General features: G+C 58.7%; 53 protein-coding genes, 1 riboswitch and 1 other annotated feature (1 of these 55 cut by a window edge). Of the genes, 18 read left to right on the plus strand and 35 right to left on the minus strand.

Annotated features, from left to right (window positions below):
- From IEI95_RS03220 to IEI95_RS03240, 5 genes are all read right to left on the minus strand, one after another.
- Positions 1–170, minus strand: partial view of a thiazole synthase gene (locus IEI95_RS03220; protein WP_156532372.1) — the 5' portion only. It extends 604 nt beyond the left edge of the window; 170 of the gene's 774 nt are visible here — the first part of the coding sequence; it begins with the start codon at positions 168–170; its stop codon lies off the left edge, out of view.
- A 1-nt stretch (position 171) separates the two neighbouring features.
- Positions 172–369: a sulfur carrier protein ThiS gene (gene thiS, locus IEI95_RS03225; RefSeq protein ID WP_156532371.1), complete on the minus strand. Its 198-nt coding sequence runs from the start codon at positions 367–369 to the stop codon at positions 172–174.
- Positions 366–1,358, minus strand: coding sequence for a glycine oxidase ThiO (gene thiO, locus IEI95_RS03230; RefSeq protein WP_156532370.1), 993 nt, complete (start codon positions 1,356–1,358; stop codon positions 366–368). The genes thiS and thiO overlap by 4 nt, the downstream gene beginning before the upstream one ends.
- A 1-nt stretch (position 1,359) precedes the next feature.
- Positions 1,360–3,192: a phosphomethylpyrimidine synthase ThiC gene (gene thiC / locus IEI95_RS03235; protein ID WP_156532369.1), complete on the minus strand. Its 1,833-nt coding sequence runs from the start codon at positions 3,190–3,192 to the stop codon at positions 1,360–1,362.
- A gap of 105 nt (positions 3,193–3,297) precedes the next feature.
- Positions 3,298–3,416: riboswitch (TPP riboswitch) on the minus strand.
- A gap of 66 nt (positions 3,417–3,482) precedes the next feature.
- Complete coding sequence (locus tag IEI95_RS03240; protein ID WP_156532368.1) at positions 3,483–4,517, minus strand: dipeptidase; 1,035 nt, start codon at positions 4,515–4,517, stop codon at positions 3,483–3,485.
- A 247-nt stretch (positions 4,518–4,764) separates the two neighbouring features.
- On the opposite strand from IEI95_RS03240, the gene IEI95_RS03245 reads away from it, so the two are divergent.
- Positions 4,765–6,273 carry a serine hydrolase domain-containing protein gene (locus IEI95_RS03245; protein ID WP_194415902.1) on the plus strand — a complete coding sequence of 503 codons (1,509 nt, stop codon included), beginning with the start codon at positions 4,765–4,767 and terminating at the stop codon, positions 6,271–6,273.
- Positions 6,274–6,327: 54 nt separating this feature from the next.
- On the opposite strand, the gene IEI95_RS03250 is transcribed toward IEI95_RS03245, so the two are convergent.
- From IEI95_RS03250 to IEI95_RS03270, 5 genes are all read right to left on the minus strand, one after another.
- The gene (locus IEI95_RS03250) at positions 6,328–7,194 is read right to left on the minus strand and encodes a D-amino-acid transaminase (protein WP_194415904.1); all 867 of its coding nucleotides are present in this window, start codon (positions 7,192–7,194) and stop codon (positions 6,328–6,330) included.
- A gap of 26 nt (positions 7,195–7,220) precedes the next feature.
- Positions 7,221–8,270 carry a DmpA family aminopeptidase gene (locus IEI95_RS03255; protein ID WP_194415906.1) on the minus strand — a complete coding sequence of 350 codons (1,050 nt, stop codon included), beginning with the start codon at positions 8,268–8,270 and terminating at the stop codon, positions 7,221–7,223.
- Between the two features lie 211 nt (positions 8,271–8,481).
- On the minus strand, positions 8,482–8,970 hold the full coding sequence (locus tag IEI95_RS03260; protein ID WP_012654188.1) for a nuclear transport factor 2 family protein: 489 nt from the start codon (positions 8,968–8,970) through the stop codon (positions 8,482–8,484).
- Positions 8,971–9,075: 105 nt separating this feature from the next.
- The gene (locus IEI95_RS03265; protein WP_194415908.1) at positions 9,076–10,227 is read right to left on the minus strand and encodes a CaiB/BaiF CoA transferase family protein; all 1,152 of its coding nucleotides are present in this window, start codon (positions 10,225–10,227) and stop codon (positions 9,076–9,078) included.
- 10 nt (positions 10,228–10,237) lie between these two features.
- Entirely contained in the window at positions 10,238–11,413 is a 1,176-nt protein-coding gene (locus IEI95_RS03270) for an acyl-CoA dehydrogenase (protein ID WP_156550261.1), read from the minus strand.
- Between the two features lie 100 nt (positions 11,414–11,513).
- Here IEI95_RS03270 and IEI95_RS03275 point away from each other — a divergent pair, with 100 nt between their 5' ends.
- Positions 11,514–12,428 (plus strand): LysR family transcriptional regulator, encoded by a 915-nt coding sequence (locus tag IEI95_RS03275; RefSeq protein ID WP_194415910.1) that lies wholly within the window; start codon positions 11,514–11,516, stop codon positions 12,426–12,428.
- Between the two features lie 7 nt (positions 12,429–12,435).
- On the opposite strand, the gene IEI95_RS03280 is transcribed toward IEI95_RS03275, so the two are convergent.
- Positions 12,436–13,014 (minus strand): DUF922 domain-containing Zn-dependent protease, encoded by a 579-nt coding sequence (locus tag IEI95_RS03280; RefSeq protein ID WP_156532392.1) that lies wholly within the window; start codon positions 13,012–13,014, stop codon positions 12,436–12,438.
- 311 nt (positions 13,015–13,325) lie between these two features.
- Between IEI95_RS03280 and IEI95_RS03285 the strand changes: the two genes are divergently transcribed.
- Positions 13,326–14,285 (plus strand): phytanoyl-CoA dioxygenase family protein, encoded by a 960-nt coding sequence (locus IEI95_RS03285; protein WP_012654183.1) that lies wholly within the window; start codon positions 13,326–13,328, stop codon positions 14,283–14,285.
- 46 nt (positions 14,286–14,331) lie between these two features.
- Here IEI95_RS03285 and IEI95_RS03290 read toward each other — a convergent pair whose 3' ends face one another.
- Positions 14,332–15,057, minus strand: coding sequence for a pentapeptide repeat-containing protein (locus IEI95_RS03290; protein ID WP_156532362.1), 726 nt, complete (start codon positions 15,055–15,057; stop codon positions 14,332–14,334).
- Positions 15,058–15,525: 468 nt separating this feature from the next.
- On the opposite strand from IEI95_RS03290, the gene IEI95_RS03295 reads away from it, so the two are divergent.
- The 9 genes from IEI95_RS03295 to cysG all read left to right on the plus strand — a co-directional run bounded on the left by IEI95_RS03295 (position 15,526) and on the right by cysG (position 27,756).
- Positions 15,526–16,113: an ANTAR domain-containing response regulator gene (locus tag IEI95_RS03295; RefSeq protein ID WP_060717143.1), complete on the plus strand. Its 588-nt coding sequence runs from the start codon at positions 15,526–15,528 to the stop codon at positions 16,111–16,113.
- Between the two features lie 11 nt (positions 16,114–16,124).
- On the plus strand, positions 16,125–17,396 hold the full coding sequence (locus IEI95_RS03300) for a CmpA/NrtA family ABC transporter substrate-binding protein (protein ID WP_194415912.1): 1,272 nt from the start codon (positions 16,125–16,127) through the stop codon (positions 17,394–17,396).
- A 409-nt stretch (positions 17,397–17,805) separates the two neighbouring features.
- Positions 17,806–19,104 (plus strand): CmpA/NrtA family ABC transporter substrate-binding protein, encoded by a 1,299-nt coding sequence (locus IEI95_RS03305; protein ID WP_156537179.1) that lies wholly within the window; start codon positions 17,806–17,808, stop codon positions 19,102–19,104.
- Between the two features lie 23 nt (positions 19,105–19,127).
- Positions 19,128–20,021 carry a nitrate ABC transporter permease gene (gene ntrB, locus IEI95_RS03310; RefSeq protein ID WP_156537180.1) on the plus strand — a complete coding sequence of 298 codons (894 nt, stop codon included), beginning with the start codon at positions 19,128–19,130 and terminating at the stop codon, positions 20,019–20,021.
- 12 nt (positions 20,022–20,033) lie between these two features.
- Positions 20,034–20,831: an ABC transporter ATP-binding protein gene (locus tag IEI95_RS03315; protein WP_087730304.1), complete on the plus strand. Its 798-nt coding sequence runs from the start codon at positions 20,034–20,036 to the stop codon at positions 20,829–20,831.
- A 6-nt stretch (positions 20,832–20,837) separates the two neighbouring features.
- A complete protein-coding gene (gene nirB, locus IEI95_RS03320; RefSeq protein WP_156537181.1) occupies positions 20,838–23,285 on the plus strand; it encodes a nitrite reductase large subunit NirB in 2,448 nt (815 codons plus the stop codon).
- Between the two features lie 4 nt (positions 23,286–23,289).
- Positions 23,290–23,625: a nitrite reductase small subunit NirD gene (nirD, locus tag IEI95_RS03325; RefSeq protein WP_087730302.1), complete on the plus strand. Its 336-nt coding sequence runs from the start codon at positions 23,290–23,292 to the stop codon at positions 23,623–23,625.
- A 5-nt stretch (positions 23,626–23,630) separates the two neighbouring features.
- Entirely contained in the window at positions 23,631–26,303 is a 2,673-nt protein-coding gene (locus tag IEI95_RS03330; protein WP_156537362.1) for a nitrate reductase, read from the plus strand.
- Positions 26,275–27,756 (plus strand): siroheme synthase CysG, encoded by a 1,482-nt coding sequence (cysG, locus tag IEI95_RS03335; protein ID WP_156537182.1) that lies wholly within the window; start codon positions 26,275–26,277, stop codon positions 27,754–27,756. The genes IEI95_RS03330 and cysG overlap by 29 nt, the downstream gene beginning before the upstream one ends.
- Positions 27,757–28,024: 268 nt before the next feature.
- Here the strand turns inward: cysG and IEI95_RS03340 are convergent, their stop codons facing one another.
- Together IEI95_RS03340 and IEI95_RS03345 are read right to left on the minus strand one after the other, a co-directional pair.
- Positions 28,025–29,506 (minus strand): SulP family inorganic anion transporter, encoded by a 1,482-nt coding sequence (locus IEI95_RS03340; RefSeq protein WP_156537183.1) that lies wholly within the window; start codon positions 29,504–29,506, stop codon positions 28,025–28,027.
- 86 nt (positions 29,507–29,592) lie between these two features.
- Positions 29,593–29,648: a sequence feature (sul1 is cis-regulatory element that is thought to sense ions involved in sulfur or methionine metabolism; They are found in Alphaproteobacteria), on the minus strand.
- Between the two features lie 75 nt (positions 29,649–29,723).
- Positions 29,724–31,061, minus strand: a complete 1,338-nt coding sequence (locus IEI95_RS03345; protein WP_156532353.1) for an NAD(P)/FAD-dependent oxidoreductase — start codon at positions 31,059–31,061, stop codon at positions 29,724–29,726.
- A gap of 239 nt (positions 31,062–31,300) precedes the next feature.
- On the opposite strand from IEI95_RS03345, the gene IEI95_RS03350 reads away from it, so the two are divergent.
- Entirely contained in the window at positions 31,301–31,777 is a 477-nt protein-coding gene (locus tag IEI95_RS03350; protein ID WP_060717165.1) for an Lrp/AsnC family transcriptional regulator, read from the plus strand.
- Positions 31,778–31,790: 13 nt separating this feature from the next.
- Here the strand turns inward: IEI95_RS03350 and IEI95_RS03355 are convergent, their stop codons facing one another.
- The 12 genes from IEI95_RS03355 to IEI95_RS03410 all read right to left on the minus strand — a co-directional run bounded on the left by IEI95_RS03355 (position 31,791) and on the right by IEI95_RS03410 (position 43,625).
- Positions 31,791–33,170 (minus strand): amidase, encoded by a 1,380-nt coding sequence (locus tag IEI95_RS03355; RefSeq protein WP_156537184.1) that lies wholly within the window; start codon positions 33,168–33,170, stop codon positions 31,791–31,793.
- 22 nt (positions 33,171–33,192) lie between these two features.
- Positions 33,193–34,410, minus strand: a complete 1,218-nt coding sequence (locus tag IEI95_RS03360; protein WP_156532351.1) for an ABC transporter substrate-binding protein — start codon at positions 34,408–34,410, stop codon at positions 33,193–33,195.
- A gap of 73 nt (positions 34,411–34,483) precedes the next feature.
- Positions 34,484–35,500, minus strand: a complete 1,017-nt coding sequence (locus IEI95_RS03365; RefSeq protein ID WP_156532350.1) for a CobW family GTP-binding protein — start codon at positions 35,498–35,500, stop codon at positions 34,484–34,486.
- A complete protein-coding gene (locus IEI95_RS03370) occupies positions 35,493–35,825 on the minus strand; it encodes a hypothetical protein (protein ID WP_087730293.1) in 333 nt (110 codons plus the stop codon). The genes IEI95_RS03365 and IEI95_RS03370 overlap by 8 nt, the downstream gene beginning before the upstream one ends.
- Positions 35,826–35,879: 54 nt before the next feature.
- A complete protein-coding gene (locus IEI95_RS03375) occupies positions 35,880–36,761 on the minus strand; it encodes a polysaccharide deacetylase family protein (protein WP_070150143.1) in 882 nt (293 codons plus the stop codon).
- A gap of 47 nt (positions 36,762–36,808) precedes the next feature.
- Positions 36,809–37,918, minus strand: a complete 1,110-nt coding sequence (locus tag IEI95_RS03380) for an ABC transporter ATP-binding protein (protein WP_194415913.1) — start codon at positions 37,916–37,918, stop codon at positions 36,809–36,811.
- Between the two features lie 62 nt (positions 37,919–37,980).
- Entirely contained in the window at positions 37,981–39,213 is a 1,233-nt protein-coding gene (locus tag IEI95_RS03385) for an ABC transporter substrate-binding protein (RefSeq protein WP_156532348.1), read from the minus strand.
- A 66-nt stretch (positions 39,214–39,279) separates the two neighbouring features.
- Positions 39,280–40,047 (minus strand): SDR family NAD(P)-dependent oxidoreductase, encoded by a 768-nt coding sequence (locus IEI95_RS03390; protein WP_194415916.1) that lies wholly within the window; start codon positions 40,045–40,047, stop codon positions 39,280–39,282.
- Positions 40,048–40,066: 19 nt separating this feature from the next.
- Positions 40,067–40,816: a glucose 1-dehydrogenase gene (locus tag IEI95_RS03395; RefSeq protein ID WP_194415918.1), complete on the minus strand. Its 750-nt coding sequence runs from the start codon at positions 40,814–40,816 to the stop codon at positions 40,067–40,069.
- A complete protein-coding gene (locus IEI95_RS03400) occupies positions 40,813–41,658 on the minus strand; it encodes an ABC transporter permease (protein ID WP_087730288.1) in 846 nt (281 codons plus the stop codon). Before IEI95_RS03400 ends, IEI95_RS03395 begins: the two co-directional genes overlap by 4 nt.
- Position 41,659: 1 nt before the next feature.
- Positions 41,660–42,559: an ABC transporter permease gene (locus IEI95_RS03405; protein WP_194416254.1), complete on the minus strand. Its 900-nt coding sequence runs from the start codon at positions 42,557–42,559 to the stop codon at positions 41,660–41,662.
- The gene (locus IEI95_RS03410; RefSeq protein WP_194415919.1) at positions 42,552–43,625 is read right to left on the minus strand and encodes an ABC transporter ATP-binding protein; all 1,074 of its coding nucleotides are present in this window, start codon (positions 43,623–43,625) and stop codon (positions 42,552–42,554) included. Before IEI95_RS03410 ends, IEI95_RS03405 begins: the two co-directional genes overlap by 8 nt.
- A 530-nt stretch (positions 43,626–44,155) precedes the next feature.
- On the opposite strand from IEI95_RS03410, the gene IEI95_RS03415 reads away from it, so the two are divergent.
- Positions 44,156–45,154: a GntR family transcriptional regulator gene (locus tag IEI95_RS03415; protein ID WP_012654157.1), complete on the plus strand. Its 999-nt coding sequence runs from the start codon at positions 44,156–44,158 to the stop codon at positions 45,152–45,154.
- A gap of 31 nt (positions 45,155–45,185) precedes the next feature.
- Here the strand turns inward: IEI95_RS03415 and IEI95_RS03420 are convergent, their stop codons facing one another.
- The 5 genes from IEI95_RS03420 to pxpA are packed head-to-tail and all read right to left on the minus strand — an operon-like array spanning position 45,186 to position 49,444.
- Complete coding sequence (locus tag IEI95_RS03420) at positions 45,186–46,160, minus strand: 5-oxoprolinase subunit C family protein (RefSeq protein ID WP_194415921.1); 975 nt, start codon at positions 46,158–46,160, stop codon at positions 45,186–45,188.
- Positions 46,150–47,025 (minus strand): 5-oxoprolinase subunit B family protein, encoded by an 876-nt coding sequence (locus IEI95_RS03425; RefSeq protein WP_156532343.1) that lies wholly within the window; start codon positions 47,023–47,025, stop codon positions 46,150–46,152. Before IEI95_RS03425 ends, IEI95_RS03420 begins: the two co-directional genes overlap by 11 nt.
- Positions 47,025–48,416, minus strand: a complete 1,392-nt coding sequence (locus tag IEI95_RS03430) for an acetyl-CoA carboxylase biotin carboxylase subunit (RefSeq protein WP_156532342.1) — start codon at positions 48,414–48,416, stop codon at positions 47,025–47,027. Before IEI95_RS03430 ends, IEI95_RS03425 begins: the two co-directional genes overlap by 1 nt.
- Entirely contained in the window at positions 48,413–48,655 is a 243-nt protein-coding gene (locus IEI95_RS03435; protein WP_156532341.1) for an acetyl-CoA carboxylase, read from the minus strand. Before IEI95_RS03435 ends, IEI95_RS03430 begins: the two co-directional genes overlap by 4 nt.
- Before the next feature lie 12 nt (positions 48,656–48,667).
- Complete coding sequence (gene pxpA / locus IEI95_RS03440; protein ID WP_194415923.1) at positions 48,668–49,444, minus strand: 5-oxoprolinase subunit PxpA; 777 nt, start codon at positions 49,442–49,444, stop codon at positions 48,668–48,670.
- Between the two features lie 279 nt (positions 49,445–49,723).
- On the opposite strand from pxpA, the gene IEI95_RS03445 reads away from it, so the two are divergent.
- Positions 49,724–50,623, plus strand: a complete 900-nt coding sequence (locus IEI95_RS03445) for a LysR family transcriptional regulator (RefSeq protein WP_156532340.1) — start codon at positions 49,724–49,726, stop codon at positions 50,621–50,623.
- Between the two features lie 30 nt (positions 50,624–50,653).
- On the opposite strand, the gene IEI95_RS03450 is transcribed toward IEI95_RS03445, so the two are convergent.
- Together IEI95_RS03450 and IEI95_RS03455 are read right to left on the minus strand one after the other, a co-directional pair.
- On the minus strand, positions 50,654–52,111 hold the full coding sequence (locus IEI95_RS03450; RefSeq protein WP_156532339.1) for an NAD-dependent succinate-semialdehyde dehydrogenase: 1,458 nt from the start codon (positions 52,109–52,111) through the stop codon (positions 50,654–50,656).
- 93 nt (positions 52,112–52,204) lie between these two features.
- Positions 52,205–53,128, minus strand: coding sequence for a 2-hydroxyacid dehydrogenase (locus IEI95_RS03455; RefSeq protein ID WP_156532338.1), 924 nt, complete (start codon positions 53,126–53,128; stop codon positions 52,205–52,207).
- Between the two features lie 236 nt (positions 53,129–53,364).
- Between IEI95_RS03455 and IEI95_RS03460 the strand changes: the two genes are divergently transcribed.
- A complete protein-coding gene (locus IEI95_RS03460) occupies positions 53,365–54,288 on the plus strand; it encodes a GNAT family N-acetyltransferase (RefSeq protein WP_194415925.1) in 924 nt (307 codons plus the stop codon).
- A gap of 272 nt (positions 54,289–54,560) precedes the next feature.
- The gene (locus tag IEI95_RS03465; protein ID WP_156532337.1) at positions 54,561–55,043 is read left to right on the plus strand and encodes a hypothetical protein; all 483 of its coding nucleotides are present in this window, start codon (positions 54,561–54,563) and stop codon (positions 55,041–55,043) included.
- A 49-nt stretch (positions 55,044–55,092) separates the two neighbouring features.
- Here the strand turns inward: IEI95_RS03465 and IEI95_RS03470 are convergent, their stop codons facing one another.
- Positions 55,093–56,106, minus strand: a complete 1,014-nt coding sequence (locus tag IEI95_RS03470; protein WP_156532336.1) for a 1-aminocyclopropane-1-carboxylate deaminase — start codon at positions 56,104–56,106, stop codon at positions 55,093–55,095.
- Between the two features lie 162 nt (positions 56,107–56,268).
- On the opposite strand from IEI95_RS03470, the gene IEI95_RS03475 reads away from it, so the two are divergent.
- Positions 56,269–56,733: an Lrp/AsnC family transcriptional regulator gene (locus IEI95_RS03475; protein WP_087730344.1), complete on the plus strand. Its 465-nt coding sequence runs from the start codon at positions 56,269–56,271 to the stop codon at positions 56,731–56,733.
- Here IEI95_RS03475 and IEI95_RS03480 read toward each other — a convergent pair whose 3' ends face one another.
- Complete coding sequence (locus tag IEI95_RS03480; protein ID WP_012654144.1) at positions 56,734–57,399, minus strand: GntR family transcriptional regulator; 666 nt, start codon at positions 57,397–57,399, stop codon at positions 56,734–56,736. It lies immediately after the preceding gene.
- Positions 57,400–57,671: the final 272 nt, after the last annotated feature.

The following is a 57,671-nucleotide window of genomic DNA, read 5'->3' on the forward strand; positions in this document are numbered from 1 at the left end:
TCGAAGAAGGCACTGCCCGCTTTGCCGCCTGCGGTTTCCCGACGTAAGGAGACGGTGACGATCTCGGTTTTAGAGCGGCGCACGGCCTCGGCGAGAATGGCTGGCGATGGGTAGCGGGCCGTGCCAAGCAACAGGCGCGAGGAAAGTTCGGTTCCGTAGAGTGTCAACATGTCAGCCTCCCTGCATTGGTGAGAGAATTTCAATTCTGTCGCCATCGTTCAAAGCGCAGTCCTGCCGGTCTTCGGCGTGGACGAGATCGCCGTTGATCGCTGTCGCCAGCCATTCGCCCTCATAGTCCAATTGTTCGAGAAGCGTCGAAAGAGTGGGGGCGGAGCAGTCCAAATGCTCCCCATTGACGATCAGTTTCATCGGGTCACCCTCCGAGTGGGTTGATTTGACGTCGCGTGTTCGATCCGGTCCGCCGCCTGCCGGGCCATGGCAGGTGACAGCAGGAAGCCATGACGGTGCATGCCGGCAATCGCCAAACCATCTGATGTCTCGACTAGGCGCGGCAGATTATCGGCAAAGGCCGGGCGAATACCGACGCCAGTCTCGATCAGCCGGGCCTCGCCGAAAGCTGGGTTCAACGTGTAGGCAGCATTGAGGAATTCCATGAGAGACCGCGCGCTGATCGGACCGTCATCCCGCGCCTCTATCATGGTGGCGCCGATCATGAAGCAATTGTTGTCGCGTGGCACGATGTAGATCGGATGGCGCGGATGCAGCAGCCGGATGGGGCGGCTCAGGCTTATATCCGGTGTTTGCAGATAGATCATTTCGCCGCGCACCCCGCGCAGGTTTTCGATCGTGTCGATGGCAGCCGCGCCGGTACAATCGACGACACTGTCAAAGCCGTTGGTATCAGGCTCGGCATCCGGCCCGAGAAAGAAAGAGACGCCCTGCTGCACCAACGCCTGATAAAGACCGTCCAATGCCTTGCGTGGATCGAGATGGGCTTCATCCGCGAAAAACAGGCCCTTGCGAAAACGCCCGGCCAAATCCGGTTCCAATGCGGCGATGCCATCGGCGTCCAGCCATTGATGGCCGCTTGTGCGGTTGGCAAAGCGGTTCAGGTCTTGGATATCGCGATTTGGGGTGAGGACCAGCGTCCCCCTGCGCGTGACAGAGCCAGGCAAAGCCTTTTCCCACCAGTCTGCCGAGGCCAGGCCAAGCGTCAGAACCTGCTCTTCGGCGGCTTCCCGCTCACAATAGGGCGCCAGCATGCCGCCCGCATAGTGAGAGGCCCCCTGCCCCACGCAGGTTTTGATGTCGCACACCGCGACATTTATACCGCGGTGAACAAGTTCAAACGCCAATGTGAGGCCGGCAACGCCGGCCCCCTTGATCAGAATGGACATGTCATTCTCCCGCCGACGGTTTCTCCTCATCGGAGACCGGCATGTAGAGATCGCCACCATCGCGATATTTGGCCGCCATGGCTTCCAGCCCCTCTTTCTGGGCCTCGGCGCGAATATCGTGGGAAATCCGCATCGAACAGAATTTCGGGCCGCACATCGAGCAGAAATGCGCAACCTTATGGGCTTCCTTTGGCAGGGTTTCGTCGTGGAAGGACCGGGCCGTGTCGGGGTCAAGCGACAAGTTGAACTGGTCTTCCCAGCGGAATTCGAAACGGGCGCGCGACAGTGCATCGTCACGGACCTGGGCTGCCGGATGCCCCTTGGCAAGGTCGGCGGCATGAGCCGAGATCTTGTAGGTGATCACCCCGGTCTTGACGTCATTGCGATCCGGCAGGCCCAGATGCTCCTTGGGTGTCACGTAGCAGAGCATGGCCGTGCCGTACCAGCCGATCATCGCCGCCCCGATGCCCGACGTGATATGGTCGTAACCGGGAGCGATATCGGTGGTTAGCGGACCAAGCGTGTAGAAGGGCGCCTCGCCGCAGGTCTTCAACTGCTTGTCCATATTCTCCTTGATCTTGTGCATCGGCACATGGCCGGGGCCTTCGATCATCACCTGGCAATCTTTCGCCCAGGCGATTTTGGTCAGTTCGCCCAGCGTTTCCAGTTCGGCAAATTGCGCGGCATCATTGGCATCGGCAATCGAGCCGGGGCGAAGGCCGTCACCAAGCGAGAACGACACGTCATAAGCCCGGCAAATATCGCAGATTTCGTCGAAATGCTCATAGAGGAAGCTCTCCTTATGATGATGCAGACACCACTTGGCCATGATCGAGCCGCCGCGCGACACGATGCCGGTAACCCGGTTGACGGTCAGATGGATATAGGAGAGGCGCACGCCGGCATGGATGGTGAAATAATCCACCCCCTGCTCGGCCTGTTCGATCAGCGTATCGCGGAACACCTCCCAGGTCAGGTTTTCGGCAATGCCATGCACCTTTTCAAGCGCCTGATAGAGCGGCACCGTGCCAATCGGCACCGGGGAATTGCGGATGATCCAGTCGCGGATATTGTGGATGTTGCGTCCGGTGGAGAGATCCATCACTGTATCCGCGCCCCAGCGGATCGCCCAGACCATTTTTTCCACTTCCTCGGCCATGGAGGAGGTGACGGCGGAATTGCCGATATTGGCGTTGATCTTCACCAGAAAATTCCGGCCAATGATCATCGGCTCGGCTTCGGGGTGGTTGATATTGGCCGGGATGATGGCGCGGCCCATGGCCACTTCCTGACGGACAAATTCTGGGGTGACGTAATCCGGGATGGACGCGCCAAAGCTTTCGCCATCGCGGATCAGCGCGTCCTTGGCGGCTTTGCGGCCAATATTCTCGCGGATGGCAATGAACTCCATCTCCGGGGTGACGATGCCAGCGCGGGCATAGGCAAGCTGGGTTACGGCTTGGCCGGGTTTTGCCCTCAAGGGCGCATTGCGCACCGGAAATTCCGGGGTCAGCTTTTCGCCTGAAGCAAAACCATTATCCTCTGGCTTGACGTGGCGTCCGGCATAGGGTTCGACATCACCGCGTGCGACCACCCATTCGGCGCGAATGCGCGGCAAGCCTGCATCGATGGCGATGGTGGCGTTTGGATCGGTATAGGGGCCGGAGCTGTCATAAACATTGACCGGCGGCTCGCCGGAGGTGGGGTGCAGCGTGATCTGGCGCATCGGTACGCGGATCTGCGGGTGGATCTCTCCGGCAATATGCACCTTGGCGGAGGCGGGAAGCGTCCCGGTGGTGACTTCGGGGGTCGGAAACTGTGGGGCGATATTCATTTTTGAGGCTCCAAGTGTTCAGGTTGGAGACCCAGTCATGATAGCCGGAATGATGGAAAGACGCCTGACCAACCCATAACGGGCCAACCCAATACGGGCCATGGTTTTGCAGCGCTTGCACCGTCCCTACGCCAGTATGAACTGGATCAGGTTCAACGGGTCACCGCGCTGCTGTTAAGCCTAGCGGAATCTCAGCCCCTTGCGGGACACCCCTGGTGAATGAGAGAAGATTACTGCCGAACTGGCACTAAGGTCAATGCCCGGCAAATCTCATTTCGCCGAAGAGAGGGCTAAGCACCCCAGGTCCGCTCCAGCACCGAAATCCAGTTGCCATGGCAGACCTTGGCAATTGATGCCGCATCATACCCTCGTGCTTCCAGCCCCTTGACGATCAAGGGAAGACCGGTTGCGTCCTTCAGGGCTGCGGGAACGGTGGTGCCATCGAAGTCTGAGCCGAGTGCCACATGGTCGATGCCGATGCGCGTTACGATATAATCGATATGGTCGATGAGCACATCCAACGGTGTATCGAGATTGCGCTGGCCATCTTCGCGCAGGAAAATCACCCCGAAATTGATACCCACCAAACCACCACTGTCACGGATCGCATCCAACTGCTTGTCGGTGAGGTTGCGGCTATGAGGGCAAAGCGCGTGGGCGTTGGAATGGGAAGCGACAAGTGGTGCATTGGAAAGACCGGCAATATCCCAGAAGCCCTGTTCATTCATATGAGAGAGATCGACCATGATCTTCAACTCATTGCAGGCGCGGATCAGGTCCTTGCCAGCATCCGTCAGACCGGGGCCAATGTCTGGAGAGGATGGAAAGCGGAAGGGAACGCCATGAGCAAAGATGTTCGGCCGGCTCCAGACAGGACCGAGCGAGCGTAGCCCCGCCTGATGCAGCACATAAAGTGCATCGAGATCGGCAGCGATTGCCTCAACGCCTTCGATGTGGAAAACTGCCGCAAAAATTTCATTTTCCAGGCAATGACGGATATCGGCGGCACTGCGGCAGACCTTGACGCGACCAGCCGAATTCGCCTCGATTTCAAGCAGCAGCCGGGCCATGGCCAGCGTCTCGTTCAGCGCTTCCGGCTGGGCCGGGGCCTGGAAATCCCCGTTGTCATCAGGTTTGAAGCTTGGCGAGGGAATGAATACGGCACAAAGTCCACCGGCCAGTCCCCCTTGGCGCGCCTTGGGCAAATCAATATGCCCGGCCTCGCCGCCCTGCAAAAAATCCTGATAGGGATGGGGACGGCCAGAGCGGCGCAGCCGCAGCAGCACATCATTATGGCCATCGAAAACGGGAACGGTCTGTGTCATCGCTCTATCCTTGCACATCATCCAAATGCATCGGCCATGCCGACGCATCCTCGCATCGAAGATTCGTGAATATCCAAATGCATCAAAGGCTTGACATATTTAACCCCCAAATGCCACCCATTGAAGCAGATGCAAGACGGTATTGTCATCGGTCTCGCGTGACAAAGCGCATTGTCATACAAGCTAAATGGATGCGGTAAATGACAACGCTATCATTGTCGCGGATATTTCGGCGGTAAAAGATTGAATGGAACAGATGTTAAACTGGAAAGACGCCGAACGGACCGTCAACGCCGCTCTTGAACCTTGGACGCAGGACGGACCCGGTGGGGCGGTGATCGGTTTTGACCGGGAAGGTATTCGGTTTACAAAAAGCGGCGGCGTTGAAAACCTGAGCACGGGCGCACTATTTACCCCGGATAGTGTCATTCGCTATGCCTCCGTCACCAAACATGCCTTTTGTACGCTGGTTCTGTCTCATCCAGACCTCATCCGCCTTGATGATCGGTTGGGCGTGCATTTGCCGGAACTGCAAGAACCATTGGCCAGTGTCACCGTCAGCCGCGCTCTGGATATGAGTGGCGGCTTGCCGGATACCCGTGAGGCGCTGAGCCTGCTTGGGTTGTCGGTCTATACGGAAACCCGAAGCGGGCCGCTGCTGGAGTTTCTCAGCCGACAGACCCGGCTGAACTTTGCCCCAGGTTCCGAAGTTTCCTATTCCAATACCGGCTACAGGCTGGTGGAAGCAGCACTAGAGCGCAAGGGCATTTATTTCCGCGATTATATCCAGCGTGCCGGTGCTGAAACCGGTGCGGTTTTCGATGCTCCAGAGGGTTGGAATGATGTCGTTGCCGGGCTTGCGCCTGGCTACTGGCATGATGGCCAGAAATGGCAGCTTTCAGCCGCTGGCCTGCATATTTCCGCCTCCGGCAGCATGACGGGCAGCGCCCGCTCGCTTGCCCTATGGCTGCAAGCCCTGCTGAAGGGAGAAGGCGCGCTGGCCGGGCGGCTCGACGCCATGGCCGCTCCGCGCCCGCTCGCTGATGGCAGGCCAAGCGGTTACGGGCTGGGGCTGGCCCACACAAAGCTGGGCGAGAAGGACTTCGTCGGACATGGCGGCTCGCATCCGGGCTACAAGACCTATTTTCTGCTCGATCCTGAAACCGGCGCTGGTTTCGTCGTCGTTTCCAACAGGGAAGACACCAATGGCGCCAAAATCGCCCAGTCGGGGATGATTGCACTGTTCGGCCTGCCCCTGCCACGCCTGTCGAGGGCGCTTCGTGACGGACTTTACGTGGAAGACAGCGGCCCGAACTGGATCGAGGTGAAGGCAAGCAACATTATTGCGCTCGATGCCGAAGATGCGGCTTATGATGGCGGAGACGGCTGGGTTTCCTCGCGGTCTTCCACCTCGCCGCTACGGCTGAAAATGCAGGGAGACGACATTATTGGCGACGTCGGCCATGGGCCGCGCCATTACCGACCGGCCAAGGACGATGGTATCTCGCCATCGCTTTCAGGCATCTGGCTTTCATCGGAAGGCGCCCGGTTTGAAATCCACGGCTCCATGCTGACGATGGGCATCGGCCCAACCTGCCAGTCCATGCCGTTGCAAGCGCTGGGTGGCGGTCGCTACCTCTTCACGCTTCACGATGGTCCCTGGACCAAGCGGATCTGCCTGAACATGCTCAGTGAAGACCGCCTGGAGTTGGTTCTGGCCCGCGCACGGATGATTGAGTATCAGCGGGCGGGATAGCGTCTTGTCAGGGAAACCCAAGCTCCACCTTTCCCTGACAAACTCTAGGCTCGATTAAATCGCCGTCCTGCGTGCGTTTTCCATGTACAGCGCCCGCAAGCGCGTTACCACTGGGCCGGGCTTGCCATCGCCAACCGGCTTGCCGTCGATGGTGGTGATCGGCACGATGAAATTCGAGGCGCTGGTCAATGCCGCTTCGCGGGCCACCAGCGCTTCCTCAACGCTGAAGGGACGCTCTTCGATAACAAGCCCATGTTCCTTCGCCAATTGCAGCAGCGCCAGCCGGGTGCAGCCGGGCAATGTTGCGTTGCTATTGGCACGGGTGATGATCTTGTCATCGGCCGTGACGATATAGGCCGTCGAGGACGCGCCTTCAGTCACGAAACCGTCTTCCACCATCCAGGCTTCGTCACATCCTTCGGCCTTGGCGGCGCGCTTGGCCAGAACCTGCGGCAGAAGGCAAACGCTTTTGATGTCGCGTCGCGCCCAGCGCTGGTCCGTCACGGTCTTGACCTTCAGGCCTTTTTCCATGACGCTGGCAACGTCGAGTGATTTTGACTGGGTAAACAGCAGCAAGGTCGGAGCGAGGTCCTCGGAATAGAGGAAATTGCGGTCCTCTGCGCCTCTTGTATATTGCAGATAGATCATCCCTTCCTTCAAGCCGTTCTCGGCAATCAACCGCCGCTCAATCTCAACGATTTCATCCGTCGATACCGGCAGATGCCCGCCGATTTCGCCGACGCTGCGCTCCAGCCGGGCCATGTGCAGGGCGCTGTCAACCAGCTTGCCGTCCAGCACGGCGGTCACTTCATAGATGCCGTCACCAAACAGGAAACCACGGTCAAAAATCGAGATATGCGCTTCGTTTTCGGCCAGGAAGGCGCCATTGAGATAGACGGTGCGAAGGGCGGGATTGGACATGCAAACTCCTGTCATGCGGAAGAGCGTCAGAGACGACGGATCGTGTCGAGAGAAATGGAGGAAACAACGGTCGGCTTTCCCGTTGCGGCATTAACGCCGGTCATGGAAACGGCCATGGTCAGTGAATTGAGGATCGCCTCCTCGGTTGCCTCGATCACAGCCTCGAAAAGCGGCGAAACAACGTCATTGGAGAGCTGTTCAACGCTCATCATCGCCTTTCGGCGGGCTGGCGTGCGCCGGACCGACTCTGCCGTCGAAAACGCCAGAGCGTAATCGCCCGAACCATTGCTGAGCGCGGCACCGGTTCGGGCAAGGCCGCCAAAGCAGCGTTCTGCAAACCGGGTCAGATTGCGCGCGCAAAGCGGCGCATCGGTCGCCACCACAATGACGATGGAGCCATCCTTGTCGTGAACCGCATCGGACCGATAGAGCTTGCCCGCAACGATGAGATGGCCGCCATAGTTGGACTGCACGAGAACGCCGAGTGTATATCGGGCATTGCCTATCTCAACCAACCGCGAGCTGGTGCCGATGCCGCCTTTCAGCCCGAAAGCCACGGTTCCCGCGCCAGCGCCAACAGCCCCCTCCTCTACCGGACCAGGCTTTGCCGTCGCAATCGCCGCGCTAATCTCCGTGACATCGGGACGGGCAGCGCGAATATCATTCAGGCGGCTGTCATTGGTCTCTCCGACCACGGCGTTGAGGGAGGTGACGCGCTCGTTACCCTTCTGGGCCAGCGTATAAAGATTGATCGCCTCTACGGCGCGGCCGACCGCAAGCGTGTTGGTCAGCACAATCGGAGTCTCGATCTCGCCAAGCTCGACGATCTGGGTGCTACCGGCAAATTTGCCGTAACCATTCAAAACGGCGAAACCGGCGGGCACTTTGTCCTGAAACAGATTGCCCCCATGCGGAAGGATGGCGGTGGCACCAGTGCGCGTCCGATCCCCATCGATCAAGGTCATATGACCAACCGAAACGCCAGTGACATCGGTAATGGCGTTGAGCGGTCCTACCGGATAATGGCCAACGGGGCCGCCAAGCTCCCTGAACCGCGCACGCGAATTTTCCGTCACATCCTGCTCCGCCAACCGTCAAATCGGCGGCACCCTACGCCCGGCCCTGACAAATATCACGGCAAATCTAGGGATATCCACGATGTTGTCTAAAGGCTCGAAGATGATGACGCATCCTCGCCTTGAAGACATTGCAAATCTCTCAAATGCAGCCGGGGCTTGAGGGGTTTGCGAAAGGAAAACGATCAGTCATCTTCAATGATTGATCATATTAGGGCTTGGTCGCCGAATCCCAATGTTCGTCGGCCTTGCCATCCACAAAACGCCAGCTATCAAACCAGGTCGTGGTATAGGTCTTGGTCGGGTCTTTCGGATCCTTCAGTTCACGGGGAAAGGCAACGGTGACAATGTCCCCTTCAGCCACCACCGAGACCACTTTGGTCTGCATCTTTTCCGGGATCGGTGACGGCGTGACTTTTCGCACCTTGGTGAAATAATCGATCACGCCCTGGCGGCCCGATGCGGCATTGGGATTGTGCTGAATGTAGCGCTCGGTCAGATAGAGATCGGCGCGGTCCCAGTGGTTGGCCTCCAGCAGTTCCTTCAGGATCTTATACGTCGTCTGTTTGTTGCGGTTCAACACCGGATCGGGACTGGTAAACAGCGCTTCGGCATTGTCAACACCACGAACCGGCTCCTGTGCAAAAACGCCCGAGGCGAGGCTGAGCGACAGCGCGACGATGGAAAGAAAGATTTTCATGGTAAATCCCGTCAGTGAATGATGGACGCTTTGAGATCACACGCCAGCGCCCCATGCAAGACGGCAGTTTTCCGACCTATAGAAACCAAAAGGAAACCAGCCCTTTCAATCCTTGCCGTGCCGTATCTCCGCCAGGATTTCTGCCGTATGTTCTCCCAGGCGCGGTGCGCGGCGTGCTGTCTCCAGCACTGCCTGCGAAAACACAATGGGCGTTCGAATGCCCGGCACGCCATCTGGGGTGATCTTCATCTGCCGGAAGGCAAATTGCGGATCGGCAAACAGGTCCGCCACCGTGTTGATCGGCCCGGCTGGAACCGTCGCCGCCTCCAGCTGCGCCAAAAGCTCGTCGCGCTCGAATTGCCTCGTCTTGTCTTCCATCACCGTGGTCAATTGATCGCGATGGGCGACACGGGCGGCATTGGTGGAAAATTCAGGCGTTGTCGCCAGCTCAGAAAGGCCCAGCACACCACACAGCCGGACAAATTGGCCATCGTTGCCGCAGGCGATGATGATATGGCCGTCGGCAACCGGAAAGGTCTGGTAGGGCGCGATATTGGGATGGTTATTGCCCATGCGTTTCGGCACGATGCCTGATGCAGCGTAATTCATCGCCTGATTGGCCAATACCGCCGACATGCAGTCGAACAGTGCCATGTCGATGAACTGACCGCGCCCGGTCTGAAGGCGTTGGGCAAGCGCCGCCTGGATGGCGATCACCCCATAAAGCCCGGTGAAGATATCGGCAAAGGCAACGCCGATCTTCTGCGGCGCACCGTCTGGCTCTCCGGTCAGGTCCATGATACCGCTCATGCCCTGGATCATGAAATCATAACCGGCACGTTGCGCATACGGCCCGTCCTGTCCAAAGCCGGTGACGGAACAATAGACCAGCTTCGGATTAAGCTCTTTCAGGCTGTCGTAATCGAGGCCATATTTGGCCAGACCGCCAACCTTGAAATTCTCGATCACCACATCGGCTGAGGCAATCAGATCGCGAAGGTTTTTGATATCTTCAGCCCTGGTAAAATCCGCCGTGATCGACCGTTTGCCGCGATTGCAGGCGTGGAAATAGGCTGCGGCCTTTTCCACGCCGTCATCGATGAACGGCGGCCCCCAGGTTCGGGTATCGTCGCCTTGCGGGCTTTCCACCTTGATCACATCGGCACCGAGGTCGGCCAGCGTCTGGCCGATCCAGGGACCGGCCAGAATCCGGGCCAGTTCAATGACCTTCAATCCCGATAGAGGCGCATTCGACATCGATCCGCCCTCAGAAAAATGCCTGGATGCCGGTCTGAGCGCGGCCCAGGATCAGCGCATGCACATCATGGGTGCCTTCATAGGTATTGACCGTTTCCAGGTTCTGCGAATGCCGCATGACATGATATTCGATCTGGATACCATTGCCGCCGTGCATGTCGCGGGCCATGCGGGCAATGTCCAGCGCCTTGCCGCAATTGTTGCGCTTGATAAGGGAAATCATTTCCGGCGCATGCTTATGCTCATCCATCAGCCGACCGACGCGCAAGGATGCCTGCAAGCCTAGCGCGATTTCGGTCTGCATGTCGGCGAGCTTCTTTTGGTAGAGCTGCATCCCGGCCAGCGGCTTGCCGAACTGATGGCGGTCGAGACCATATTGACGCGAGCGCACCCAGCAATCTTCGGCAGCCCCCATGACGCCCCAGGAAATACCATAGCGCGCCCGGTTCAGGCAGCCGAATGGGCCTTTCAACCCACTGACGCCAGGCAGCAAGGCATCCTCACCAACCTCAACGCCGTCCATGACGATCTCGCCGGTAATTGAAGCGCGCAGCGACAGCTTGCCGCCGATTTTCGGGGCGGACAGGCCCTTCATGCCCTTCTCCAGCACGAAGCCGCGAATGGCACCATCATGAGCCTCGGATTTCGCCCAGACCACGAACACATCGGCGATCGGCGCGTTGGAAATCCACATTTTCGAGCCGCGCAGGCGATAACCGCCCTCGATCTTTTCGGCTCTGGTTTTCATGCCGCCCGGATCGGAGCCCGCATCCGGTTCGGTCAGGCCGAAGCAGCCGATCAACTCACCGGACACCAGACCCGGCAGATATTTGTCTTTTTGCTCTTCCGAGCCATAGGCAAAGATCGGATGGATCACCAAAGAGGACTGGACGCTCATCATCGACCGGAAGCCGGAATCCACCCGCTCCACTTCACGGGCAACCAGCCCATAGCTGACGTAATTGGCACCCGCCGCGCCGTATTTTTCCGGCAGTGTCACACCCAGCAGGCCCGCCTTGCCCATCAGCGGAAACAGTCCACGGTCCGTCGTTTCGTTGAGATACATGTCCTCGACGCGAGGGCTCAGTTCCGCCTTGGCAAACGCCGCCGCCGCATCGCGGATCATCCGCTCTTCTTCGCTCAACTGGTCTTCCAGCAGAAAGGGATCGTCCCACACAAAGCTCATGGCATCCTCGTATCAAAAATTCTTAACACCAGTCTCGCAGATCAAACCGGAATCGCAAAACAATGTTTACGAAACGGGATATGAGTTATAATCATAGCTGATGAAGCTCATTCAACGCCGCCTGCTGCCGTCCACCAGCGCCCTTGTCACCCTGGACTCCGTGGCGAGGCTGGGCAGTTTTTCCGCTGCCGCCAGCGAATTGAACCTGACGCAGGGCGCGATCAGCCGGCAGATCCAGACCCTGGAAGAGCAATTGGGAACGCAGTTGTTCCTGCGCAACGGTCGCGGCGTGATCCCGACACCGCGTGGCGAGAATTTTCACCGCGCCGTCCAGGCCGCACTGTCTCTGATTCAGGATGCTTCACTGGAAGCGATGACCGGCTCACAAGGCAACGCCCTGAACATCGCCATTCTCCCGACCTTTGGCACACGCTGGCTTTTGCCGCGTATTTCCAGCTTTGTCGCCACCCACCCGCATATCAATCTGAATTTCGCAACCCGCATCGGCATATTTGATTTCGATGCCGAACAATTGGATGCCGCCATCCATATCGGCAAGCCGAACTGGCCGCGTGCCACCTGCACCTTCCTGATGGACGAGACGGTCGCCCCGGTGTGCAGCCCGGCTTTTCTGACCCGTCATCCTATCAAATCGGATGGCGATCTGGCCGACCTGCCGCTGATCCAGATGAAGTCGAGACCGCTGGCCTGGGATCATTGGTTCGACAGTCTCGGCATCACCGCCACGCCACGCGCTGCCATGAGTTTCGAGCAGTTCATGAATGTGGCCCAAGCCTGCATTGCCGGGCTTGGCATCGCTCTGATGCCGTTGTTTCTGATCGGGCCAGAATTGGAAAGCGGTCAACTTGTCCTGGCATCGCAGCACCGCGTCAACAGCCAGAGCAATTATTATCTTGTGTCACCGGATAACAGGCCGTTATCGAAGCCGCTGGCGGCCTTTTCACAATGGCTGCTCGAAGAAGTAAAGGCATTCACGACCAGAGACGCAGGCTAATCAGCTTTTAGCCACCATTGACCAGCGCCAGAATAAGCTGCTGGATCGGCCCGCCCGGCGCCATTTCGGATTGCTCGAAGATCCGATCCCGCTCTCGCTTTCGATCAGAGATTTCTCCCAGGCGCTTTGTCAGGTCCGTGCGGATCTTCTTGCAGTCGGGATCATCCGGCACGGTCAGACCGATGCTTGCCGCCTCGATCGCCTTGACCATGTCCTTGATGTTTTGACCGTGGACACGCTCGTGCGTCTCAATCCCGGCGATAAATTTTGCCCAGTTTTCCCGAACCGGACTTGTAAGCGACTGGGATGGACGAGGCAGCGTATAGATAATCGTCAATTTGGGAATGGCCGTCTCCAGCACACAAGTGCTGCCATGCGGCACATATTTGCGTGTCCATGTCAGCTTGAATGTGGTATGAGCAATGACATGTATCCGTTTGTCAGTGCCGATAACCGGGCCTTTTTCTCCGATGGATTGATAGAGTTGCGGCCCGCTTTGACCTGAAACGGGGTAAGTCGCAATCTGCTCGACCGCCTGCCAGTCTGCAAATGTTGGATTTGCGACATTTAAAAAAAGCCATGCCATAACGCCAATAGCCATTTTTTCTGAGCGAAATACACCCGATAGGTTGTTACTGCCAAAAAAGCGATCAAGCATGGTTGTTCATGATCCTGTGACAAGGGCTCGTTACTCAAACAATAGTAAGGTTTATTTTCCTGCCTCAAAAACACCTGCGAAAGCAAGTGTTTTTTTGCCAGAAAATACTCTAACTCATTGAAATAAAAGAAATGTCACGATTTCGCCACAATGTAATGTTCTGTGTTGGGCGTGGGTGACGCATAACTCCTATCCATCGAATCGTGCTGTTTGGCAGCATTCGCCAGGAGACTTCAGTGATGCAGACAATTGAATCGAACCCGCAGGACCTCGAATCCATCGCTCGCAAAGGTAGTGCCTTTCGACGCATGGCTGTGCGCATTCCGACATATATTGCCGACGTGAAGGAAAACCCTGCCTGGCTGCCAATGTTTATGCTGGCCAGAACCATGCCGGGTCGACAGTTGCATTGGCTGACAGCCCGCAAGCACAAACCAGGCTCCAATACCCAACCCAGCATGTTCAAGGCAGACAGCGGATCCGCAACGCTTGCCTTGCGAAAGGACGGAATTTTCACCGGCCTGCAGTTGCCAAGCGACATCCATGAATCCATTCATGACCATGCGCTGAAAACGCCCTGCTTCGGCAACTTCGACCGGCGACTGGAATTCAAGGCAGGCGATCATGCCGAAGCTGAGAAAACATTCGGACGCCCAATCCTGAGCGGTCACCTGTTCGAGCGGACATTGAATTGCGAAGCGGCTGTCGCCATTCAAAGAGATCCGTTGCTGATCGATATCGCCAAAAACTATCTCGGCGGCCAGGCACAGTTGATCACCACTCGTCTCTGGTGGAGCTTTCCCACTGCCGCCACCGAGAAAGACCGCAGCATGGCCTCGCTCGACAAGTTTCATTTCGACCTCGACGACTGGCGTATGTTGAAATTCTTTTTTAATATCAATAGCGTCGATGAGGGCACAGGGCCGCATATCTACGTCAAGGGTAGCCACCGCCGCCGTCGGCTGAAACACCAGTTGACCTTGTTGGTCGGCCACCCGGCGGAAGAAGTGCTTGACTATTACGGCAAGGACAGCGCTGTCACACTCACAGGACCGGCGGGATCGGGCTTTGTCGAAGACCCGTTCGGCTTCCATATGGGTACGGTGCCAACGGCTAAGCCACGCTTGATGATGGAGGTCGGCTTCGGCGTTTCCAAACCGTCAAAGCGCCGCTTCCACGGCGAACCGATCCTGCGCTGAACGCTGCCAGTCAATAATCCATGCGACATTAATCCGCAGGCCATTATTAATCCGCAGGACAAGGCCAATCGGACGGATTGGTCAGGCCTGCGGGAAGCTTGGTCTTTGCATCGCCACAGGCAAGGTTGACCTGGTCCTGTTTCAGCCCTTTGGCTGTCGACAGGTCCACACCTTCAATACGGGTGCGAAACAGGAATGCGTCTTCAAAATCGACGCCACCATCCAGCCGCGCCAAATTGAAACTGGCGCGGGACAGGTTTGCCACTGTGAACTTGGCTCCCATCAGGATGGATTTTTCGAAATTGACCCGGCTGAGTTCCGCCTTGGTAAAATCTGCACCCGCAAGATTGGCGCCACCTAAATTGACGCGCTGCATTTCAGCGGAGACAAAACTGGCGTCCACTCCAGACATTGCCGACATTTCGGCGCGATAGGACTCGATACGGTCGAATTTCGCTCCGTCGGCATTGGCACCGGCAAAAGAGGCGCGGATCAACGTCGCCTTTTCCAGATCGGCGGCCTGCAAACTGGAATTACTCAAATCGGTAAAACTCAAGTCCGCATCATAGAGATTGGCACCGCGAAGGTCGCTGCCGCCCAGCATCAACTGCCGTTTGCGGCATTCTGACCAATCCACCTTGCTGGCAGGGCCGCTTCGGCAATCGGCTGCCTGTGCAACACTTGTTCCGAGCATAGAGACGACAACGAGAGAGAACAGGCAGGACGCAAGCCTGGCAGTGTTTTTAACATCCTGGAACAAAGCGAATTGCATAGATCTCGTCCAACCTCACCTTTTGGCCATGCACAGCAATCGACCGCACGGTCACCATGCATTCCCCCCACTGCATGATTCCTTAAATCCCACCTGATGTCAGGAGAAAATCATGCAGCAATTTAACGTGCTATAGCCCTTTGTTTTTACGCATCTTGTTTTTTGCGTATCTCCAGCCTCCATTCACATATGGAAAGGATAGAGGCGTCAAGTCTGCGATCAACCTATCTAACCAGACCTTGCCTGGTTACCCAAGGAGTCTCTGCTTAAATCACTCTATACCGGCGCGATTTTTCTCCAAAACAGTTGATCGCAGTCCTAAAACCCTGCCTCATCAAGAAAATCATCACACCGACTAACTGTCATGCTCACAAATCATGCCGAGCGACGATCCTTTTGGACACCTTGTCAGGATCATTAGTGTGCAATGCAATTGTCAAGTATTTCGCAGTGCGGTAAGCCTGATGCGTGACCCACAGCGACCTGACCATTCTTGTCATCGATGAAAATGCCATCCGCGCCTCGATTATCGAAGAAGGGCTGCGGGAGGCAGGACATTTGCATGTCACTGTTATCAACGAGGTCCAGGGTATCGCCCGCAGCATCGAAACGCTGGCGCCAGATGTGATCATCATCGACCTGGAAAGCCCCAATCGCGATATGCTGGAGCATCTGTTTCAACTGAGCCGCAGCGTCAGCCGACCGATTGCAATGTTCGTTGATCGGGCCGATACGGAATCGATCGCTGCTGCCGTCGATGCCGGAGTGTCCGCCTATATCGTCGATGGGTTGCGCAAGGAGCGCGTCAAGCCGATCCTTGATATGGCAGTCATCCGGTTCCGGGCCTTTGAGCGATTGCAGCGCGAATTGACGGAAGCTCGCACGGCGCTGGAAGAGCGCAAGGTGATCGAGCGGGCCAAGGGTATCCTGATGAAAATGCGTGGCCTGTCGGAAGAAGAGGCTTTCGCCCTGCTGCGGCAAAGCGCCATGAACGAGAAAAAGAAAATGGTGGAGATCGCCCAGAGCGTTGTCACCGCCGCCAGCCTTTTGATGTGAGGACGCCAGACATGACCGAGGCCGCCACACAGAGGTCCATTCTTTCCGCACCGGCACCAGGCCGGACGGAAACCCGTCACCTGCGCGTCGGCTTCATTCCGCTGGTCGATGCCTCGGTGCTGATTGCAGCCGTTGAATTCGGCTTTGCGGCGCGCCATGGCCTGACGCTTGAGCTGGTAAAAGATGTGTCCTGGGCCAATCTGCGTGACCGGCTGGCCTTCCAGCAATTCGATGTCGCTCACATGTTGTCGCCGATGCCTGTCGCTTCCATGCTCGGCCTTGGCTCCAACCCCTCCCCAACGATTACAGCGTTTTCGCTGGGACAGGGTGGCAATGCCATCACCCTGTCGATCCGTCTGTTTCAGCGAATGGAAGAAACCGGCTTGGTTGCGGCCCAGGCAAGCGCCCTGGACAATGTCCGGGCGCTGGCCCGTGTGCTGGAGACCATGCGCGAACGCGGTGAGCCCATGCCGACCTTGGGCATGACCTATCCGTTTTCCTCGCATAATTACGAATTTCGTTATTGGCTGGCCGCAGGCGGCATTGATCCGGACCGTGACGTGAAGCTGGTTGTGGTACCGCCGCCGCTCACCTCCGATGCCCTGGCCGCAGGCGCCATTGACGGCTTTTGCGTTGGCGCGCCCTGGAACATGGTGGCGTCAGAGCGCGGCGTTGGCCGGATCGTCGCTGCCAAGCAGGATATCTGGCCTTCGGCGCCTGAAAAAGTGCTGGGCATGCGCCCGGAATGGGCGGCGGCAAATCAGGACACTGTTGCCAGGTTGATCACGGCTCTCGATGAGGCCGCCCGCTGGTGTGACGCACCCGACAACCGCGATGCGCTGGCCGAAATGCTCTCCGCACCGCGCTATATCGGCGCGCCTGGCGACATCATCCGCCATGTGCTGGGTGGTGTCTTCCATCTGGATGCCAAAGGCAATCGCCGGGTCATCGACGACTATTTCCGCTTCCATGCCGAGCACGCAAATTACCCTCGCCCAAGCCAGGCCTTGTGGATCTATAGCCAGATGATCCGCTGGGGACAGACGCGCTACAACGTCGCCGATGTGGAAAAAGCAGCCAGCGCTTTTCGCCCGGATATCTACCGTACCGCTCTTGGCCTGCCCGATCAGTTGGCAGAAGACGATTTGCGGGTAGAGGGATTGCGCGAGGGAGACCGTTTCATCGATGGTTTTGTCTTCGATCCTGCCAAACTCGCCTCCTATGCCGGGCAATTCCCGGTGCGCGCCCATCTTGCAACATCTGCGAGACCAGAAGAAATTTGAACGGATTTCGGGCAATTTTTTCGCCACGTAAATAAGCACTGCGCAATAATTAGACGAGAACCTCGGCTGATTTTCGAGCGAGCTCCATCCACATCCCGTCGACACGAAAAAATCCATGCCTTCCGATAGAATTTTTATTCCTTTAATTTCATGCGCTTAATTTCTTAAATCGTATCTTTGCCCGAGCAATTCCGCTCTTTTCGTCAGAATTTTATAAAACTGGCACGGGCTTTGCTTCTATATATTTGCGTGGTCAACGGCGACCGACGCGAAATAGCGCAGACGCTGCGCTTTCCCTGAGACATCGACGTCGCAAGGTTTTTGAGCGGACACCTCCCGGTCCGCGCAGGAATCTTCGCGGCGTTTTTTTTTGCGTTTTGCCCTTTTGCCCGCCCGACAGGAGCCCGTCATGACCCGCATCGCCCATCACGCTATCAATCGCCGTTCCATTCTCAAGGCAACAGGTGCGGCCGCCACGCTTGCCGCCGCCCGCATCCTTTTGCCAACAGGCGCGCTGGCGGCCACCGCCACACCGGAAGTCAGTGGTGCCAAGCTTGGCTTCATCGCCCTGACGGATGCCGCCCCCTTGATCATCGCGCAGGAAAAAGGCCTGTTTGCCAAATATGGCATGACCGGCGTGGAAGTGTCGAAGCAGGCATCCTGGGGTGCGACCCGCGACAACCTTGTGCTGGGCGGCGCATCCAATGGCATTGACGGCGCCCATATCCTCACGCCAATGCCCTACCTGATGCAAACCGGCAAAGTCACGCAAAACAGCGTGCCTGTGGCGATGTCGATCCTTGCGCGCCTCAATCTCGACAGCCAGGGCATTTCGGTGGCCAAGGAATATGCAGAAACCGGCGTCGCCCTTGACGCCGCCAAGTTGAAGGACGCCTTTGCTGCCAAAAAAGCCAAGACCGGCGAAGTCAAGGTGGCCATGACCTTTCCGGGTGGCACCCATGATCTGTGGATTCGCTACTGGCTTGCCGCTGGCGGCATCAATCCCGACAAGGACGTCTCAACCATCGTCGTGCCACCACCGCAGATGGTCGCCAATATGAAGGTCGGCTCCATGGACGCCTTCTGCGTCGGCGAACCCTGGAACGAGCAATTGGTCAACCAGGGCATCGGCTTTACCGCCTGTACCACCGGCGAGCTTTGGAAGGGCCATCCGGAAAAAGCCTTCTCGATGCGCACCGAATGGGTGGAAAAGAACCCCAATGCCACCAAGGCGCTGATGATGGCGATCATGGAAGCGCAGATCTGGTGCGATAGCATGGAGAACAAGGCCGAAATGGCCGATATTCTCGGCAAGCGCCAATGGTTCAACGTGCCACCGAAGGACGTGCTTGGCCGCCTGAAGGGCAATATCAATTACGGCAACGGCCGCATGGTGGAAAACACCGGCTTGCAGATGAAATTCTGGCAGGACCATGCCTCCTACCCGTTCAAGAGCCATGACCTGTGGTTCCTCACCGAAAACATCCGCTGGGGCAAGTTTGCCGCCGATCTCGACATGAAAGCACTGGTCGACAAGGTCAACCGGGAAGACATCTGGCGGGCAGCCGCCAAGGATCTGTCGGTGGCCAGCGCCGATATTCCGGCATCGACCTCACGCGGCAAGGAAACCTTCTTTGACGGCAAGGTCTTCGACCCTGAAAACCCCAAGGCCTATCTCGACAGCCTGACCATCAAGGCTGCGGCGTGACCGCGCGCAACAGGAGAAAGCTCATGTCCGCAAGTCTTCGCAAAGCAGAACCCGCAACCCTTTCTGCTCCACAATCGGTTGGCACTGTTGTCACCATGGCGCGCCGTCCCACCCGCAGGCTCAACAGCCAACGCATCGGCGCAACTATGTTGCGCAATGTCGTGCCACCATTCGTCGTTCTCGCCATCCTGCTGGGCATCTGGCAGATCGCCTGTTCCCATGCCGGCGCGACCTTGCCGCCGCCAAGTCAGGTCTGGGAAGAGGCCCATGACCTGATCACGGCCCCGTTCTTCAACAATGGGCCGCAGGATATCGGTCTTGGCCTGCGCGTTCTGGTGTCGCTGGAGCGGGTGGCAATCGGCTTCGGGCTGGCGGCCATTGTCGGCGTCTTTCTCGGTGCTGTGGTTGGCCAGAGCATCTGGGCCATGCGCGGCCTCGACCCGATCTTCCAGATCTTGCGCACCGTACCGCCGCTTGCCTGGTTGCCGCTATCGCTGGCGGCCTTCCAGAACTCCAATCCCTCGGCGATTTTCGTGATCTTCATCACCTCGATCTGGCCTGTGATCATCAACACCGCCGTTGGCGTGCGCAATATTCCCGACGACTACCGCAATGTGGCCCGGGTGCTGCGGCTCAACCCGCTGGAATTCTTCATTCGCATCATGGTGCCTGCCGCCGCCCCTTACATCTTTACCGGGCTTCGCATCGGCGTGGGCCTGTCGTGGCTTGCCATCGTTGCCGCTGAAATGCTGACCGGCGGCGTCGGCATCGGCTTCTTCATCTGGGATGCGTGGAACTCCTCGCGGCTCTCCGACATCATCGTGGCGCTTGCCTATATCGGCGTGACCGGCTTTGTCCTCGACAAGCTCGTCGCTCTCCTTGGCAGTGTCATCACCCGTGGCACCGCGAAAAATTAGAGGAAAATGGTTATGAGCGCCTATCTCAAAATCGACCATATCGACAAAAGCTTCGAACGATCAGGCACAAAAACCGAGGTCTTGAAGGATGTCTCGCTGTCCATCGGCAAGGGTGAGTTCGTCTCGATTATCGGCCATTCCGGCTGCGGTAAGTCCACGCTGCTGAACCTGATTGCCGGGCTGACCCGCGTGACCGCAGGCGCGATCCTCCTGGAAAACACCGAGGTCAACGCGCCGGGGCCGGAACGGGCCGTGGTGTTTCAGAACCATTCCCTGCTGCCGTGGCTGACGGTGTATGAAAACGTCAATCTCGCCGTCTCCAAGGTGTTTGCGGGCCGCAAGACCAAGGCCGAAAAGCATGACTGGGTGATGCGCAATCTCGATCTCGTGCAGATGGGTCATGCAAAAGACAAGCGTCCCGCGGAAATTTCCGGCGGCATGAAACAGCGGGTCGGTATTGCCCGGGCGCTGGCCATGGAGCCGAAAATCCTGCTGCTGGACGAGCCGTTCGGGGCATTGGACGCGCTGACCCGTGCCCATTTGCAGGACGCCGTGATGGAAATCCATGCGCGTCTCGGCAATACGATGATCATGATTACCCATGATGTCGATGAGGCCGTGCTGCTCTCCGACCGGATCGTCATGATGACCAACGGCCCCGCCGCAAAGATCGGTGAAGTGCTTGATGTGCCGATCCCGCGCGTTCGTGACCGTATCGCATTGGCCGGAGACCGGACCTATCTCAAATCCCGCGAAGCCGTGTTGAAGTTCCTTTACGAACGTCACCGCTTCGTCGAAGCCGCGGAGTAAGTCATCATGGCGGAAAAACTGGTTATCATCGGCAATGGCATGGCGCCGGGCCGGATGCTGGAAGAGCTGTTTGAAAAAGCACCCGGCCTTTATGACGTCACCGTTTTCAATGCCGAGCCGCGCGTCAATTACGACCGCATCATGCTCTCGCCGGTGCTGTCGGGCGAAAAGGCCTATGAAGACATCATCATCCATAACGATCAATGGTATGAAACCCATGGCGTGACCCTGCATCGCGGTGCGAAAGTCTCCGGCGTCGACCGGCAGGCAAAAACTGTGACCTCGGAAAACGGCATCACCGCCGCCTATGACAAGCTGGTGATCGCCACCGGCTCCCTGCCCTTCATCATTCCGGTCCCCGGTCATCAATTGCCCGGCGTGCTCGCCTATCGCGATCTCGATGATGTCGAAAAAATGCTGGAGATCAGCAAGGGCCAGGGCCGGGCCATCATCATCGGCGCGGGGCTGCTGGGGCTTGAAGCCGCCTATGGCTTGAAGCGCCAGGGCATGGAGGTCACCGTCATTCACTTGATGCCGACCATCATGGAGCGCCAGCTCGACCCCGCCGCCGCCTATCTTCTGGAAAAGGCGCTTTCCGAACGGGGCATCGAGATCATCACCAAGGCCAATACCAAGGCGATCCTCGGCACGGACAAAGTCGAAGGCATTGAGCTGGAAGACGGTCGGGTGATTGCGGGCGACATGGTGGTGATGGCGGTCGGTATCCGTCCAGCCTCGCAGTTGGCCAAGGATGCCGGGCTTGCCGTCAATCGCGGCATTGTCGTTGATGACGGCATGCAGACGTCGGACGCTTCGATCTTTGCACTTGGCGAATGCGCCGAGCATCGCGGCATGTGCTATGGCTTGGTCGCGCCGCTCTATGAAAGCGCCCGGGTGCTGGCCGACCGGCTGACCGGCGGTCAGGCCGAATATCACGGCTCCGTCGTCAATACCAAGCTCAAGGTCACCGGCATCAATCTGTTTTCCGCCGGGGATTTTGCAGAAGCCCCGGACCGCGAAGAAATCGTGCTGCGCGATGCCTCATCCGGCATCTACAAGCGGTTGGTGCTGAAGGATAACCGCATTATCGGCGCCGTGCTTTACGGCGAAACCGGTGATGGCTCGTGGTTCTTCGATCTGATGAAGCGCGGCACAGACATTTCACAGATGCGCGACACGCTTATTTTCGGCCAGTCCTACCAGGGGGGTACACCGCTGGACCCTATGGCGGCCGTTGCAGCCTTGCCGGATGATGCGGAAATCTGCGGCTGCAACGGCGTCTGCAAGGGCAAGATCGTCTCGACCATTACCAGCAAAGGCCTGACCTCGCTGGATGAGGTGCGCGCCCATACGAAAGCCTCCGCCTCCTGCGGCAATTGTACCGGCCTTGTCGAGCAGGTCATGGCGCTGACGCTGGGTGATGCCTATAACCCAAAGGCCGTCACGCCGATTTGCGCCTGCACCGACCTTGGTCATGACGACGTGCGCCGGTTGATCAAGGCCAAGGGGCTGAAGACCATTCCCGCCGTCATGCAGGAACTGGAATGGAAGAGTTCCTGCGGCTGCGCCAAATGCCGTCCGGCGCTCAACTATTACCTCGTCTGCGATTGGCCGGACGAATATGCCGACGACTACCAGTCGCGGTTCATCAATGAGCGGGTCCACGCCAATATTCAGAAGGACGGCACCTATTCGGTCGTGCCACGCATGTGGGGCGGCGTTACCAATGCCGCCGAACTGCGCGCCATTGCCGATGTGGTCGATAAGTTCGAAATCCCTATGGTCAAGGTCACAGGCGGCCAGCGCATCGACCTTCTGGGCATCGAAAAGGAAGACCTGCCCGCCGTCTGGGCCGACCTTGGCAAGGCAGGTTTCGTCTCCGGCCAGGCCTATGCCAAGGGTCTACGCACCGTAAAGACCTGCGTCGGCTCCGACTGGTGCCGGTTCGGCACGCAGGATTCCACCGGGCTTGGCATCAAGATTGAAAAATTCATGTGGGGCTCCTGGACACCCGCCAAGTTGAAACTGGCCGTCTCCGGCTGTCCGCGCAACTGCGCTGAGGCGACCTGCAAGGATATCGGTGTCATCTGCGTTGATTCAGGATTTGAGATCCATTTTGCCGGAGCAGCCGGTCTCGACATCAAGGGCACCGATGTTCTAGGCCTGGTCAAAACCGAGGAAGAGGCGCTGGAGCATATCGTTGCGCTGACGCAGATGTACCGCGAACAGGGCCGCTATCTGGAGCGGATCTACAAATGGGCAAAACGCATTGGCCATGACGAGGTCCGCCGCCAGATCATGGAGGATGAAACCAAGCGCAAGGCCTATTTCGAACGCTTCGTTTTCAGCCAGAAGTTTGCCCAGGTCGATCCCTGGTCGGAGCGGGTCTCCGGCAAGGACAAGCATGAGTTCAAGCCGATGGCGACCATCGGTTACACCCAGGCAGCGGAGTGAGATCATGGATCAGAACTGGACCTCTATCGGCCATATCGATGACATTCCGCTGCGCGGCGCGCGCTGCGTAAAAACCCCTCAGGGCAAGATCGCGGTGTTTCGCACCGCCGAAAACGAGGTCTTCGCCATCGAGGACCATTGCCCACACAAGGGTGGGCCGCTCAGCCAGGGCATCGTCCACGGCAAGGCGGTCACCTGCCCGCTGCACAATTGGGTTATTTCGCTGGAAAGCGGCAAGGCGCTGGGTGCCGATGAAGGGGCCGTGCGCACGATTGCGGTGCGCAATGTCGAGGGCGTGCTCTCGATTGCCATGGAAAGCCTGTTGCAGGCGGCGGAGTGAGCATCATGTCCGGCGAGACGAAAACCACCTGCCCCTATTGCGGCGTCGGCTGCGGCGTGATTGCCAAGGTCGAGGACACCAAGGTTAAGGACAATGGTGCCGTCAGCATCAAGGGCGACCCGGATCATCCGGCCAATTTTGGCCGGCTCTGTTCCAAGGGCTCGGCGCTGGGTGAAACGCTGGATCTGGATGGCCGGGCGCTCACTCCGACCGTTTACGGTGAGCACCAGACCTGGGATGTGGCACTCGATCTCGTGGCCGAGAGGTTTTCCCGCAGCATTGCCGAGCACGGACCGGATTCGGTCGCCTTCTATCTCTCCGGCCAATTGCTGACCGAGGATTATTACGTCGCCAACAAACTGATGAAAGGTTTTATCGGCTCGGCCAATATTGACACGAATTCCCGTCTCTGCATGGCCTCCTCAGTCGCGGGCCATAAGCGCGCCTTCGGCTCCGATACCGTTCCCGGCACCTACCGAGACCTGGAATTGGCCGATCTCATCGTGCTGGTCGGCTCCAATATGGGCTGGTGCCATCCGGTGCTCTATCAGCGGATTGCTGCGGAAAAGGCCAAGCGCCCCGGCCTGAAAGTGGTGGTGATCGATCCGCGCCGCACAGCAACCTCAGACATTGCCGACCTGCATCTTTCCATCCGCCCGGATGGCGATGTGGCACTGTTCAACGGCTTGTTGGTGCATCTGGTCGAAAACCGCAGCATCGACCAATCCTACATTGCCACCCATACGAATGGCTTTGCGGACGCGTTTGCCGCCGCTGCCGGTCAATCGCTTGGCGATTTGATGGAGAAGACCGGCCTGCCCGCCATGCAGTTGCGGCAGTTTTTCCAGCTGTTTGCCGCAACGGAAAAAACCGTGACCTGCTACAGTCAGGGCGTCAACCAGTCGTCGCTTGGCACGGACAAAGTCAATGCGATCATCAACTGCCATCTGGCCACGGGCCGAATCGGCAGGCCCGGCATGGGGCCGTTTTCGCTGACCGGCCAACCGAATGCCATGGGCGGACGAGAGGTCGGCGGCCTCGCCAACATGTTGGCCGCCCATATGGAGCTGGGCAATCCCACAGATCGGGATCGCGTGCAGCGGTTCTGGGCCTCGCCTGCCATGGCCGACAAGCCGGGTCTGAAGGCCGTGGACATGTTCAAGGCGGTGGCCGATGGCCAGATCAAGGCGCTGTGGATCATGTCCACCAATCCTGTCGTCTCCATGCCCCATGCCGATGCCGTCAAGGCGGCGATTGCCGCCTGCCCCTTTGTTGTTGTCTCCGACATGCAGGCCGATACCGATACGGCAAAGCTGGCGCATGTGCTGCTGCCAGCCGCTGGCTGGGGTGAAAAAACAGGCACCGTCACCAATTCCGAACGGCGAATTTCCCGCCAGCGAGCCTTCAAACCGGCCCCCGGCGAGGCGAAGGCTGATTGGTGGCAGATGGCGGAAATTGGCCGCCGGATGGGTTTTGGCCGCGCCTTTGCCTATCAGTCGCCCGCTGAAATCTTTGCTGAACATGCCGCCCTATCGGGTTTTGAAAACGACGGCACCCGCGATTTCGATATCGGCGCTTACGGCGCGATTACTGAGGCAGATTATCAGGCGCTTGCCCCCTTCCGATGGCCCCAGAGACAGGGAGAGCCTGCGGCGGAAAGCCGGTTTTTCGCCAATGGCGGCTTTTATCATCCCGATGGCAAAGCCCGTTTCATTGCCTGCGAAACTGCAATACCGGATAGGGCAAGCCAGGATTTTCCCCTCTCCCTCAATACCGGGCGGGTGCGCGATCATTGGCATACGATGACGCGGACGGCAAAAAGCGCGAGGCTGTCGGCGCATCTGGCCGAACCTTTCGCGGAAATCCACCCGCTGGACGCCGCCAATCTCGGCATCGCCGATGCGGCCTTGGTGGAGATTTCCAGCGAGACCGGCAGCCGGGTGATCGTCCGTGCGCTTTTGACCAGCCGCCAAAGCCGGGGTGCCATTTTCGTGCCCATGCACTGGACCGACGAAACCGCCTCACTGGCCCGCATCGATAGCCTCGTACCCTCCTTGGTAGACCCGGTTTCGGGGCAGCCAGCGCTGAAACATGTGGGTGTTGCGGCACAGCCCTATGCGGCAAAGGCCTATGGTTTTGCCGTATCAGCTCATAAGCCGCAGGCGCTGGACGCATCCTATTGGGCTTTGGCCAAGGCCGAGCATGGCTGGCGGCTGGAGCTGGCTTTCGAGCATGGCTGCGATTGGGAAAATTGGGCGAGAACCGCGCTTGCCGTACCCGCCACCGCAGAGATGATCGGCTATAGCGACCATGCCAGTGGCGATGTCAGACTGGCATTTTTTGACGCAGGCAGGCTTTGCGCCGCGCTGTTCATGGCAAGCCAACCGGTTGCGGTGTCGCGCAATTGGGCCAGCGCCCGGCTTGACGACGACTTTACCGATCGCCGCACCCGGCTGGCGCTGATTGCCGGGCGGCCCGGCGCTGGCCATATCGATCCGGGGGCAATTGTCTGTTCGTGTTTCTCCGTGGGGATCAACCAGATCACCAACGCTGTCAGGGGCGGTTGCGGCTCGGTCGAAGCCGTCGGCCAGACCCTGTCAGCCGGAACCAATTGCGGCTCCTGCCGCGCCGAAATCAGGAGGATTATCGATGCCGTTCAAATCCTTGCCGCAGAATAACTCCCGCCGCCCGGAACGGGTCGCGCCGCTCGCAAAACTGCCGGTGTTCTGGGCGCTCGAGGGCAAGCGCGTCATCATCGCCGGTGGTTCGGATGGTGCCGCCTGGAAGGCGGAATTGCTGGCTGCGTGTGGCGCTGATGTAGAGGTGTTCTGCGCAGAAGACGAATTGTCCGATACCTTCCGCGCCCTCCTTGAAGAGCAGGACCGCATGGTCCTTCATTCCCATTGCTGGCATATCGGCATTTTTGAAAACGCCGCCTTGGCGCTTGCCGATTGCGAGACGGAGGACGAGGCCAAGGCGTTCTATTGCGCAGCAAAAGCGGCGGGCGTGCCGGTCAATGTCATCGACAAGCCCGCCTATTGCCAATTCCAGTTCGGCTCCATCGTCAACCGCTCGCCGGTCGTGGTGGCGATTTCCACCGATGGCGCGGCACCAATCCTCGGGCAGGCGATACGGCGGCGAATCGAAACCCTGCTGCCCCCTGCCCTCAAACCATGGGCAGAACTGGCGCAAGCGATCCGTGGCCGGATCAATGAAAAGCTGGCACCCGGCGCACCGCGCCGCGCCTTCTGGGAGCGGTTCGTGGACCGCGCCTTTGCCGGCAATGCACCACCGCAGGACAATGAGGAGGATTTGCTGCTGAACGAGACCGCCAGGCTCGCGAACGCCCCGGCACTTGGGCGGGTCACACTGGTCGGCGCGGGGCCGGGCGATGCGGAGCTATTGACCCTGAAAGCCGTACGGGCGCTGCAAGCCGCCGATGTCATCCTGTTTGACGATCTGGTCTCCCCTGACGTTCTCGAACTTGCCCGCCGTGAAGCCAAACGCATGCTGGTTGGCAAGCGTGGCGGGCGGGAAAGCTGCAAGCAAGACGATATCAACGAGATGATGGTGCGGTTTGCCAAGGCTGGCAAACGTGTGGTGCGGCTGAAATCCGGCGATCCGATGATTTTCGGGCGGGCAGGCGAGGAAATCGCCCGACTGGCGGATGAGGGCATTGCCGTGGATGTCGTACCCGGCATCACCTCAGCCAGCGCCATGGCGGCGGCGCTTGGCATTTCGCTCACCCACCGCGATCATGCGCAATCGCTGCGATTGGTGACGGGCCATTCCCGGCATGGCGACCTGCCGGAAAGCCTCAACTGGCGCGATATGGCCGATCCATCCGTCACGACAATCTTCTACATGGGCGGCCGGATGGCAGGCCGGATTGCCGAAAATCTGATGGCCGCCGGCATGGCTTCCAACACGCAAGCGGTGGCGATGACCTCGATCAGCCGTGCTGAACAGACAAACTGGCGTGGAACGGTCGGGGATCTGGCCGATGCGGTTGCCACACTTGGCGTCAGCAACCCTATCCTCATCGGCGTCGGCACCGCCTTTGCCCAGCAAGGCACAGCGATGCCGTGTGCTTTCCCCAAGCAGGCAGAACAACAAATGGCGGCCTATTGAAAGAAAACACCTCCAAAAACGAAAAGCCTGCCGCGGGAGGAGGTGCGGCAGGCTTTTCGAAAAGAACCGAACGACGGCTGGGAGGAGGAATGCCGTCATTCCGACGGGCCGCTCTGGGAGGAGGAGAAGCTGGCCCGGTATATCGAAGCTCAGCGGGAGGAGGATGCATCGCTTCGATGAAAAGAGTTATACCTGATTTTCGCACATTTTCGAGGCAGATTTTCGCACGCCAGCCATGCGCTATGCGCGTAGCGAATTGCTCGAACCGTCAATGCCCCCCTGCGGACAGAACGGCCTGCGGATCGCGGTGAACAGCAAACCGGTCCATCATATGCGCACTGGCGATGTTCATGCCCTTAACATCGACCTCGGCCCCCTTGGCGCGAAACTTCAGCACGATCTTATCAAGGGCACCAACAGCGGTAATGTCCCAGAAATGCGCCTGGGTCACGTCGATGGTAATCGCTTTCACTTCATCATCGAAATCGAAGGCGGCAATGAAAGCATCGGCGGAGGCAAAGAAGATCTGACCATCGACCCGGTAAAGCCTCGACCCATCCTCTTGGTCTTCCGCCTTCACATGCACCATCCGCGCCACCTTGCCGGCAAAAAACACCCCCGACAACAGCACACCGGCCAGCACGCCCTTGGACAGATCATGGGTAGCGACCACTGTCACCACTGTCACCAGCATGACCAGCGAGGAGGAGGGAGGATTGCGGCGCAGATCGAGGATAGACCGCCATGAAAAGGTGCCAATCGACACCATGATCATGATCGCCACCAGAGCCGCCATCGGCACAACGCGCAGGATATCGTCCAAGACCAGCAGCAGGACCAGCAGGAATGCACCCGCGACAAAGGTCGAAAGGCGCCCTCGCCCACCGGACGAGACATTGATCACCGACTGGCCGATCATGGCGCAGCCGCCCATGCCACCGAACAGGCCGGAAGCGATATTGCTTGCGCCCTGGCCGATGCATTCCTGGCTCTTGTTGCTTTGCGTATCCGTCATGTCATCGACGATCTGCGCTGTCAGCAACGATTCCAGCAGGCCGACAGCGGCGAGCGCAATGGAATAAGGGAAAATGATCTGCAACGTCTCAAAGGTCAGAGGCACCTGCGGCCAACCGAACAGCGGCAGGCTGGACGGCAATTCGCCGAGATCGCTGACGCTGCGGACATCCCACCCGAACCACCAGGTCGCGGCTGTCAGAACGGCGATAGCCACCAGCGGTGACGGCACCACCTTGGTGAGGCGCGGGAAGAGATAAATGATGGCAAGCGCCACACCAATCATCACGAAGGTCGACGGTGGGCGGCCAAGCAATTCCGGCAACTGCGCCATGAAGATCAGGATCGCCAGGGCATTGACGAAGCCCGTCATCACCGAACGCGACACGAAGCGCATCAACCGCCCCAGCTTCAGGAAGCCCGCCAGAATTTGCAGCAGGCCCATCAGCACCGTTGCGGCAAACAAATATTGAATGCCGTGATCCTTGACCAATCCACCGATCAATACAGCGGTTGCGGCGGTGGCAGCGGAAATCATGCCCGGACGCCCACCGCAGAAAGCAGAAACGCAGGCGATGATAACCGAGGCAAACAGCCCAATCTTCGGATCAACCCCGGCAATCACCGAGAAGCCGATAGCTTCAGGAATAAGCGCAAGGGCCACGACAATGCCCGACAGGACATCGCCACGGATATTCGAGAACCAGTCTCGCTGGTATCGTTCAATTTTTTTCATGGAGATTGTTTCGCAACGGGGAAGATTTTTCACAAACGCTCAGATCTTGCCGAATAAACGGATCATCACGTTTCAGAAATGTCGTGCGTTGTCTGGCGGATCGGCGGCCAGAATAGCCACCCGGAATTTCACCGGGTCCGTGGTTCATGGCTTTCTATACGCAGAAAGCACCTGTCTTTGCAATCCCGTACCCACACTGGCCAGGAAGAAGCGGGGGTCAGAAGCCCGCGACCTTGCCCCAAGCCGAGTGAGCCAGCCGCTCTGGCCGATAGTCTTTGGGATCGACAATCGGTTCGGAACCGGTGATGATATCGGCGATCAGATGCCCTGCCCCCGGCCCGATGCCAAAGCCATGGCCACTGAATCCCGCCGCCAGAATAAAGCCCGGCAGGGATGGAACCTCACCGATGGCGGGCACACCATCCGGGGTGCTGTCGATATAGCCAGCCCAACTGGCCGAAATCTTTGCGCCAGCCAAAGCAGGCAGCAATTCGCCGGCCCGGCGATAGGTTTCGGCGATCAGTTTGCGATCCGGTATCGGATCGAGAATACGGTTGCGCTCCATTGGCGTCGCCTTGTCCAACGCCCATTTTGCCAGTGTCTCATGGCCATTGCGCAGACCTTCGATCGTACCCGGCTTCAGGCTTCTCCACCGCCGCTGGAACATTGGCAGGAAAGCCTTGCCATAGCGAATTTGCTGGGGGGTCAGATCGACGCTGGCACGGCCGCTGATCGCCAAGGTATAGCCGCCATCGCCCCGGCGGGTCACGGAAACCCGCGCCGTATGCAGGGCGTCTGGCAAAGCTTCGGCACCTAATCCGTCAAGAGGACCGACAGAAAGGATAGAGGACCGGATAGACGCCTGCGGAAAGCGAATGTTCAACTGATTGCAGAAGGAAGACGCCCAGGCGCCGCCCGCCATCACCACGGTTCCCGTGCGGATCGTCCCCTTTTCCGTCACCACGGCACTGACCCGGCCAGCCTCGGTTTCCAGCCCACGGGCCGCGCAATGCTGCATAACGGTTCCGCCAAATTTCATCACGCCGCGCGCAATAATCGGGGCAGCCCTTTCGGGGACCGCTATGCCATCGCTGGGCGAAAACACCCCGCCAAGCCAAGGCTTTCGCGTCGCGCTGCCTTTTTCGGCGGCTTCCTTGCCCGAAAGCATGTGCGTGGTGACGCCGACTATTTTGGCAAAGTCACGCCATTTGGCCCAGGTGGCGATTTCCGCCTCGCTATTGCTCAGGTAAAGCAGGCCGCAGCGGCGAAACCCGACATCCTCGCCAATGTCGCTGGCAAAACTGTCCCACAGATCCAGGCTTTTTGTCGCCATCGGCAATTCGCGGGCATCGCGGTTCTGCTGGCGGCACCAGCCCCAATTGCGGCTGGACTGCTCCGCCCCGATCAGGCCTTTCTCCAGCAGGACCACTTTGACACCGCGTTTTGCCAGGAAATAGGCGGTACATGTGCCGACGATACCGCCGCCGATCACCACGACATCCGCCGCCTCCGGCAAAGTGCTATGGGTCTCTACTCGCAACAGGGGTACACGCATGAAAAGCTCCTTGATTGCTGATCAGCATAAGCATTTCCATCAGTGAAAAGCACCGCGATTGCACCAGATTCAGCATTTCCTTCCGTTTTTAGAAACCCAAACGATCCCTATGTTGCATAAGGTTTTTCAAAGCTTTCCAGCGTGCTTTCCTGATGATGATCGCTTGCACTTTGGCTTTCGAAGCATAATATGCTGGCACACAGGCTTCAGGGAAAACTGGCATCAGGGGAAACAGCAGCGTGAAGCTCGACAGGATCGACATCAAGATTCTCTATGAACTGCAAAAGAACGGTCGGATCACCAATGTGGAACTGGCCGAACTGGTCAATCTCTCCCCCAGCCCCTGCCTGATGCGCGTAAAGAAACTTCAAGCGGAGGGCTATATCGAAGGCTATTCCGCCCAGATCAATGTCAGCAAGCTTGGCCAGACGCTAACGGTGTTTACCGAAATCACCTTGAAGAACCACAGACAGATCGATTTTGCCCGCTTTCTGGCCGCGGTTGAAAAAGTTGACCAGGTGATCGAATGCCACCTGGTCTCCGGCGGCTATGATTACATGCTGAAATTCGTCACATCAGGGATTGGTGAATACCAGTCGATCATGGAACGGCTGACCGACATGGATATTGGCATCGACAAATATTTCAGCTTCGTGGTGCTGAAATCACCGATCGTCAAATCGCATATGCCTCTGACCAGCCTGTTTCCGATGTAGGTTTTCAAATTATTCAACTACAAATCACCGCTTCCATTGAAAGCGCCAGGCCAAGCAAGGCTTCGTCTGACCCTGCAGGCCCGGAGACTTGCAGGCCAACAGGCATATTGGCATCACCCGTTCCGCATGGCAGCGAAACGGCGCACCAATCGAGGAAATTGCCGAGCATTGTGTTGCGCAATGTCTTGCCATTGGTGGCCACGAACAGGTCATCGTCAGCCACAAGCGGCGCGGTCAGTGGTGCGACATGCGCGACGGTTGGCGTCAGGATGAATTCATCCGTGCCGATCTGGCCGGTAAATTCCGCAATCAATTGCTCTCGCCGGTCAACAAGCTCGACATAGCTGGCAAGGCTGATGTTTTCGCCCAACCGCGCACGGGTTGCGACGCGGTGATCCATGCGGGCCGCGTCCGGCCCATGCAGACGGTGGCGATGCAACACATAGGCCTCCGCCGTCACCAGCGGGCCATGCTTGGCGAGAACATCGAGGATCTGCTGCATGATCGGGAAGGCTTGACGGCGCACCACGGCGCCCGCCTGCTCCAGGCGGCGTATCGCAGCCTCAAACGCTTTAACCACACCATCCTCGGCACCATCGAAAAACACCGTGTCGGGCACGACGAAACGGCATCCAGCCAAGGCGGCGCGGGTCACCTGCGGATGCGTCAGCCCGCGCATGGCAGCATCGATCCAGACCGCATCCTGCACGGTGCGGCAGAGCGGACCAAGGGAATCGAGACTTTTGGAGAGAGGAAAGACGCCACGCATGGAATAGCGGCCACGGGTTGCCTTATAGCCGACAATGCCATTGAAGGCGGAGGGAATGCGGACAGACCCGCCCGTATCCGTCCCAATCGACACCGGCACCAGCCCGGCTGCCACCGCTACAGCCGAGCCCGAGGACGATCCGCCGGGAACCCGCGCCTCGCCCACACCGTGCGGATTGCGCGGTGTGCCGTAATGCGGATTGACCCCAAGGCCGGAAAAGGCAAACTCGCTCATATTGACCTGACCGATGGACACCATTCCAGCACTCGCCAGGGCCTGGACCACATCCGCATCGCGCGATGCCGGTGGCTGATCGTCCAACACCACGGAACCTGCGGTGGTGGTTATTCCCTTGAGATCGAAAAGATCCTTCCAGGCAATCGGTATGCCGTCCAGAGGGCCGAGCGAGCAACCGGCCCGGATGCGCAATGCCGAGGCCTGGGCCTCCTGCATCGCCCGCTCCGGCGTTAGCCGGGTGAAAATTGTCTGATCCCCGTAATCCCGGATGGCCCCCAACGTCTGATGGGCGAGATCCTGCGGATCAAGCGCGCCGGACTGGATCAAGACAGCAAGCTGGGCAATGCTTTTGCCTGAAAGGCCTTGGCCTGAAAAGTTTGGGGTCATCGGTTACTCCTTCAATACAATATTATGCCGCCATCAGCTGAAGCCAGCGACGCACCAGATAATTATGTTCGTCCATGGTGGTGTTCCACACCGCGATGCGGTTGGCACGCTGCCAGTAAGACCCGCCCCTGCGGCTTTCGCCAGCCTTGATCCGCATCGCGCCATCCGGTCCGGGCAAGTCCTGCGCGGCGGGCAGGCCGCCATACCAATAATCCCATTCCGCCTTGCTCAGATACGCCTTTGAGCGCTGCGGCGTGGAGATGTAATAGCCTTGCCGCGCAACGACAGCACCTGGCAACCCGGAAATCCACCAGTTAAGATAGTCATAGGCCACATCCAGCATCCGCCCTTCAAGGCCACGCGACAGGCAAAGCCCGCCATGCCAGGCCCGGTAACCTTCGACCGGCACCGCCTGCTCCACGGCCATGCCCTGACCGCTCAAGATGGTAATGCCTGTGGACCACATGCTCTGGATATCGGTACGGCCCTTGACCATCAGGGCTGCGGCATCCTCTGCGGTGCGCCAGAAGTCCCTGAAAAATCCGGATTTTTTCTTCTCGGTCAGAATGGCGATCAGCCGATCGATCTCGACCACGGTCATATTACCGATATTGTCGAACCGCATCAGGCCAGCCGCCTCGGCAGCAAGGGCCGCATCGAAAATGCCGATGGCGGGCTCGTCCACCAGCGCCACCCGGCCCGTCCAGGTCTCGTCCAACAGACTTGCCCAACTGGACACGGACCTGGGGCTTTTCACCAGATCGCTGCGATAGGCAAAACTGTCGAAATTATGGGTGGTGGGCAACATGGAAATATGGCCGGTCGGATTATCGCCCAGCGACAGGTCCGGCTGGACGAACAGTTTCTTGACAGGTGCATCGCCCTTGCCCAGTTGGGCACTCGGCTCCAGTCGTCCGGTCTTGGTGAGATCGGAAATCTCGTTCCAGAGGTCGATCCGCTTCAGTTCTATCGGCTGGATGGCGCGCCAATACCAGACGATGTCCAGGTTATGAAAGCACTGATCGTAGATGTCGTAACTATCCGGCGCCTGCGCCGCCTTGTGCTGGGTGGTCAGGAAATCATTGTTGTCGAACACGACCTCGATGCCAAGATCCTGCTGCGCCTGGACGCGCAACGGTTCCAGCAAGGAAATCGCCGTGCCGAGCACCCGAAGACGCGGTTTGCCTTGCGTATGAAGGGCGGGCGCAGGAAAAGAAGCCGGTGGGTTATGGGTGTTCATTGGCGTTTGACATTCCTGACTCACTTATAAAGCCACCGTAAAACCATAGAGCCTCTGTCACCATCCATGTCTCTCACTTTATCGCAAAGGCCTCGAAAGACCGCCTGATCAGCGCCGTCTCCAATCCATCCACAATGAAAACCAGCCTGGAGCGTCGATCCGCCGATGGCCAGCCGCCCATATGGACGGGCGGATGCACCAGATGCTGGACCCCGTGAATGGCAACGGGCCGGTCCTCACCCGCGATGTTCAAAATGCCCTTCACCCGGATAATCCTGGCGCCATGGCGGTTGAGCAACATCGTCAACCAGATGCCGAAAGCGGTCCAGTCGATCGGCGCGTCAACCGTCACCACGAAGGAGCGGAAGTCGCCGCTATGGCCAGCATCTGCTGGCGCTTCGCAGTAAAAACCGCTGGCCGATTGCAGGGTGGAACTGTGCAGGCTGGCATCGTCATCCAGCAGGCTGGCGGCTGAAAAATCCGGGGCCGCGGCGGCAATTATCGCTGCATCGAGATTGATCGACGCGATCCGGGCCATCAACCGTCCGGTCAATTCAGGCTGTTCAAGGGCTTCAGTCATATCGGTTTTGGTGATCACCAACCGGTCGGCAATCGCCACTTGCCGGGCCGATTCGCCATAAGCGTCCAGTTGCCCCAACCCATTAATGGCATCAACCGTGGTGATGACATTGCCGTGGCGAAAATGATGGCGCAGGACCGGATCGGCTTTCAGCGTCGATAAGATTGGAAACGGGTCGGCAAGCCCGGTGCTTTCAATCATCACCCGGCGAAAGGGTGCGATCTCGCCCCGCTCCCGGCGGTCATGCAGGGTTCGCACGGCTTCAGCCAGATCGCCGCGAATGGTGCAGCAGACACAGCCGGATTGCAAAAGCACCGTATCACCATCGACCGTTTCCACCAGGTCGTGATCGAGGCCGATTTCGCCTAATTCATTGATCAGCACCGCCGTATCGGCAAGGGCGGGGTCTGACAGCAGACGCTTCAGCAGCGTCGTCTTGCCGGAGCCGAGGAAGCCGGTCAGCAAATTGACAGGAGTGAACTGGGGAATAGCACCCCTTGCATCAGCCATTACGGGCCATTTCCATCCGCGCGATCAGCACTGGATCAAGCGGATCGCAGGCCCGACAGGACATTTTTTCGGCGGCAGACCAGAGATGACCGAGATCCTCGATGATCTCGGTCTTTCCCGTCAGGCTGGACAAGAGATAGGATGAGCCCTGCCAGTCGGAGAGCGACAGGCCATAAGCCTTCAGCACCCGGTTGGCGGTGTTCACCCGGTTCATCCGTTCACGGCGGCGGTCCACCCGCTCGCCATTGCGGGTGTAAACGCCGGGTCGGGCCACGGCGTCGGCCCAATGTTCATTGCCGCCGATCACACCGCACAGTGAACACATGACACTCTCCTTTCACGGACAAGGGACGGCATAGCGCCGCCCCTCTCCGTCTTGTTACTTCTTGCGCGGAAAGCGCTTGGCGAAATCGTCGGCGATCTCGTTCATGGTCACGAATTTCACCCCCGGATGCTTGCTCATATGGGCAAACAAGCGCTCCAGCATCATCAACACCTGCGGGCGTCCGGCAACGTCAGGGTGAATGGTGATCGGGAAAACCGCATAATCCATTTCACGATAGACCCAATCGAACTGATCGCGCCAGATCTGCTCGATATCATGCGGATTGACGAAGCCGTGGCTGTTGGGTGATTTCTTGATGAACATCATCGGTGGCAGGTCATCGAGATACCACGAGGCCGGAATTTCGATCAGGTCGGTCTCGTGGCCACGCTTCAAGGGCACCATCCAGTCGGAGGGCTTCTTGGAATAGTCGATCTTGGTCCAGCTATCGCCAACGCGCACATAATAGGGCGTGAAATCATTATGCATCAATGAGTGATCGTATTTGATGCCGCGCTCCAGCAGCAACTCATTGGTGACATTGGAAAACTCCCACCAGGGCGCAACATAGCCGGTCGGACGCTTGCCAGATAGCTTGGTGACCAGCTCGATGCACTTGTCCAGCACTTCGGTTTCCTGCTCGCGGGTCATGGCAATCGGGTTTTCGTGGGTATAGCCGTGAATGCCGATTTCATGGCCTGCATCGGCCACCGCCTGCATCTGCTCGGGGAAGGTCTCGATGGAATGGCCGGGAATGAACCAGGTGGTCTTGATGCCGAAACGCTCGAACAGTTTCAGCAAGCGCGGTGCGCCGACCTCACCGGCAAACAGGCCACGGGAAATATCGTCAGGCGAATCCTCGCCACCGTAAGAGCCGAGCCAGCCGGCCACTGCATCCACATCGATGCCGAAGCTGCAAAAGATTTCCTTTGCCATGGTGTTTTCTCCTTTTGATAAAGACTTTTTGATCAGGTGCGGACCTGTCAGTGTGCGGCGATAATGGTGGCATCCGACGGCTTCCACGACAGAAACACGTCGGAGCCGACCGGAAACTCATCCGGGCGATATTTCTCGACATGGGCCTCGAGAGACAAAGACCGACCATCCGCCAGCACCACTGAGATATGCGAGACATGACCGACGACATCGGCACGTTGAATGCGGGCATGAACCGCGTTGCCACCATGGGCCACAGCAACCCGCTCAAGCGGCTCGCGGTTTCCATGATGAACCTGAATGGCCTCGGCGGGAACGACGAGATTGGCGAGCCCGCCGTCGGACACCGAGCCATTGACCAAGCCCGCGAGCAATCCTTCCGGGGTCTCGACCCGTAAATCGCCTGCGCCATCGGCGCGGGCATGCCCCTTGAAAATCGCGTTTCGGCCAATAAATTGCGCCACAAACGGCGTCGCGGGCCGGGTATAGAGCTGATGCGGCGGGCTGACCTGCTCGACACGGCCCTGGTTCATCACCACCACCCGGTCGGACAGCGCCAGCGCCTCCGATTGCGCATGGGTGACGAAGATGAAGGTGACGCCCAGCGTCCGTTGCAGGATTTTCAGCTCGTTCTGGATCGCCTTGCGCAGATTGGCATCGAGCGCGCCAAGCGGCTCATCCAGAAGCAGAATGTCAGGCTCGATCACCAATCCCCGCGCCAAGGCCACCCGCTGGCGCTGGCCGCCGGAAAGCTTTTCCGGCTTGCGCTCGGCTATGTCTTCAAGCCCAAGCGTTGCAATGATCCGCTCTACCTTGCGGTCGCGCTCAGCCTTTGCCATGCCTTTGACTTCAAGACCGTAAGCGACATTGCGGCGCACGCTCATATGAGGAAACAGCGCGTAATTCTGAAAGATCGTTGCGGTCGGGCGCATCTGCGGCGGCACATCGTTCATCCGCACGCCCTTGATCATCATATCGCCGGAGGAAATACCCTCGGACCCGGCAATCATCCTCAACGTCGTGGTCTTGCCGCAGCCGGATGGGCCGAGAAAAGCGATGAACTCACCCTTTTTCACCGCCAGGCTGAAGGCACTGACAGCCGTGGTGCCATTGTCATAGACCTTGCCCACATCAATCAGTTCCAGGTCGTAAATCATCGGCTCTCTCCGGTGCAGCATCAAAAGGGAAGACCGGAGCCAACCGGTCTTCCCGCGTTACATCAGGCGTTCAGGAACTCGTCCCACTTCTGCACCAGATGGTCGTATTCATCCGGCCATTGATGCCAATAAGCGACGTTTTTGGCGCGCTCTTCCAGCGAGCCGCCATCGCGCAGGTCGCCTTCCTTGATGCCGCGCTCTGGCGCTCCGGTCCAAGGCTTGCCCTCGTACCAGAATGCATATTTTTCCGGTGCCATGACGCTTTTGATATTGGTGGAGGGCGAGTAATAGCCCTGCTCCGACACGGCAATGCCCGGCTCACCCGACAGCCAGTAATCGGCATAGGCGGTGACGGCTTCCTTGTTAGTCGTACCTGCAATCATCGACGGACCAATGGCCCAGGCGCGGTAGCCTTCCTTCGGCACCGCATATTTGCAGGACTTGCCCTGCGCCTTCACTGCCATGACCGCAGGCTGCCAGGCATCGCAAACCACCATTTCGCCTGAGGCCATCAGGTTGACCAGTTCGCCGAAATCACCCCATAGCGCCCGGAACTGACCTTCCTTCTTCTTCGACACCAGGAAGGCTGCGGCCTCGTCGATTTCCTTGGCGCTTGGATTGCCGGGGTTCTTGACGTTGAGCAGGCCAAGCGTGTTCATCGCCATGATCGCCTGACCAAAGGCAATCAGCGGATCGGTGTTGAGGCCAGACTTGCCCTTCCATTTCTTGTCGAAAATCGCCGCCCAGCTATTGGCTTCCTCGGCGGAAACCACATCCGGGTTATAGCCGATGGAATCGTAGTTATAGACGGCTGGCACCATGTTTAGTGTCGTCTGTCCTTCATCAGCCCAGATCTGTCCAACGATCTGCGCCTTCAAGTCCCATTTGTCGGATGGCTTGGTAAAGGTGTCGCGGATATTCGCCCAATTTTTCAAGCCGGAAGCCGGCACCGGCTCGACATTGTTGGTCATGACGATGGCAGGCAGGCGCTCGGCGATGATTTCCCAGCAGTCGTAATCCTTCGAGCCGGACAGGATCTTGGTCTGCGCATCCGGGAAGGTTGCCGCCGTGCCGGATGTGCCGCCAACGCCGGAGGCCTTCTTGAAGTCATTGAGAATGCGCTCCTGCACCGTCACCGAAAGGCCGATGGTGCGGAGCTGCTGGCTGGCAAGGCTGGTTGCCTGGGCATAGGCTGCCCGCGACGAGAGGAAGGGTGTCCCCGCCCCCATGGCCAGCGCCATCATGCCGGTGGAGCGTTTCAGAAGCGATCTGCGGTTCAATTCCATTAAAGACATGGCAGTTCTCCAGTTTTTGAGTTCCCGATCCGGCTTTGCCGGTTTTTGTTGTTGTTGATGTTGCTGTCAGTAGCGCCCGACCAGTAGTCCTCCATCGACGACCAGCACCTGGCCGGTCATGTAGCGGGCGGCATTGGAGGCAAGGAAAGTGATGACATCGGCAATATCGTCGGGTGTTCCGAGCCGTCCCATCGGGATGATTTCGGCGGCTTTTTCCGCTCCCACCGGCCCGAGCGAGTTTTCCTCCGACAGCAATTGCGCGGTGCGGATATAGCCCGGTGCAATGCCGTTGACCCGCACCCCTTCGCGGGCAAGCTCGACGGCCAGACCGCGCACCAGTCCGATCACCCCGGATTTGGCAGCGGAATAATGCACATGTTCATCCCAGCCATAGGCAATGCCCATGATCGATGACAGCGCGACAATCGACCCGCTTTTGCGGGCGCGCATGCCGGGAGTGGCCGCCCGCACGAGGCGGAAAATGCCCTTGAGATCGATATCGAAGGTCAGGTCCCATTTTTCGTCAGTCAGTTCTTGAAGCGGTACGCGATGCGCAATGCCCGCATTGGCGACCACCACATCGATCCGGCCAAGCCGTGCCTCAATATCCGCAACCAGCGCATCGGCTGCTGGTGTCGAGCGCACGTCATAATGATGAAACTCTGCCGAGCCGCCAGCAGCGCGAATAGCCTCCGCCACCGCCTCGCCTTCGGCGTCCAAAATATCGGTGACGACGACATGATCGCCGAGCGCACCGAAGGCTTTGGCGGCGGCGGCGCCGATGCCAATCCCGGCTCCGGTGATGATGACGATCCGCTGGTTCTGGTTGCTCATCTGTCTCTTCCTTCACGGTTCAAAGCATCACATCGCCGGAATTCGGTCCCAGTGTCTGGCCGACGAACAGGGCAGCATCCGGGGAGGCAAGGAAGGAGACGGCGGCGGCCACTTCCTCCGGTTCACCGAACCGGCCAAGCGGCAGTTGGGCTCGTTTGGCATTCCGCCAGTCTTCCGAAAGGCCCATGACCAGCGGCGTATTGATTGGGCCGGGAGCAACCGCATTGACACGCACGCCACGGGCCGAGACTTCGCGGGCCAAGGCCTTGGTCATGCCGATAATGGCCGCCTTGGCACCGGAATAATGCACCAGTTCGACGCCGCCGATCTGGCCGAGTTGCGATGCGATATTGATGATGACGCCGTCTCCCCGCTCCAGCATCGGTGGCAACACGGCGCGGGTCATCAGGAAATTGCCGCGCACATGCACCGCAAACATCCGGTCAAAATCAGCGACCTCAAGATGTTCGAACAGGGATTGATGGGCGATCCCGGCATTGTTGACCAGCAGCGCCACCGGCCCATGGGCGACGACGGCGGCAGCGCAGATCGCCGCCGCTTCCGTCTCGTGGGAAACGTCACCAGCATAGGCCGAGGCCTTGCCACCCGACGCCGTGATCTCTTCGGCGACGGCTTTCGCTCTTTCCAGGGCAAGATCGTTGACCAACACGCCATACCCGTCTTTTGCCAGCCGGAGTGCAATGGCGCGACCAATGCCGGAACCGGCACCGGTGACAATGGCGGAGGGGAAAGCGGACTTTTCCATCATGCGTCCTCCTGCACGGCGATGCGCCGGGCACGTCGCACCGAAAGCCCCATCAGCACGGCGTAAGTGCCAAGCAGCGCGAAGGAAAACAGCGTGGTCAGCACGCCGAAGGCAAAGACATTCGGATGCACCTCCACCGAAAACGTCCCGTAGATCGCCAGCGGCAGGGTGAGATCGCGGCCAGAGGCAAACAGCGTGCGGGAAAACTCGTCATAGGACAGCGTGAAGGCAAACAGCATGGCCGACAGCACGCCCGGAAAGATCAACGGAAAGGTGATCTTGCGAAACGTCCGCATCGGGCTGACGCCAAGCGACCAGGCCGCCTCTTCGACGCTTGGGTCGAAGCGATTGAAAATCGCCAGCATCACCAGGAAGGCGAAGGGGAAAGTATAGACGACATGCAGCACGAAGGCCGTACCCCACCAGTGCCGGTCGATGCCAAGTGTATTGGCAACCAGCGCCATGCCAAGCCCGACCAGCACGCCCGGCACCATCATGCCCAGCACGATCAGGTAGAAGACCAGACCGGAGCCTTTGAACCGGCTGCGAAAAGCCTGCGCCGAAATAACCCCCAGCACGGTGGAGACGATCATTGTCATCACTGCCAAGCCCATGGACCGTACCAAGGCATCGTTGATCGGCAGTGGCGCAATGCGCGACGGCGGCGTCAGGCCGAACAGATGCTTGTACCAATAAACCGACCATTCGATGATCGGAAATTGCGGGCCGCCTTCCGGTCCCGTCTGGAACGACAGGATGGCGAGGACCACCAAAGGCCCGTAGAGAAACACCAGAAACAGCGTGGTATAAACGCCAAGTCCCAGTTTGACCGCACCGGAATTCATCCTACAACTCCTTCCTGAGATCAACGACCCGCAGCAGCGCCGCAACGACGAGCCCCATCAGCAGGGTGAGGATAACGCCCGCCACCGCCGCAAAGGCCCATTTCAGCGACCCGACTTGGGTAACGATGATATTGCCGAGCAGATTGACCTTGCGGCCCGACAGCGCCGCCGAGGTGGCGAATTCGCCGAGAACCATGACCGAGACAAAAATCGCCCCAACCACCACGCCCGGCATCGACATCGGCAGGATGATGGTGCGGAAAATCCGCCAGAAACCGGCCCCGAGATCCTGCGCCGCCTCGATGATTGCCGGCTCGATCCGCCCCAGCATGAAGGCGATGGGGCCGACCATGAACACGCAATAGATCTGCGTCATGCCAATGATCACGGACAGTTCCGAAAACAGCAGGACTTCGATGGGATGGCTGACGATGCCAAGCTTCATCAGGATCATGTTGATCGCCCCTTCCTTGCCAAGCATTGGCCGCCAGGCGAGGACGCGGATCAGGAAGGAGGTCCAGAATGGAATGACGCACAGCACCAGAAGCACGGTTTGCAGCGTCTTGTTTTTAACGAACAACCCAACAAACAGCGCCGCCGGATAGCCGACAGCCAAGGTCGCAACCAGCACCAGCAGCCAGATCCTGACCGTGGTCCAGAGCGCGCCGAGATAGGTATCGCTGGAAAAGAAGGTGATCCAGCTTTGCAGCGTCAACACCGGCTTGATGGTGAAGGTGGTTTGCGTCCAGAAGGACACATAGACCATCATCAACATCGGCAGCACCAGGAACAACAGCATCCAGACAACACCCGGCAGCACCAGCCAGAAGGAGATGCGCGACGGCTTGGCGGCAGGTTCCGCTGTTGCGACGACAGTGTCGCTAAGGGATTGATTATGCATAGACAAGGGCGTGCTCCTTGTTCCAGACCAGCGCGTAGCGGGTCTGCGGTTCGAGGATCGGGCGGGCGTCCTTGCTCAAATGGGTTTCCACTTCGAAGACAGAGCCATCATCCGCCGAGAAGAACGAATAGACCGCCGAGCCGGTATATTCCTCGGCCAGAAAGCTCGCTTCGATTGCCACCTCATCAGTGCCGCGCTCGGCGATAACAGGACGGATGGAGATGCGGTCATGGCGAATGGCATAGGCGGGGCTAGAAGCCGATTGTCTGAAGCCGCCGAGCGGCAGGCGGCCTGCCGGGGCCACGAAACTGTTGCCATCGACCGCACCGGAAAACAGATTGTAGCAATTCAGGAAGCGCGCCACATCGGCGGAAACCGGACGGTTATAGATCGTGTCGGAGCTGCCGGTCTGGGCAATCCGCCCGCGGTCCAGCACCAGAACCATGTCGCCCATGGCCAGCGCCTCGCTCTCGCTGCCGGTAACATGCAGGAAGGTCACGCCGCAGCGCTCGCGGATGTCGCGCAACTCGTTACGCATCCGGGCGCGCAGATTGGCGTCCAGCGCGCCGAGTGGCTCGTCCAGCAGCACCATTTTCGGCTCTGTAACCAGGGTGCGGGCCAAGGCAACACGCTGTTTCTGGCCACCGGAAATCTGGGTGACAGCGCGGGTTTCCAAGCCCTGCAAGCCAACAAGCGCGATGATGTCACGCACCCTGTCAGCCACTTCGCCAGCATTGGTCACCGGTGCCACCTCACGATTGGCAAGGCCAAAGGCGATATTTTCCCGCACACTCAGATGCGGAAACAGCGCGAAATTCTGAAAGACGAAGCCGATGCCACGGCGATGCGGCGCCACGTCCTGCATGGATTGTCCGGCAAAGCGGATCGAACCGCCCTCACACCGCTCGAAACCGGCAATCACCCGGAGCAGTGTTGTCTTTCCCGATCCGCTTGGGCCAAGCAGCGAAATATAATGATTGTCGGGCAGCGAAAGGCTCAACCCATCGAGGGCACGCGTATCCCCATAGGTCTTGACCAGATTGTGTAGCTCGAGCACGGATGTCACGTCGGTTCTCGCCAGTTGCGCCCAGCCAGCCGCACCCGAACACCCTCCCGGTAAACACAGGAAGAGCGCTTGCGCCCTTCAGCAAAGGCGCATCACAGGAATCGGCAATCGGGCATTTTTCTATTCGTTCCGCTTGTCCGTGCTTCTATTGGCACGATACAGACGAAGCATGGCATGGATGATTTTTGTATTCAATATACTTTTTTATGATTTTTAAATTCAATTGATTTTTAGGGTAAAACACCAAGGATTCCACTAGCGTACACCCTACAAATCTCAACAAAAAAGCGTAGAACGCTCTGCAAAAACCGACATTGCCTGCCGATTTTTCGGATTTTTTTCAATTGGACGCCTGCAATAGCATCTGGAAGGCTCACACTTTGGCCAACCCAGACACGCTTTTAAAAATGACTATTGCACACGATATCCAAAAATTAGATGCTTCATGCGCATTCTGATTTTTATACCTCTAGTCTCGAAAGCAGTTTTCGCCTTACAGAGATAGCAGACCAACGGGAACAGCCTGCGCCATGACGACACAAACCGGCCAACGCCGCTATGAAATTGCCGAGGCCGTGCTGCGCTCCAACATCGCCGAAGGCCTGTTGCCTCAAGGGCTTGTGCTGTTGGAAGGCCATATCGCCGAGATCCTGCAAACGTCCCGCGCACCGGTACAACGCGCCTTGCAGGCGCTGGAGGCCGACGGGCTGGTGCATCGGTTTCACGGGCGCGGCTATCTGGTCGGCCCGACAGGGTTTGGCATAGAGCCGTTGAGGACCGATATCCGCAGCATCGGCCTGACCGTTGCCAAACATGCCGACGACGCCTTGCAAAACCGGTCCTCCTGGGAGCGGATTTACGACACCGTTGAGCGCGATGTGGCAGGATGCGTGGTGTTTGGTCGCTACCGGATCATTGAGACCGAACTTGCCAGCCATTTCAACGTCAGCCGCACGGTGGTGCGCGATGTGCTGGCGCGGCTGAGCGAACGAGGACTGGTGCGCAAGAACCAAAGCTCCCACTGGATTGCCGGACCCTTGACCGCCCAAACCATCAAGGATCATTTCGGGTTGCGTGCCATGCTGGAGCCGCAGGCGCTGACGACGGCTGCGCCCCATATCGATAGCGAGGCGCTGCTTTGCCTGCTGGAACGGCTTCGGCAGTTGGAGAGGGATCATGCCGGGGATGGCCTCAGAGATGTGATGGAGATGCAGCAAGGCTTCATCGACATCTGCATTCTCGCCACGCCCAATGAGAAGCTGCGCGAATTGATCCGCAACAATCTTCTGCCGGTGACTGCGGCGACCAGCCTGCTGGCCCGCCTCGGCCTGCCCGGCGACCTGACGACGATTACTGAATTTAGGCTGATCGTCGAGTTGCTGGCCCGTGGGGCGACCACGGCGGCGGCGGCCATGCATGGCACCCATCTGGACGCCGCCCTGAACCGAACCATCGCCCAAATGAAGATCGTCGCGATCATTCCCGATCCAGGCGCCACGGCGGCCTATCTGACCCGCGTTCAGGAGTGAGTGTGGCGCAGCATCGATCATGATATCGCCCCTACACGTTCAGAGAGGCGCTGATGTCGCGGATCATCGCCTGCCGCTCACGACGCGCCGCCAGGGCCTGCTCCATGTCCACCTTGACGAACCGGGTTGGCGTATGTGGCTGCAATTGGCCGATCAGGTCCATATCCGCTGAGATCAACGTGCCGACCATGAAATAGCCGCCGCCGGAAACGGCGTCACGGTGCAGGACGATTGGCTCACTGCCGCCCGGCACCTGGATTGAGCCATAGGGATAGCAGCTATCGACAATATTGGACGGATCGGAGCCTGCCCCAAACGGCGGGGTGCGGGGTACAAAGTCCAGCTTGCGCCCGCCCCGAAACCGGTAGCCCATCCGGTCGGCTTCCGGCGCTACCTTCCACTCATCCTCAAAGAAATTGCCCTTTGCCTCTTCCGTCAGCCGATCCCAGTAGAGACCGGGCAAAACGCGCAGTTCGGCAGGCGCGCCCGGACGGCGGCGCAGCGCCGGCGGAATGGTCCGGCCTTCCGGCACAGGCTTCGCCTGCCCCACCGGCAATTCATCTCCAGCAGCAATCGCGCGACCCTGGAAGCCACCAAGTGCGCCGATGGCGTAGGTGGAGCGCGATCCGAGCGCCAGCGGCACATCGATGCCGCCAGCAACGGCAATATAGATCCGCGCCCCCGCCTTCAGGAAATCGAAACTCAGCACCTGACCTGCCCGCACCTTGAAGGCGGTCCAGCCGGGCTGCTCCTCGCCATCAAGCCGGATCGGCATCTCGGCTCCCGTGACGGCCACCATGGTGTCGGCGGCAAATTCCAGCTTCGGCCCGATGAACACCGCCTCCAGCCCCGCCGCCCCTTCATCGTTGCCGACGAGCAGATTGGCGGCCTTCAGCGCCAGCCGGTCCATGGCCCCGCCCTGGGGAATGCCGAGATGAAAATAGCCGGGACGGCCCAGATCCTGAACCGTGGTGGCAAGCCCTTGATGCAAAACCTTAATGACCATGGAGAAGGCCCTCCAGCCTGGCGTTATAGCCGCTGATGTCTTTCTGGAATTCCGAGAGATCGAAGCGCACCTCGCGGATTGGCGGCACGAATATGCCCTTGTCCACCTCTTCCACCGCCTGATCGTAACCATCGCGATCCACCGGCTTGAACTTGACGATATCGCCCGGCTTGAAGAACACCATGAAGTCGCGCAGGTAAGAGGTGGTTTGCGTCGGATCATAGATCGGCATCGGCGTAATACCGAACATCTGATAGCCACCGGCACCGCGCACCGAATAGATGCAGCCGAAACAGCCACCATGGCCGACCGTCAGCCTCGGCGTATCGGTGCGGGGCCGCAGATATTTCGGCACCTCGATTTGTCGTTGCCGCTCGACCATCTGGTACATGAAAGGCAGGCCGGACACGAAGCCGACCATGGAGACAAACCAGGGCGAACCGGCATGAGCGGCGATGAAGTCCTCGACCCCAGAGTAATTGTTGATCTTCGCGGCATAATCGAGATCGGTGCCATCAGGCTCCTGATGCCGTTCACGAAAGCGCATCAGCGTCTCATGGGTCCAGGGATCGTTGTAGAAGACCGGGATTTCGACGAGCCGCGTGGCGATCACCGGATCGCTTTTCGCTGCCGCCACCTCGATGGCTTGGACTTCCTTCAAAATATCGTCGGGATGAATGACATCAGGATCGAACTTGACCTGGAAGGAGGCATTGGCCGGGCAGATTTCGGTGACGCCCTTGATCCGGGCTTGGGAAATGCCGTTGGTCATCGACAGCGAGGTGAAGAAGGCTTCCAGCGACATCGCCTCGCTGCATTCCACGAACAGATGCTCATCACCGCCGAATGTATATCGCATTGCCATCAGACAGTCTCCTTTGAAGCGGGTGCCTTGGAGGGAGCAGGAAAGGCCGTTTCCAGCCATGGCTCCAGAAACCGGGTATGGACATCGGCGCTCCGCACCGAGGGATCAGCCACCAGCTTTTTGTGCAGCGGAATGGTGGTGGCAAGACCGCCAATTTCGAAATGCTCCAGCGCCGAGCCAAGCTTTTCCAGGCAGGCTTCACGGGTTTCCGCCCAGACGATCAGCTTGCCGAGCAAGGAATCGTAGAACGGCGGCACCTGATAGCCTTCATAGAGCATGGTATCGAAGCGGATGCCGTCGCCCTCGGGAATATGCAGGGTTGAGACCGTGCCGGGACCGGGCAGAAAGCCACGCGCCGGGTCCTCGGCATTGATCCGGCATTCGATAGCGTGGCCGGAGAGCACCACATCCTCCTGGCGCAGCGACAAAGGCGCGCCACCGGCAATGCGGATCATTTCCTGCACCAGATCGATGCCGGTAATCATTTCCGTCACCGGATGCTCGACCTGGATGCGGGTGTTGACCTCGATGAAATAAAATTCACCGCTCAGCTCGTCATAGAGATATTCAACCGTGCCAGCGCCGCGATAGTGAACCGACCGCGCCAGCGCCACCGCGCTATCGCACAGGGCTTTTCGCACATCAGCAGGCAGGCGCACCGATGGGCCTTCTTCCCAGACCTTCTGGCGGCGGCGTTGCAGCGAGCATTCCCGCTCGAAGCAATGAATGGCATCATTGCCATCGCCGAGGATCTGTACTTCGACATGGCGGGCGCGGGTAATGACCTTCTCGATGTAAAGCCCGCCATCGCCAAAGGCAGCCAGCGCTTCGGAGGATGCCTGCGGGAAATGCCGTTCGAAACCCTCCATGGTCTCGGCAATCCGAATGCCCCGGCCACCGCCGCCAGCCGCAGCCTTGATCATCACAGGAAAGCCGATTGTCTCGACAATCACACGCCCTGCCTCAAGGTCATCCACCCGGCCATTTGAACCCGGCACAGTCGGCACACCGGCCAGCATCGCCACCTTACGGGCCTCGACCTTGTCACCAAGCAGGCTGATAGCTTCATGGCTCGGACCGATGAAAATCAACCCGGCATCGGTGACGGCCTTGGCGAAAGCGGCATTTTCGGAGAGGAAGCCATAGCCCGGATGCACCGCATCAACGCCGGTTTCCAGTGCCGCTTTCAGCACGGCCTCGATATTCAGGTAGGATTTGGCCGCCGATGGCGGGCCAATCTCCACCGCCTGATCGGCCAGTTTCACCGCCAGCATGTCACGGTCTGCGGCGGAATGAACCTGCACAGTGCGAATGCCGAGCGCCTTGGCCGCCTGGATGATCCGAACCGCAATCTCCCCCCTGTTGGCCACCATCAGCGACGAAATACTCATGCCTGCACCTCGGCGATCACCTGACCGGCCATGATCGGCTCATTGTCTTCCGCCACGAACACCAGACCGGTGCCGGAGGCATCCGCATGCACTTCATGAAAGGTCTTCATGACCTCAATCAGGCCGATAACATCGCCTTCAGCCACCGCATCTCCATCATTTTTGAAGCTCGGGGCATCGGGAGACGGCTTGCGGTAGAATGTGCCAGGCAGGGGCGATCTGATCTCGTGGGTGCTCATGGCTGTCTCCGATTATTTGAGAATGTCTGAAAGAGGCGAAATGCGGATGCCTTCAGCGACCAGCGCGTCGCGCATATGGCGGACGATATCGAAAGCGCCCAGCGTGTCGGAATGGAAGCAGATGGTCTCGAATGGCACCTCGACGTCCTTGCCCGTTACCGCCGTGACCTTGCCCTCCAGACAGGCACGCAGCACTTTTCGGGCAATGGCAGCGGGATCGGGTCGCCCGGCATCGCGGGTAAAGACGATGGAGCCGCTTTCGTCGTAATCGCGGTCGGCGTAGAATTCCCGCGCCACCGGTTGCCCCGCCTCGCGCGCGGCAATTTCGGTGGCCGAACCCGCCATGCACAGCACATAGGCATTGGGGCTGGCGATGCGCATATAGTGCACGAAAAGCTGCGCCAGTTCGGGATTGACAGCCATCTCCATATAGAGCGCGCCGTGCGGCTTCACATGTTGCAGACTGGACCCGTGACGGCGCACGAATTCCTTCAGCGCTCCGACCTGGTAGACGATATCATTGACCAATTCGCGCGGCGTGCCATTGATCTTACGGCGGCCAAACCCCTGGAGATCGTCATAACCGGGGTGAGCCCCAATACCGACACCATGTTCCACCGCCAGCCGCACGGTCTCATCCATCAGGTTTGGATCACCAGCATGAAAGCCGGTGGCGATATTAGCGGAACTGATCAGCGCCATCAAAGCCTGATCGGCGGTATCGCCGACCCGCCAGCGGCCAAAGGCTTCGCCCAGATCACAATTGATATCGACAGATTCAAGCGCCACAGGGAACCTCTATGCTTTATTTTTATGCAAAAAACTCAAGTGCCATCATTTTCGTCAGGAAAAGCTAGGCAGAAAATCATCATTTGAAAAATGGTATTTTCAGAAAGCCATTATCTGATTTACTGATGATAGGAGTGTGGAGGACCCAGAGAAAAATTTGAATGTTTTTCGCCCTATAGACCACACAATGCAGGCGAATATCTCAGCCGAAACAACCAGAAGATTAATCATTCTGATTTTCAGATGATGCTATCAAAAATAACGATGGGAGTTAGCGTCATGTCGCTCAGTCTACGCCAGATCCGCTATTTCGTGGCGACCGCCGAATCCGGGCAGGTTTCGCAAGCCGCCATCAACCTCGCCATCTCGCAATCGGCGGTGACCACGGCGATCAAGGAGCTTGAAACCATTGTCGGCGCGCCGCTGTTCGAGCGTACGCCGCATGGCATGGACCTGACGGAGGCCGGGCGCCTGCTGCTATCCCAGGCCTATGATATTCTGCGGAAGGTTGATGACATCACCACGCTCAATCCCGTCACCGGCAAGGTGCAGGGAAAGCTCAGCGTTGCAGCCAGCTATACGGTGATCGGTTATTTTCTGCCGCTGCATATCGAGCGGTTGAAACGGCAATTTCCGGGCGTCGATATCCAGCTGTTCGAACTTAACCGAGAAAGCGTCGAGGAAGGTCTGCTCGCCAATCGCTATGACGTCGCCGTGCTGCTGACCTCAAACATTCTCAACCCGGAACTCACCACCGAAACGCTGCTGAATTCGCAGCGTCGGCTCTGGCTGCCCGCCCGCCATCCGCTGCTGACCCGTCCCTCGGTCGGGCTAAAGGAAGTAGCAGAGGAAAACTATATCATGCTGACGGTGGATGAAGCGTCGCATACCACGCTGAAATACTGGAGCCCGACGCCCTACCAGCCGAAGGTGACGCTGCGGACATCCTCAGTTGAGGCCGTGCGCTCGCTGGTCGCCAACGGCCAAGGCGTCGCCATTCTCTCCGATATGGTGCATCGGCCATGGTCACTGGAGGGCAGACGGATCGAGACGGTCACGCTGACCGACCCGGTACCATCAATGGATGTCGGCCTTGCCTGGCGGCGCAATGCGGACTTCAGCCCGGCCATGGAGGCGTTTCGCGCTTATTTCCGGCGGGCCTTTCATATTCCGGGGTAGGTTTCCCTGCCCCGGAATAATGGGTAAAGATCAGGCCAGACCGCCGATATGGAAGGTTTTCATTTCCAGATATTCCTCGATACCGATCTGGGCACCTTCGCGGCCAAGGCCGGATTGCTTGACGCCGCCAAACGGTGCCACTTCCGTGGAAATCGCCCCGGTATTCAGGCCGATCATGCCTGCTTCCAGCGCCTCGGCCACTCGCCAGGAGCGCTTCAGGCTTTCGGTGTAGAAATAGGCGGCCAGACCAAATGGCGTGCCATTGGCAATCTCCAGCGCTTCTTCCTCGGTTTCGAACTTGAACAGCGGCGCGACCGGGCCAAAAGTCTCCTCGCTGGCCAGCAGCATGTCGGTTGTCGCACCGGTCAATACTACAGGTGCCGTAAACTGCGCACCCTGCGGCAATCTGTGCGCATCAGTGACGATCTTCGCACCCTTGGAAACGGCATCCTCGACATGCTGGCGGATCTTGCCAATCGCCGCCTCGTTAATCATCGGCCCGATGGAAACGCCTTGCTCGGTTCCGGGGCCAACCTTCATGGCATTGACACGGGCCGTCAGCTTGGCCGCGAAGGTATCGTAGACACCTGATTGAACCAGGATGCGGTTAGCGCAAACACAAGTCTGGCCGCCATTGCGGAATTTGCAGAGGATCGCACCTTCGACCGCCAGATCGAGATCGGCATCGTCAAACACGATGAACGGCGCATTGCCGCCCAGCTCCAGGCTGAGCTTCTTGATCGTATCGGCGGCGCCGCGCATCAGCAGCGATCCAACCCGGGTCGAGCCAGTGAAGGAAATTTTGCGCACGACGTCATTGGCCATGATTTCATTGCCGATCTCGGTCGGCATGCCGGTGACGATATTGATGACGCCAGCCGGAATACCAGCACGCTCGGCCAAAACACCCAGCGCCAGCGCCGAATAGGGCGTGAAATCCGAGGGCTTGATGACCACGGTGCAGCCCGCCGCCAAGGCGGGGGCCACTTTGCGGGTGATCATTGCATTGGGGAAATTCCAGGGCGTGATGATGCCGCAGACACCAACCGGCTCCTTCAGAACGACGATGCGGCGGTCGGTGGTTGGCGAGGGAATGGTATGGCCACCGATGCGGCGAGCCTCTTCCGCAAACCATTTGACGAAGGAGGCACCGTAGCGGATTTCGCCGCGCGCTTCATCCAGCGGCTTGCCCTGTTCCATCGTCAGGATCAGCGCCAGATCCTCGACATGCTCGATCATCAGGCCGTACCAGGCTTCCAGCAGCCCGGCGCGCTCGGCATGGGTCTTTTTCTTCCAGAGCTTGAAGGCCTTTTCGGCAGCCTTGATGGCGGCGCGTGTATCATCGGCGCCCATATCCGGCACCGTGCCGATCACCGATTGCGTGGCCGGATCGATAACATCGATCACCTTGGCGGAGGCCGCATCGACCCATTCACCGCCAATCAGGCCCTGCTGGCGCAACAAGGTCTTGTCTTTGAGATTATGCATAGGAAGTCCTCAATAAAGTGAGACGAAAAGGTTGTCTCGCCGTTGAAACAAAATCACAGTCCTGCCGCAGGCACCGTTGGAGTTGGAAAATCTTTAATATCCGCGGCCGCGATCAACAAGGCCAATCATCTCTTCACCAGCGCGATGCCGACGGATATTATCGATCACCGCCATGGCTGCGGTTTCCGGCTGGGTGACGCTGGCAATATGGGGCGTGATGATCACATTAGCCTGCCGCCACAAAGGATGGTCCGATGGCAGCGGCTCTGGATCAGTGACGTCGAGAAAAGCGCTGGCGAGATGTCCGCTCTCGAGCGCGGCCAGCAACGCTGCCTGATCCAGTTGCGCTCCACGCCCGGCGTGAACCAGCGATGCGCCGCGCGACAGGCGGGCAAACACATCTGCATTGAGGAAATGCCGGGTCTCTGATGTCAGGGGCAAAAGACAGACGAGAATATCGGTCTGCTCCAGCAGATCCGGCAGGGCCTCTAGTCCGGCATGGCAGGTGACGCCATCGATTTCGCGCGGCGAACGGCTCCAGCCCGACAGCTGAAAGCCGAAAGGCTTCAACCGCTCCAGCGCTGCCTGCCCCAGCAGGCCCAGGCCCAGCACCGTCACCCGTTGCCCAAGTGCCTGGGATATCGGCAGGGACTGCCATTCACCTCGCTGTTGCTGACCAATATAGGCTGGCAGCTTGCGATGAACGGAAAGCACGGCAAGGGTGATATATTCCTGCATCATCCGCACAAGGCCATCCTCGACCATCCGCACCAGCTTAACGGTATCGGGCAACCGGGCGGGATCAAATTGATCGACACCGGCGCCGATGCAAAACAGCACTTCAAGATTGGTGTAGCGCTCGATCTCCTCCGGCATTGCCCAAGTCATCAGATAGCGGATATGCTCAGGCTCGACCGACGATGGCGCAACATGAAAATCCACATCGGGCATGTCGCGCGCGAAGGCCTGCGCGAAGACCGCGCCACGCGCCGGATCTGAATTGAAAAGAAAGGCCATGATGATCCTAAAACGGGTCGGTCCTACCGGGCGTCATTGACGATGCTGGCGCGACAAAAATAAACGTTGGAAGTGAACGTAACGCGCTTTCATCAGGCTAAGTGTCGCTCTTGGTGGGTTTTTCGATAAAACATGCTGGAAATTCATGCGGTTTCAGTGGAATCTATTGCCTTGGACGGTTTTAGATAAGCATTGGCGGCCTCCTCTGCAAACCGACCCAATGCAAGGAAGACAATGTGACGGTGAAAACGTCGATCCAGGTGGAATCCTTTGAACTGACGTTGACCGACATTCACGACGTCGGCATCGACCGCCTGCATGGTATTTCCGTCGCTGTCGGCTGGCCGCACAGGACCGAGGATTGGGCTTTTCTGCTGGCAAATGGCCAAGGCGTCGCGGCCATTGACCCTATTGACCGGGTGCTGGGCTCGGCCATGTGGTTTCCCATGGACGAAAATTTCGCCACCATCGGCATGGTGATTACCTCGCCACGCCTACAAACGCAGGGAACAGGCCGCTGGCTGATGGAGCATATCCTCGCCAGCATCCCCTTCGCACGGCTGGGGCTGAACTCCACCCGGGCGGCAAGACGCCTCTATCGCAGCATCGGCTTTGCCGTCGAGGCCCCCGTCTTTCAGTGCCAAGGCGAGGCAAGGCTGCCACCGGAAACCGCAAAGCCCGCCGATGGCGCACAGCTGCGCGCGATAACACCAGAGGATTTACCGGATGTCGCTGCGCTGGATGAAATTGCCTTCGGTGCAAATCGCCAGCGCTGGCTTGCCAACCTCCTGCCCCTGTCCGAAGGCGTGGCACTGCTGCGCGCCGGTAAAATCGTCGCTTTCGCGCTGTCGCGGCCCTTCGGGCGCGGTCATGTCATCGGCCCGGTGGTCGCCGCAAGCGATGAAGATGCCATCGCCGTGACGCGACCTCATGTCGCACGCCATCAGGGGCGGTTCCTGCGGCTGGATACGCGGCATAGCTCCGGTGCCTTTGCGGAATTTCTGCTGGAATCCGGGCTTTCCCTGTTCGATACCGTCACCACCATGTCACTGCGAGCACCGTGGCCGGTCGGGCCAAAACGGGAACGCGACACCGATGGCAAGGGCCACTCAGAGCCCCATGCCATAACTTATGGATTGGCGAGCCAGGCACTGGGTTGACTAAGACACCCGGACAGTCGTAAAGCGGCGCTCCCCTATCGGTTCGCAGGTGATTGACCGCTGCTTCGCGGTCTCTCCCTTAGGCTGATGCAAGACTTTTTTAACATCCATGTCTTACAGCGCGATGCGTCGGTGACGACATCTGCGTTACGCTGTAACATATTCAATATACTGCATAATTTTCAACCTGACCGGTTGCGGTTGGGCCGATTATGCTGTAGCAGCGCCACCCCGGCATCTCACCGCCGGGCCATTCATGAGTTGCGAGTATTATGCCAAGATTGACCCCTTCCGCTCCGGTATTTCATCGGAAAATCGAAACCTTTTGCGAAGTGCGGCTTGCGCCAGCGCTTGCCAAATCCGATTATCAGAATTTGCGTAGCTATATGCTCGGCCTGATCGTCCGTCAGGCCACCCCGCCTTTGCATGGCGGCCGTCCGAACTGGAAAGAAATCGGTGCCACCTGTTTGCTCAGCGAAGACGGTCTGGTCACCGCGCGCCGCGAAGGCCGCCATGCTTTCGAAGCGATCATGCGCTGGGTCACGCTGGCCCAGAAGGCCAAGGCTGCGCCCGCACCAGCCCCTACTCCGGTAGCCCGTCCCGCCGCTGCCAAGACCATGATCCGCCCGGTTGGCATGCGGACCGTCTCGGCCAACAGCAACCGCCGCCCGGTAGAGCGGATGCCGGCTGCGACCACAGCGACCACCACAACCCGCGTCGCATTTGCCCCCAAGAAGGTTGGCGTTCGCGGCTGAAATGTCTATGGACCGGCCCTTTACGGGCCGGTCGTTTACCTGGTGGTTTTCAGCCGTTGCGGAATGCATACCCATAGCCGTTCAGGGCCGGTGCGCCGCCCAAATGGGCGTAGAGCACTTTCGAGCCTTCCGGGAAATATCCCTTCTTCACCAGATCAATCATGCCCTGCATGGATTTCCCCTCATAGACGGGATCGGTGATCATTCCTTCCAGACGGCCCACAAGACGAATGGCATCCTTGGTTTCTTCCGAAGGGACGCCGTAAACCGGATAGGCATAATCCTCGACCAGGACGATATCCTCCGGGCGCATCTCACGGCCAAGCTTGACCAGATCCGCTGTGCGCTGGGCAATCTCCAGCACCTGGGCGCGGGTTTGATCCGGGGTGAAGGAGGCATCGATGCCGATAACATGGTCGGCGCGACCATCCTTGGCAAAGCCAACCGCCATGCCCGCATGGCTGGAGCCGGTGACGGTGCAGACGACGATATAATCGAAGGCAAATCCCAAAGCCGCTTCCTGCGCCCGCACTTCCTCGGCAAAGCCGACATAGCCCAGCCCACCATATTTATGCACGGAGGCGCCTGCCGGAATGGCATAGGGCTTGCCGCCCGCCGCCTTCACCTCTTCGATTGCCTCCTCCCAGCTGCGGCGGATGCCGATATCGAATCCGTCATCGACCAGCCGCACATCCGCACCCATGATGCGTGACAGCATGATATTGCCGACCCGGTCGTAAACCGCGTCTTCATGCGGCACCCAGGCTTCCTGTACGAGACGGCATTTGAAACCGATCTTGGCAGCAACCGCTGCCACCATGCGGGTATGGTTGGACTGGACGCCGCCAATCGACACCAGCGTATCAGCACCGGAGGCAATGGCATCCGGGATGATATATTCCAGCTTGCGCAGCTTGTTGCCGCCAAAGGCCAGACCCGAATTGCAATCCTCCCGCTTGGCGTAAAGCTGCACCTTGCCACCGAGATGATCAGTCAGCCGCTCCAGCTTCTCGATTGGTGTGGGGCCGAAGGTCAGCGGGTAACGTTCAAAAGCGTCGAGCATGGAATCCTCTTTGAAAATGGAGGTTGATAATGCGCGGATGCTAGACTCTTGGATGTGAAAGGTCCTTTCTAAGTTGCGATAGAAAGTGTGTTCTATTTCAATATTTCTGAAATCTATGATGTATTTTCTGCTATTTAATTCCTACAAATGAAAGATTCTTTCATGACTGAATCGCTGGATCGCATCGATCTGAAAATGATCCGCCTGTTGCAGAAAAACGGGCGCCTGACCAATGCCGAACTGGCCGAACAGGTCTCGATCAGCCCGGCGACTTGCCATAGGCGTACCCAGAAACTGTTTGCGCAGGGCTATATCACCGGTGTGCGGGCCATGGTGGCACCCGCCAAGGTCAACCGGGCGGCGCTGGTCATGGTCGGCGTGGTGCTGGACCGGTCAACACCGGACAGTTTTGCCGAGTTTGAAGCGGCGGTCGCCAAGCTGACATTCGTGCTGGATTGCCATCTGGTGGCCGGTGATTTCGATTATTTCCTGAAAATTCGGGTCGGCGACATGGCCGATTTCAACCGGATTCATGGCAGCCAGCTGATCGCCCTGCCCGGCGTGCGGCAAACCCGAACCTTCTTCGTGATGAAGGAAGTGGTCGATAACCGGGCGCTGGAATTCTGATTAGCCAGCATCCGCCGTGGCGCGGGCAAATGCTGCCAACACCGTGCGCTCCGAGCGGACCAGATAAGAATCGAGAGCGGCAGCCGCCTCTTTCGCCTTGTCGGCTTCCAGCAGGCCGAGGATTTCGCCATTCAGCTCCACGAAGGGCGCGTGCAGCAGTTCAGGATCGTCCAGCAGGCCGAAGCTCAATCGTAGTTCCGCAGCGATTCGCGTATAGAAGTCGCTGAGACGGCTGCTGTCGGCGAGATCGACGATGGCGGCATGAAACTGCATATTGGCGCTGCCGACCCCCAGCCAGTCACGGCTATTGCGACAGGCCCGTGCGGTTTCCACCGCCAACCGCATCCGCCGGACGGCAGGATGTCCGGAAAACGCCTGCTCCAGCGCCTTGCACTCCACCAGCCGTCGCACCCTGTAGATATCGATGATCGAGGCCATGCTGGGAGTGGCGACAAACACACCGCGATTGGCCTCGTGGCGCAGCAAGCCATCCTTGGTCAGCAGCCGAAAGGCTTCCCGCAGCGAATTGCGCGACACGTCGAGCCGGGTGCTGAGTGCTGCCTCCGACAGCCGCTGGCCCGGCTTCAACTCCCCGGCGATCAGTTGATCGCGGATTTTTGTTACCAGTCGCTCCGCCAACGAAAGGCTTTCATCCTCGTCTGCCATAGGTCCCTCTTGTCCAACCGCGAACATGTTCAGCGGCGGCCATCCTTCGCCGGGACTATTGCCGATGCCCCCCGGCAGAGCAAGGCAGTGCGGAAAACGGGGCAGACTTGCCCACACCATTGGCATGTCATGCCGATATCGCAGGCAAGTCGCCCATGAAATAAACAGAATGATGGAACGATAAAATAAAATTGTTCAACAATATTGACGGAATTGTGAAACGTGGCAGACTGCCTGCATGGATCATCCGCAGAGGGGCGGATGACGATGAC

The sequence above is a fragment of the Agrobacterium vitis genome, assembly GCF_014926405.1.
Classification (GTDB): Bacteria; Pseudomonadota; Alphaproteobacteria; order Rhizobiales; family Rhizobiaceae; genus Allorhizobium; species Allorhizobium vitis_H.

Excerpts from the sequence above, each read along its gene's own strand:
- IEI95_RS03400 (WP_087730288.1), bottom strand. The coding sequence starts at position 41,658 with ATGAATTCCGGTGCGGTCAAACTGGGACTTGGCGTTTATACCACGCTG.
- IEI95_RS03315 (WP_087730304.1), top strand. The coding sequence starts at position 20,034 with ATGAGCGCCTATCTCAAAATCGACCATATCGACAAAAGCTTCGAACGA.
- IEI95_RS03390 (WP_194415916.1), bottom strand. The coding sequence starts at position 40,047 with ATGAGCAACCAGAACCAGCGGATCGTCATCATCACCGGAGCCGGGATT.
- IEI95_RS03395 (WP_194415918.1), bottom strand. The coding sequence starts at position 40,816 with ATGATGGAAAAGTCCGCTTTCCCCTCCGCCATTGTCACCGGTGCCGGT.
- IEI95_RS03245 (WP_194415902.1), top strand. The coding sequence starts at position 4,765 with ATGGAACAGATGTTAAACTGGAAAGACGCCGAACGGACCGTCAACGCC.
- IEI95_RS03290 (WP_156532362.1), bottom strand. The coding sequence starts at position 15,057 with ATGCAATTCGCTTTGTTCCAGGATGTTAAAAACACTGCCAGGCTTGCG.
- IEI95_RS03355 (WP_156537184.1), bottom strand. The coding sequence starts at position 33,170 with ATGACCCCAAACTTTTCAGGCCAAGGCCTTTCAGGCAAAAGCATTGCC.
- IEI95_RS03330 (WP_156537362.1), top strand. The coding sequence starts at position 23,631 with ATGTCCGGCGAGACGAAAACCACCTGCCCCTATTGCGGCGTCGGCTGC.
- IEI95_RS03305 (WP_156537179.1), top strand. The coding sequence starts at position 17,806 with ATGACCCGCATCGCCCATCACGCTATCAATCGCCGTTCCATTCTCAAG.
- cysG (WP_156537182.1), top strand. The coding sequence starts at position 26,275 with ATGCCGTTCAAATCCTTGCCGCAGAATAACTCCCGCCGCCCGGAACGG.
- IEI95_RS03385 (WP_156532348.1), bottom strand. The coding sequence starts at position 39,213 with ATGTCTTTAATGGAATTGAACCGCAGATCGCTTCTGAAACGCTCCACC.
- IEI95_RS03280 (WP_156532392.1), bottom strand. The coding sequence starts at position 13,014 with ATGGCATGGCTTTTTTTAAATGTCGCAAATCCAACATTTGCAGACTGG.
- IEI95_RS03240 (WP_156532368.1), bottom strand. The coding sequence starts at position 4,517 with ATGACACAGACCGTTCCCGTTTTCGATGGCCATAATGATGTGCTGCTG.
- IEI95_RS03270 (WP_156550261.1), bottom strand. The coding sequence starts at position 11,413 with ATGAGCTTTGTGTGGGACGATCCCTTTCTGCTGGAAGACCAGTTGAGC.
- IEI95_RS03380 (WP_194415913.1), bottom strand. The coding sequence starts at position 37,918 with ATGATTTACGACCTGGAACTGATTGATGTGGGCAAGGTCTATGACAAT.
- IEI95_RS03300 (WP_194415912.1), top strand. The coding sequence starts at position 16,125 with ATGACCGAGGCCGCCACACAGAGGTCCATTCTTTCCGCACCGGCACCA.
- IEI95_RS03360 (WP_156532351.1), bottom strand. The coding sequence starts at position 34,410 with ATGAACACCCATAACCCACCGGCTTCTTTTCCTGCGCCCGCCCTTCAT.
- IEI95_RS03285 (WP_012654183.1), top strand. The coding sequence starts at position 13,326 with ATGCAGACAATTGAATCGAACCCGCAGGACCTCGAATCCATCGCTCGC.
- IEI95_RS03425 (WP_156532343.1), bottom strand. The coding sequence starts at position 47,025 with ATGGCAATGCGATATACATTCGGCGGTGATGAGCATCTGTTCGTGGAA.
- IEI95_RS03275 (WP_194415910.1), top strand. The coding sequence starts at position 11,514 with ATGAAGCTCATTCAACGCCGCCTGCTGCCGTCCACCAGCGCCCTTGTC.
- IEI95_RS03405 (WP_194416254.1), bottom strand. The coding sequence starts at position 42,559 with ATGCATAATCAATCCCTTAGCGACACTGTCGTCGCAACAGCGGAACCT.
- IEI95_RS03340 (WP_156537183.1), bottom strand. The coding sequence starts at position 29,506 with ATGAAAAAAATTGAACGATACCAGCGAGACTGGTTCTCGAATATCCGT.
- thiC (WP_156532369.1), bottom strand. The coding sequence starts at position 3,192 with ATGAATATCGCCCCACAGTTTCCGACCCCCGAAGTCACCACCGGGACG.
- nirB (WP_156537181.1), top strand. The coding sequence starts at position 20,838 with ATGGCGGAAAAACTGGTTATCATCGGCAATGGCATGGCGCCGGGCCGG.
- IEI95_RS03475 (WP_087730344.1), top strand. The coding sequence starts at position 56,269 with ATGACTGAATCGCTGGATCGCATCGATCTGAAAATGATCCGCCTGTTG.
- IEI95_RS03250 (WP_194415904.1), bottom strand. The coding sequence starts at position 7,194 with ATGTCCAATCCCGCCCTTCGCACCGTCTATCTCAATGGCGCCTTCCTG.
- IEI95_RS03435 (WP_156532341.1), bottom strand. The coding sequence starts at position 48,655 with ATGAGCACCCACGAGATCAGATCGCCCCTGCCTGGCACATTCTACCGC.
- IEI95_RS03450 (WP_156532339.1), bottom strand. The coding sequence starts at position 52,111 with ATGCATAATCTCAAAGACAAGACCTTGTTGCGCCAGCAGGGCCTGATT.
- thiS (WP_156532371.1), bottom strand. The coding sequence starts at position 369 with ATGAAACTGATCGTCAATGGGGAGCATTTGGACTGCTCCGCCCCCACT.
- IEI95_RS03365 (WP_156532350.1), bottom strand. The coding sequence starts at position 35,500 with ATGGCTGATGCAAGGGGTGCTATTCCCCAGTTCACTCCTGTCAATTTG.
- IEI95_RS03430 (WP_156532342.1), bottom strand. The coding sequence starts at position 48,416 with ATGAGTATTTCGTCGCTGATGGTGGCCAACAGGGGGGAGATTGCGGTT.
- nirD (WP_087730302.1), top strand. The coding sequence starts at position 23,290 with ATGGATCAGAACTGGACCTCTATCGGCCATATCGATGACATTCCGCTG.
- IEI95_RS03370 (WP_087730293.1), bottom strand. The coding sequence starts at position 35,825 with ATGTGTTCACTGTGCGGTGTGATCGGCGGCAATGAACATTGGGCCGAC.
- IEI95_RS03420 (WP_194415921.1), bottom strand. The coding sequence starts at position 46,160 with ATGGTCATTAAGGTTTTGCATCAAGGGCTTGCCACCACGGTTCAGGAT.
- IEI95_RS03480 (WP_012654144.1), bottom strand. The coding sequence starts at position 57,399 with ATGGCAGACGAGGATGAAAGCCTTTCGTTGGCGGAGCGACTGGTAACA.
- IEI95_RS03455 (WP_156532338.1), bottom strand. The coding sequence starts at position 53,128 with ATGGCCTTTCTTTTCAATTCAGATCCGGCGCGTGGCGCGGTCTTCGCG.
- IEI95_RS03445 (WP_156532340.1), top strand. The coding sequence starts at position 49,724 with ATGTCGCTCAGTCTACGCCAGATCCGCTATTTCGTGGCGACCGCCGAA.
- IEI95_RS03345 (WP_156532353.1), bottom strand. The coding sequence starts at position 31,061 with ATGCGTGTACCCCTGTTGCGAGTAGAGACCCATAGCACTTTGCCGGAG.
- ntrB (WP_156537180.1), top strand. The coding sequence starts at position 19,128 with ATGTCCGCAAGTCTTCGCAAAGCAGAACCCGCAACCCTTTCTGCTCCA.
- IEI95_RS03375 (WP_070150143.1), bottom strand. The coding sequence starts at position 36,761 with ATGGCAAAGGAAATCTTTTGCAGCTTCGGCATCGATGTGGATGCAGTG.
- thiO (WP_156532370.1), bottom strand. The coding sequence starts at position 1,358 with ATGTCCATTCTGATCAAGGGGGCCGGCGTTGCCGGCCTCACATTGGCG.
- IEI95_RS03260 (WP_012654188.1), bottom strand. The coding sequence starts at position 8,970 with ATGAAAATCTTTCTTTCCATCGTCGCGCTGTCGCTCAGCCTCGCCTCG.
- IEI95_RS03415 (WP_012654157.1), top strand. The coding sequence starts at position 44,156 with ATGACGACACAAACCGGCCAACGCCGCTATGAAATTGCCGAGGCCGTG.
- IEI95_RS03465 (WP_156532337.1), top strand. The coding sequence starts at position 54,561 with ATGCCAAGATTGACCCCTTCCGCTCCGGTATTTCATCGGAAAATCGAA.
- IEI95_RS03470 (WP_156532336.1), bottom strand. The coding sequence starts at position 56,106 with ATGCTCGACGCTTTTGAACGTTACCCGCTGACCTTCGGCCCCACACCA.
- IEI95_RS03265 (WP_194415908.1), bottom strand. The coding sequence starts at position 10,227 with ATGTCGAATGCGCCTCTATCGGGATTGAAGGTCATTGAACTGGCCCGG.